This is a genomic window from Algoriphagus sp. (assembly GCF_013373065.1).
GTDB lineage: Bacteria > Bacteroidota > Bacteroidia > Cytophagales > Cyclobacteriaceae > Algoriphagus.
On record NZ_JABXIN010000016.1, the window covers coordinates 1 to 57,671 of the forward strand.

The following is a 57,671-nucleotide window of genomic DNA, read 5'->3' on the forward strand; positions in this document are numbered from 1 at the left end:
CCAGCGGTTAAAACCGCTGGCAATTGAGGCCAAGTTTATTTACGAGCGAACGGAGTGTATTTCGCCCAAGGCATATTCCTTTTACCATTGAGACTGCTTCCTCCTTCGTCGTCGCAGTGACAGTAACCATTTATCTCTGTTCGAGATTCGTAATCCCGAACCTTCTTGCCCGCGTTCGTGTCTTCACAAACGGATTTGATTTCGAACAAGATTCCTTGAAGTATTCAACTCAAATCCCCCGCGCCCCCTTTGGATTGAAACCCTGGTCCTTACTAAATATAGAATTCAAAGGGGGAGTTGAGGCGGGATTTTCTTGAGTCCAGCGGTTAAAACCGCTGGCAATTGAGGTTAAGTTTATTTATGAGCGAAGGGAGTGTATTTCGCTGAGCAAAGAGAAGCATATTTCGCCGAAGGCATATTTCTCGTTACTTGAGGGACTGCTTCTCCCGATTCTCGGGCTCGCAGTGACACTTACCCTTTATCTCGCTTCACGAAAGGCGCTTATTGCCCAAACAACTCTTCCAACTTTCTTTCCAAAGTAGGTCCGCGGAGATCCTTTGCGATGATTTTACCATCCGGATCAATCAAATAAGAAGCTGGAATCGCTTGTATCTGATAAATAGTGGCTGCTTCGGAATTGAAGTATTGCAAGTCTGAAACTTGGGTCCAATTCAACTGATCATCTTCAATAGCCTGAATCCAGTCTTCGCGATCACGATCCAAGGAAACTCCAAATACCTCAAATCCTTTGTCATTGTACTTATTGAACATGCGGACAACATTTGGATTTTCTGCCCGACAAGGCTTACACCAAGCCGCCCAAAAATCAATTAGTACATATTTTCCTCGTAAATCAGAAAGTTTTTTGATATCCCCTTCCGGGTTAGGTAGGGCTATTTCCGGTGCGATTGCTCCAATTGCCAAAGCCCGAAGTTCATCCAATTGTTGCTTTAACTGAATAATGCTCACCGTATTTGGATATTTTTGATCCAAACGCTGAATCAATTCATCTAGGAACGGAAAATCATTCTTTGGATTTAGCAATCCGATTGCTGCCAAAGAAGCAAAACTATCTCCCATGCTATTGATGGTTTGTTTGACGCGTTCTGCCTGATTGGCTTCCAAATCCAATGCCTGAGCCTGAATACTTTTAATGGTTTCGGCATCATTATTACTCATCGCCTCATAATAGGCCTCATTCAAGGCATTTACATCGGCCTGGTAGTCCGCCATCAATTTTTCCAACTTCAGCATTTCCTGACTATCCTTCGAACCTTCAATTTGGATAGCTTCAGGTTGGGAAAAATCATAATTCACCTGAACATCTTCCTTCAACAAGGCGAGTCTTACGGATCGCTGTCCAAAGAGGTTCAAGTCATAAAAGGTTGGATCTTCCACTTGTAGTTCATAGGAAAAATTCCCGTCTGAATCCAAATCCAAGGTATCCAAAACCCGGGGTCTGCCATCAGTAAATTGTGATAAGACAACCACTCCTTCAGGCGCATTGGAAATTTTACCGGAAATCTGAACCAAATCATCTTGCGCCGAATCGGCTTCTCCTCCACAGGAGAACAAGGAAATTAAACTTAAGATCCAGATACTTGTCATTACTTTTTTCATCTTTTTATACATTACTTCTCGGAGATAAATTTGGCGTGATCTAAATTCTCATCATTTCAGAAAATTCAAATCGGCAACTTTTCTCCCTTATTTATTCAATAATTCTGTCAATAGTTTTGTTGCGACTTTCGGGTCAGCTTTTCCATTGGATTTCCGCATTACCTGCCCCATAAAAAAGCCCGTCAGCCCCTTTTTACCGGACTTAAACTCGGCAACTTTCTTTGGGTTTTCGTTCAACACTTCCTCAATAATGGGTTGAAGCGAATTCGCATCACTTTCCTGAATCAAATTCAGTTGCTGCGCCACTTGAAGCGGTTTTGCCTCCTTATTTTTAATTAATTCCGGAAATATCTTTTGAGAGGCCACTGAGGAACTTACTTTCCCCTCCTCTATTAATTCCAATAATTCTGCCAAGGATTGGGTAGAAACAGGAAAACCCTGAATATGAATGGCTGTTTCATTCAAATAGGACTTTACCGGACCCATCGTCCAATTAGACGCAGCTTTGTAAAGGGAAGTTTCTTGGCACAATTCATCAAACCAAAGCGCCAATTCCTTGGATTCAGTAAGAAAAGCAGCATCATAATCCGGAAGCCCATATTCCTCTACAAATTTCTTATACAAATCTCGTGGTAGTGCTGGCATGTCCACTTGGATGGAATGGAGCCATTCTTCGGAAATCAGCACAGGGCTCAAATCCGGCTCTGGGAAATAACGATAGTCATTCAATTCCTCTTTTGTTCGCATCCCAGCAGTTGTTCCTGTATCCGCATCAAAGGTTCGGGTTTCTGAAATAATCTCCTTCCCATTTTCCAATAAGGTAACCATCCGCTCAAATTCATGCTCAATGGCCCGAACCACATTTCGGAAGGAATTCATATTTTTCACTTCTACCTTTTTCCCCAACTCCTTCGCTCCTTTCAGCATGACTGAAATATTTGCATCACAGCGCAAGGAACCTTCCTCCATATTTCCGTCACAGATATCCAGGTATTTCACGAGCTTTTTGATCTCGGATAAAAACGCATAGGCTTCCTCCGAACTATAAATCGCAGGTTCGGTCACGATTTCAATAAGAGGCGTTCCAGCTCGATTAAAATCAACCAAGGTATCTGCTTCTCCTTCCAAGTGGATGGATTTTCCGGCATCCTCTTCCAAATGGATTCTGTTCAGTTGAATATCCTTGGCGCTGCCATCGGATAGACGAATCGGAACAATTCCTCCAACGCAAATAGGACCTTTATCTTGGGTAATCTGATACCCCTTTGGAAGGTCTGGATAGAAATAATTTTTTCTGGAAAATATATTGTATCGGGTAATCTCCGAATGGCAGGCCAAACCCATTTTAACGGCATATTCAATGGCCTTTTTATTTACCTTCGGAAGAGTCCCTGGATGGCCAAGCGTGATTGTTGAAATCAAGGTATTGGGTAAGTTTCCAAACTCTGTGGAATCGGCAGCAAACATCTTGCTTACAGTCAGAAGTTGCGCATGAACTTCCAGCCCAATTACTACTTGATACTTATTTTTTTTTTCTTCGCTTAGCATGCAAGCCGAGATTCGATTATAAAAACTGTTCTTTGGCCTTTTGAACTACATTAGGCAAACCTTGCAAATTTTTCCCTCCGGCCGTTGCGAAGAAGGCTTGTCCTCCTCCACCGCCTTGGATTTCTTTTGCCAGATCCCGAACGATAGTTCCTGCATTCCAACCTTTGGAATCAATCAGGCTTTCATCCAAAATCACGGCAATTTGTGGTTTTCCATCTACCGCTGCAGCCAAGACCACAAAGGCATTTTCCACTTCATTTTTCAACTCATAGGCCAACTTCTTCAAAGCATCTGCATTTGGCAATTCCACTTGGGCGACCAAAATACGGGCATCTCCCTGATCTACGAATTGGGAAAGTAGTCCCTTTTTCACCTGAGCCGCTTTTTCCAAATGCAAAGCTTCCAGGTCCTTCTTAAGCTCATTTCGCTCTGTAAGCAAGGACTCGATGGCCTTCCGAATATCTTTTGGGTTTTTCAGTAAATCCTGCACTTCTTTCAGCAAGCTTTCCTGATCCCGTAGATATTTTTCAGCGGCTACCGATGTGATCGCTTCAATCCGACGAACTCCCGAAGCAACAGATCCTTCTGAAATGATCTTGAAGAAACCAATTTGTCCGGTATGAGGAACATGCGTACCTCCACAAAGCTCTACTGAAAAACTCGGATCGAAGGTGATAACACGCACAAAATCTCCATATTTTTCACCGAAAAGCGCCATGGCCCCCATTTTCTTTGCCTCTTCAATCGGTACATTTCGTTTTTCACCCAAAGCAATATTCTCTCGGATTTTTCGATTGACGATTTCCTCCACCCATTGGATTTCAGCATCTGTCATTTTACTGAAGTGTGAAAAGTCAAATCGCAAAAGCCTTTCATTCACCAAAGAACCTCGCTGCTGTACATGTTCTCCCAATACTTCCCGAAGGGCAGCATGAAGCAAATGCGTGGCCGAGTGATTATTCATGATCAGCTGACGTTCGGCGGCATCAACACGAGCCGTAAACGGAATCCGGGGATTGATGGGGAGTTTCTCCACAAAATGAACGATCAAATCATTCTCTTTTTTGGTATCTACCACGCGGATCTTTTCTTCATCCGAAACCAACCATCCCGTATCTCCTACCTGCCCGCCACTTTCTGCATAAAAAGGTGTCTTGTCCAACACCAACTGATACTTTTCTCCTTTTTTCTCCTTTACCGTCCTATATTTTACAATCTGAGATTGGCTCTCTAGAAAATCATATCCAACAAAATCGACTCCTACTTCCTCTTCTAACATCACCCAATCCCCGGTTTCGGATTCTGAAGCAGCTCTGGAACGATTTTTTTGCTTTTCCATTTCCACTTCAAAGCCCTTTTCATCCAGGGAGAATCCGCTTTCACGTGCAATGAGGGAGGTCAAATCCAAAGGAAACCCATACGTATCGTACAATTCAAAGGCTGTTTTACCAGAAATCACCTTCTCTCCTTTTTCGCTTAACTCAGTTTTGATGGAGGCCAGCATTTTTAGACCGTTGTCCAACGTGCGAAGGAAAGAACTCTCCTCTTCCTGAATCACTTTAGCAATGAAATCCTGCTGCTGTCGCACTTCCGGGAAAATATCTCCAAAATGCTCCGCCATTAAAGGACACAATTCATATAAGAAAGGTGACTGGAAACCTAGAAAAGTATAGCCATACCGTACCGCCCGACGAAGAATCCGTCGAATTACGTAGCCCGCTTTGTTATTGGAAGGAAGTTGGCCATCTGCAATCGTAAATGAAATAGCCCGAATATGGTCCACCACTACCCGAAAAGCGATATCCGTTTGTTCGTTTTCCCCGTAGTTTTTACCGGATTTCTTTTCCAGATAAGAAATAAAAGGGGTGAAAATATCGGTGTCGTAATTGGATGATTTTCCTTGAATGGCCCGAACCAAACGTTCAAAACCCATCCCCGTATCCACATGCTTTGCCGGGAGCTCCTTCAGACTTCCATCGGCGAGACGATTAAACTGCATGAATACCAAGTTCCAAATCTCGATTACTTGCGGATGGTCTTGGTTAACTAATTCCCTCCCAGGAGTTTGAGCGATTTCATTTTCCAATCTCAGGTCAATATGAATTTCGGAGCAAGGGCCACAAGGTCCTGTATCACCCATTTCCCAGAAATTATCCTTTTTGGAACCCATGATGATGCGGTCCTCTGGAACGATGTTCTTCCAGAAATCATAGGCTTCCTGATCCATTTCCAGATTCTCAGAAGGATCTCCTTCAAAGACAGAAACATATAATCGATCTTTTGGAAGTTTGTAAACTTCTGTCAGCAATTCCCACGCCCAGTCAATCGCCTCTTTCTTGAAATAATTCCCGAAAGACCAATTGCCCAACATCTCAAACATGGTGTGGTGATAGGTATCTACCCCCACTTCTTCAAGGTCATTGTGCTTTCCGCTCACCCGAAGACATTTCTGAGAATTGGCAACTCGAGGATATTTGGCGATTTCATTTCCCAAAAAGGCATCTTTGAACTGATTCATCCCTGCGTTGGTAAACATCAGGGTTGGGTCATTTTTTACCACAATTGGGGCCGAGGGAACGAAATGGTGGCCTTTGGACTGAAAAAACTCGATAAAGGTGCTTCGTATTTTCTTTGCTTCCATGGAAGTTGAGCTTGCGCTTTTGATCATTAAGTTAAAATCCAAGACAATGGGCCTGGATTTAAGCTCACAAAAATAGCAGTTTTAATGGGCTTAGGTAAATGGAATTCAGAAAAACAGCAGGATTTAATGGATTTTAGAATTTGAAGCTTTGGATAGCGTGAAGAATAGGAAGAGTGCTGCGCAGATAATTGTAAGATAGGACTACGTCAAGATATGTCATAGAGGACCTCCTCCCCCGTTCGTGTCTCCACGAACGGGAAGCCTGATTTTCCTGCTGTTCGGTATTTGTAATCCCGAACGTCTCTATCTGAATTTTCATTTCAAATCCCCCTTACCCCCTTTGATTAGAATATCCGGTCTTTACCGCAATAAAGGTCATAGCGGGAGTTGGGGCGGGGTTGTCCTATAGTTCAGCGGTTAAAACCGCAGGCAATTGAATCGGTGAATCTTTCAATAAAATCTCACGACCGAAGGAAGTATATTTTGCCTCAGGCATATTTCTTTTCACCATTAAGACTGCTTCCTCCTTCGTCGTCGCAGTGACGGTAAAACCAATGTGTCGCCTAAGGCTTATTTCCTGCCAGGACAGTCAGGAACGAACGAAGTATGTGTATTTCGAAAGACAAAGTCGAGCTTATTTTAAAAGGAAGCTTAACTTTACATGAGTCACATCAAAAATTATAATTAGTCATGGACTACCGAACCCAGATAACTTCCCCTACTTTATTGATTGATGAAAAGATTTGCCGAGCCAATATTCAAAAAATGGCAGAAAAGGCATCGCTTCATCAACTGGAACTCATTCCTCATTGGAAAACCGCACAATCAAAAAAAATCGGAGAATGGGCACGGGAATACGGGATTCGGAAAATCACTACCTCTTCCATCCGACAAGCGGCTTATTTGAGTAATTCAGGTTGGGACCTGATTCATATCGCCTTTCCATTTAATATTCGGGAGATCCCAAGACTAAATGAATTAGCAAAAAATCAAGCGATTTCGGTTCAAATCGTCAACCCCTTTACCATTCAAAAATTAGCAGAGAAAGTCAGCACCCCGATTGGTTTTATGATTGAAATCGATGCCGGATATGGCAGAACGGGCGTTCATATAAGTGATTTTTCCAAGATTGATGAGATTTTGCGAATTGCAAAAACTTCAAATAACCTTTCATTTTTAGGCTTTTACATTCATCCGGGTCATACTTATTACAAACCTGACAAGGAACTGATCTACCATGAAACCCGTCAGGCCTTAGCCATGCTGAAAACCAAATATGAGTCAGCCTATCCTAATCTTGTGACCCGAATCGGAGATACTCCAGGCTGCTCCGTAGCCACTGATTTTGGAGATATTGACCAGATGGGACCTGGCAATTTTGTCTTTTATGACTTGATGCAAGTGGAATTGGGAAGTTGCAAGAAAAGCGATATAGCAGTGGCTTTGGCTGTGCCTGTCGTAGATATAGTCCCTGAACGAAAGGAGATTTTGGTTCATGGAGGTGGCGTACACTTAGCCAAGGATCATTTGATAGAAAAGGATGGCAAAAAGAACTTCGGGGAGATCGTTTACCTTGAAAAAGACGGTTGGAAAACTCCTGAGTCTAGATCATTTGTAAAGAGTATATCACAGGAACATGGCTTAATTCAAGCTTCAGACGAACTTCTGAATTATGTTCAAATCGGGAATTTGCTGGGAATTTTACCCATCCACTCCTGCATGACAGCAGATGCTATGGGAGCTTATCTCAGCTTATCAGGTGAATGGATTGACCATGCAGAGGAGAAGAAGTTTAAGGTTTAAGAGTTAGATTGATATAGATTGAATTGGTTTGCCATCATACAGGCACCGAATTCTCATTTACATATCAAAGATTAAGAACTGTCTATTAGGGAATTGAGATTTGTAAAATAGCTGTCTTAAAAGAATTATTGTCACATTGAGCGAAGTCGAAATGTAATCCAAACATCTAGAAGCGGCCTTCGACTCCGCTCAGGCTGACAATAGAACGCTGTTTTGGACAGCATAATTGATAGGAAATATTCTTTCAAGGCAAACAACCCAGAACAAAGAACCTCGAACAATAATAACTTTTAGTTAGGAAGACAATAGGCTACCCTACCTCTTCCCTGGCTGATATCGTTCCTCGGCTCTTTTCTCTACATCTTCTCGGTAATAGGCCACTTCTTTGAAATTAGCGTCTGCGTAACGTTGGGCTTGATCTAGGAAGTGAGGGGAATTCGGATCTCCGCTTTGACCTCCTGCTAGTACGCTTTTGGCGCGAACTTTCTCTCCAAATTCTACCACGGCCACAAAACTATTCCCCGAACTTCCATACAATCTTTTGGTTCCCTCCTTAGTACTGGCTCCATAGGACGCTAAGGCTCCCCAGCGGCCAGAGGCCATTCCAATTGGAATGTAGGGTTGATTATCATCGTAGGCCAAATTAATGTCTCCACTGAGCCGTTGGAATCGGTTGATTTCGCCCCAAGGAGTGTTCCAAGAACCAAAATCCTGGTTCATCTGCGCTAAAGTCTCCTCGAAAACCCGAACCATTTCTTTCTGAGTTTCAGGTTGATTATGGGATGCAAGCGTTTCATTTTCGACCAATTCCTGCATATCCCGAAAATTTCGCAGATGATTCATTCCATAGAAATGAGCCAAACTCATCGCAACCGATTCTTTGCTGGTTTTGAAATCCCATTCGTTCAAGACTTCCATTGCTTCCTTTGTTTGAGGATCAGTTCCATACTTTTCCAATGCATTTACCAAGGCAGGCATCAATCGTTCAAAAGCCGGCAAAGTAGGTTCATAAGCCAATTCAATAAAGGAATCCAAGGTCAAGTTGGATGCTTCTTTTAAAACCTTGACGGCATGAATTCCTCGGAAATTTTCGCGATCAGGAGCCATGTAAAAAGGATAATCTTCTGCTTTTGGACTAAATTCTCCCGCTGCTGTAAAGGGTGTAGAATTACAATTCTGAATCCAACCTGTTGGTGGATTTAATAAGGTGATGCTTTCATCTACCGTATGAAGGCCCTGCCAGTCCGTTTCCGGATTAGATCCGTCCACGGGCTTGGAAAAATCAAATTCAGGATTTCGTTTTGGAATAAAATTGCCATGGAAATACCCAATATTCCCTTCTGCATCAGCAAACACAGTATTGTTGGAGGAATTGGTTCGGATATCCATCATCTCGCGGAATTCCTCATAGTTATTAAGCTTCGTCCGCGTATAACTTTGAATCAACGCATTTACCGGATCCCAATTGATTTTCGTGGCTACCCAGCGGTCTTCCAATTGATGCGTAATAGGTCCATGATGTGTGCGATAAAGCGTAAATTCTCTCTCCTTCAAGCCTTCATTGGTTTTGTATGAAAGTTTAACCGGAAATGACTCTACTTCCCTTTTTTCAACTCCATAGCTATACACTAAGGTCCCCTCTTCATCGGTAACCTCTTCCATAAATTCATCGATGAAGTCCACCCGAGTGGAAGTATGAATCCAGCCTGTTTTTTCATTAAATCCCTGATAAACAAAAAACTGTCCCCAAGTTACGGCCCCATAAGCATTGAGTCCTTCCTCACTAACCACATGAACTTCGGGTCTGAAATAAAAGGAAGTATGTGGATTGATCAATAACATGGCATTACCAGAAGCCGTCATTTCTCCAGAAACGGCAATCCCATTACTACCTTTGGGTTCTTCCTCCGGATCCGGATGACTCAAGCCATCCCCATATTCAGACAAAGCCAAGGCTTTATTATTTTCATAAAAAGCCCGAATCCGGGAAGCGGGTATTTGTTCTATATCTCCTCCTATCGACCCTTCAAAAAAATACATCGGCATCCAAGGTTCATATCTTTCAATCACTCGGGGCTCTACTTCAGGATGAGTGTGCAAATAGTAATTGACACCATCTGCAAAGGCCTGACAAAGCTCCTTCAGCCAATCCGGTGCACTTTCGTAGGCCGTTATGGCCTCTGCTTCAGTCATGTATAAATTCGCCCGAACATCGGAATAAATTGCTTCCTCACCCTCAAGCTCGGCTAATCTCCCCGTAGCCCAAATATAGTTTCGTTCTACCCTTCGAAAATCATCTTCACACTGTGCGTAAAGGAGTCCAAAAACGGCATCTGCATCGCTTTTTCCATAAATATGAGGTACACCAAAATCATCCCGAATGATTTCCACGCGTTCAGCTTGAGCTTCCCAGCGTTCGATTTCGGTAGAAGGTTTTTGCTCACAGGCTATAAATGAAAGAGAAATAAATAGGAAAAGGATGACAACTCTTTGCATAATTCAGAATTTGGGTGAGCTCGAAATTAGGGTATTTTTCAGTTCAGCCTGAAAAAATTGGACTATCGGTGATTTTCGTAAGTAAAGGCAGGAATTTCTTTCCTTAACGCTTGAATAAGTTCTATAGAAATCCTTTGACTGGAATCATATGCTTGGATTAATTTTTGAACCTGATTCAAATTACTGACTCCTACTGAAAGGGAAGCTACTGCAGGTTGGGAAAGTCCAAAAGCTAGGAGAATGGCTTGAGGATCATGCCCTGAAGCTTGAATAACTTCACGGATCTTTTGAACATCCCTTGCAGTATGGTTTAAATAATCTTTAGGGTCTTTATCCAATAAAAGTCCTTTTGCTAAGGAGCCCCTCACCAATACCCGTGTATCCGATTTTTCCAAAAGTGGAAATACGCTTTCTTCCGGTCGCCGATCCAAAAGACTATACTGCATCATAATCAGAGCAGGTGGATCCTTTTTTAATACGTTTCGAATGACATTCGGTCGAATGGATGAAATCCCAAAAGCTCTGATTTTTCCTTGTTGTTTCAGTATTTCAAAGGCTTCCAATGTTTCATCCCAAGGATCATCAATCGTTCCTCCATGCAGCAGGTAAAAATCCAGATAATCGGTTTGCAATCGTTGAAGGCTTTTTTCAACTGCTTCTAGGATGTAGGATTTCCTAGGATTCCAATCCCAACCACTTCCATCGGAACGCCATTGGTTTCCAACTTTTGAACTGAGTAAAACCTCCTCTCTTCGATTTTTGATTGCTTTTCCTACATTTTGTTCGTTGAGTCCTTTTTGGTAGAGGTCAGCTGTATCCAATAAATTAATTCCCGCATCCAATGCTGCATTTATGATTTGCGCAGCTTTTGAGGAATCTTCTGGCAATGACATACAGCCCAAGGAGATCTGGGGTATTTTAAAATCAGTTAGCGGTAAGGTCAACCTTTTCATACAATTCGCTTTTCTTTTTGATGAACTTCCCTGCGGAAAAAATTATGGTTTATTCTTTTTAGAAAGTAAGGCTTTCTTTCTTTAATGCATATTTTTGCAAAGCTTTTAACCTATTAAAATGAAAAAAATCGCTGTTTTTACTTCTGGAGGAGATAGTCCCGGGATGAATGCCTGCATTCGGGCTGTTGTTCGTACGGCTATCTACAAAGGATTGGAAGTCTACGGAATCTATCATGGCTATGAAGGGATAATTGAGGGAGATATTAAGCGGCTCCACACCTATTCTGTCAGCAATATTGTACAACGAGGAGGAACCATGCTAAAATCTGCCCGTTCGGCAGAATTCCGAACGCCTGAGGGTAGAAAAAAAGCATATGAAAACCTCAAAGCCCATGGAATTGAAGGTTTGGTAGCCATCGGAGGAGATGGAACCTTCACTGGCGCCAAAATTTTTCATGAAGAATTCGGAATTCCAGTCGTAGGTTGTCCAGGGACTATTGACAATGATATTTATGGAACTGATTACACAATTGGGTTTGATACAGCTGTAAATACCGCCTTAGATGCCATCGATAAAATCCGAGATACAGCAGCTGCTCATGACAGAATCTTCTTTATTGAAGTGATGGGCAGAGATGCAGGCTTTATTGCCGTTGAATCCGGAATCGGTAGTGGTGCTGAATTTGTAATGGTCCCTGAAACCCAAACCGATTTGGATGCTGTGGTAAAATCCCTTAAAAACCTTCGCAAAACCAAAACTTCAAGCATTATCGTGGTGGCTGAAGGAGATGCAGCCGGGAGTGCGGCAGAGATCATGGAAAAGGTAAAATCCAAAATACAGGATAAAAACAAGGAATTTAAAGTAACTACCCTAGGCCATATTCAGCGAGGCGGAAACCCTACCGCCCGAGATCGGGTTTTAGCATCAAGATGCGGAATGGCTGCAGTGGAAGGGCTTTTGGAAGGAAAAACCAATTGCATGGCAGGTATAATGAATCAGGAAGTGGTCTATACCCCATTTGGAGATTGCATCGGCAAAACCAAGCCATTGATCGCAGATCATTTAAAACTAATCGAGTATCTAAGTATTTAACCATGGGCTACATCCCTTTATTTCTAACCATCTTAGGAGCATCCCTCCTGTTTTTCCTCACGGTAAAAAACACCTTGCAGCGAAAGCTTAAGCTTCAAAAGGAATTAACGCAGGCTTTGAGTACCCTCTCCCCCGAACTTCAGCTCGAAGAAAATAAGCTCCCCAATCCAGATGAGATTTTAGAAACTTTAAAGGATTCTCAGAAAAAACAACCCAATCTGGAAAAAGCTTTGAGCTTGGTGAGGGAATTGAAGGTGAACCGGATGCAGTATAACCAACTGATCAAAAAAGCTCCCTACAATTGGGTGGCAGCGATTGGTGGTTTTTATGAAATTTAAGTAGAAAACTTTTGCTTTATTAAGAAGCCAATTGGTGATCAATCCAGTTAATAATCTGATTTAATTCACCGGGTTTAAACCACTGTATTTCAGCATCTTTTTTAAACCAGGTTAATTGCCTTTTGGCATAGCGACGCGAGTTTCTTTTCAGTAGCCGAATCGCCTCTTCTCGATCATAGTTTCCCTCCAAATACCCAAATATTTCCTGGTATCCGACCGTTTGCAAGGCATTTAAATGGCGCTTTTCGAAGAGCTTCTCTGCTTCCTCGAAAAGCCCTTCATCAATCATTAGATCCATTCGGGCGTCAATTCGCCGATAGAGTTCATCTCGCTCTCGATTCAATCCTATTTTTAAAACTCGAAATGGTCGCTCTACCTTTTTTTGCTGACGAAAAGAGCTGAAAGGCTTGCCTGTTCCCCGTATTATTTCCAATGCACGCATCAAACGCTGAGGGTTTTGGGTATCTACCAATGCGTAGTAGTCAGGATCGGCTTTTTTCAGTTCCTCCTGCAAATGAGTTATCCCTTTTTCTTCAAATTCCTGAATTAGTTGCTTTCGAAATTGGGGATCTACCTCAGGCATTTCATCAATTCCTTCTGAAATAACCTTTGCAAACAAGCCCGAACCTCCTGTCATAATCACCACATCCTTTTCTCGGAAAAGCTTATCCAAAATTTTCAAAGCGTCCTCTTCAAACTGTTTGACATCATACGGATCTTCAATCGAAATGGAATTGATCAAATGATGAGGAACTTCTGCCAGCTCCTGAGGAGTAGGTTTGGCTGTACCTATTTCCATTTCCCGATAAAATTGCCGGCTATCACAGGACACAATGTCTGTATTGAATTTTTTGGCTAGATTGAGACACAGTTCTGTCTTACCGACAGCGGTAGGCCCAACAATTAAAATCAAAGTGGGTTTGGCAGACAAAATGGGTGAGATTTGGTTTCGTTTCAAAATTCCAAACTTAAGGAATGAAAAGCAAAAGCGTATTGATTGTTGAAGACAATGATTTGAACCGCAGGTTTTTTGAGAATTTGGTAGGCCAAATTTGGAATTATGAAACAGCCCTCAATGGAAGGGAAGCTATTGACAAAGCCAGCAACAAAGCATTTGATTTGATCTTGATGGATATCCAAATGCCTGAAATTGACGGAATCAATGCCCTAAAAAAAATAAGAGCCAAAGGTCAAGGCAAGTGTCCTATTATCGCTGTTACAGCATTTGCGGATGAGAGTGACCGAACCACTTTTATGAATGAAGGATTTGATGATTTTATTACAAAACCCATCCGCCCGAAAGAATTTTTGAAGAAAATAAAAGATGCCCTAGAAGATAAACCAAAAGATAAAACCAATGAATCTAAAAATCTGATAATCAAATCTATAATATTTGATAAATCAGTTTTTGAGCAACTTAAAAAATATAATAAAACCGAAACGATTCAACAGATTTACCAAGACTTTTTGGAGGAAGCCAAAGCTCTTCTCGAGGATTGCAAAAAGGCCATTCTTGAAGGAAATCACAGCGAGGTAACTAGGAAATCTCACATCATTAAAGGAAATGCCGGCACTCTCGGAATCAACTTGGTATTTTTCGCAGCAACCGAAACAGAGGCCCTTGGAAGAAAGGAAGAATTTGAAAAAATGCCTGCCGCATTATTGAAATTGGAGAAAGAAATTGAAACATTTCAAAAATATTTAGAGGAAGAAATTATTTTTAAACCATGAGTCATCAAAAAAGAATACTGGTTGGAGAAGACAGCTCCATCATTATTAATCTTACCAAAAACGTTCTGGCCTTTGAGAATTATGAAATGACTGCCGCCAGAAATGGAAAACAAGTATTGGAAAAATTGGAAAATGAAGATTTTGATCTGATTCTGATGGACATTAGTATGCCTGTATTGGATGGCATCAGCTGTACCAAAATGATTCGGGAGATGAAAGGTGAAAAAAAATCATCCATTCCGATCATTGCGATTAGTGGAAACATCCACAATATGACCCACGAAGAATTCCGAAAAGCTGGATTTGATGATTTTATTCAGAAACCACTTGATTACGATAAGGTGTTGGCAACCGTGAAAAAATTCCTGAATTAATGGCCATTAAGTACACACGTCACTTTTTAGATAAACTGGAGAATCTTTTTGCTTCTTCAGAATATATTCTCCGCTACGAAAAGGGAAACTTCAAATCTGGTTATTGCATTTTGAAAGAGACCAAAATTGTAATCATCAACAAATACTTCCCTTTGGAAGGAAAAATCAATGCCCTCGTAGACATTTTGGGAGAGTTACAGTTTAATCCACAGGACTTTTCAGAAAAATCAGTTCAGGATTTCCTAAAAGAATTACAACAAACCCAATTGAAGTTTTGAAAATCCGTTTTCTTGGCACAGGAACTTCGCAAGGAATCCCCGTGATTGGCTGCGATTGCGATGTATGTAAATCACTGGATTTCAGAGACAAACGATTTCGGACGTCTGTTCATATCGAAACCAAGGGAAAGAGTCTTGTCATCGATACAGGACCGGATTTCCGAATGCAAATGTTACGGGCTGGAATCTCTCAGCTAGATTCAGTCCTGTTCACCCACGAGCACAAAGACCATACAGCGGGTTTGGATGATATCCGCCCTTTTAATTTCAAGCAAAAGAAGGATATGCCGATCTACGGAAGGCAGCAGGTGATCGATCAAATTAAACAGGAGTTTTCTTATATCTTTTCTGATTTAAAATATCCCGGAGTACCCCAAGTTCAACCCCATGTGATTGATCATCAAAACTTCAAAGTGGAAGGGATAAAAGTGATCCCCATTCCTGTCATGCACAATAAGCTGCCGGTATTAGGGTTTCGGATTGGAGATTTTACCTACATCACCGATGCAAATTTTATTTCAGATCAATCCAAAAAACTAATTGCGGGTTCGAAAATTTTGGTTCTGAACGCCCTCCAAAAGCCCCCTCACCAATCCCATTTCACTTTACATGAAGCTATCGAACAAGTACAATCAATGGATGTTCAGGAGGCTTATTTTACCCATGTTTCCCACAAATTGGGGCTTCACCATCAAATTGAAGCTGAACTCCCTGAAGGAATTCATCTTGCCTATGATGGACTTGAATTAAATTTGCCCTAATGCACCTGAATTTTCATTTTCTCCGATTTCTAAGTCCAAGGGTTGAAGAGATTCTGAAGGGTTTTGAAGTAAGCGCCTGTTTTTCCCAAAATAAAGACGAGCTCATCATTGAGTTTCAAAAAGAGGAAAATCTTCGCTATTTGCGGGCCCATTTTCTTCCACCACAGATTTATTATTCATTTCCTGAGAAATTTCAACGAGCCAAACGAAACTCGATCAATCTTTTCCCAGAATTAATAGGAGAAAAAGTACGAGCATATCACGTTTTGAACTTTGAGCGAGCTTTTTATCTGGAAATGGAATCTGGAGCTATTTTACTTTTAAAACTTCACGGAAACCGAAGCAATATTCTCCTCTACCGTCCCCATGAGTTTCAACCGCTTCGTGTCTTTCGAAATGAAATCCGAGACGATCATGAGTTGGATTGGAGAAGCCTTGAAAAACATTTGAACCTAGGTCAAAACCGGTTTAAAGAACTGGGTGGAAATGCTTCTCAATTTCTACCAACACTTGGGAAAATACCACGTGAATGGCTGAAAGAAAAAGGGTATCCAACAGCTTCACTGGACGAAAAATGGGGCTTGATGCAGGATATCATGGATATGTTGGACAGCCCTTTATTTTCATTGGTTCAAAAAGATGAAGAGGTATATCTGAGTTTATTGCCCGAAGACACTTCCATTGCTCAATTTGGCGATCCAATAGAAGCATTGAATGAATTATTTTACAAAGCTTTAGTCGTTGGAGCTTTGGAGAAGGAAAAGCGACAATTCCAAAAGCATTTCTCAGAGCAACTTCGAAGAACCAATAATTATTTAGCAAAGGCTCAAAGTAAATTAAACGAATTGGAGAACTCCCCTCCTCCATCCCAAATTGCCGATGTCATCATGGCAAATCTCCATGTTTTTAAGGGAGGTGAATTGAAACAAGAATTATTTAATTTTTATACACAGGAAACGATTCAAATTGAGCTAAAGCGAAATCAAAAAGCCCAGGATCTAGCAGCTCAATTATATCGGAAAAGTAAAAACAGACAAATCGAACTAAACCAACTTTCAGAATCTATTCAAGCCAAAGAAGCTTTAAAAATACATTTGGAGATACTTTTGGAGGAAGTTGAGCAGATAGCGGATTTCCGAGAGCTCAAAGAATTCAAAAAGCGTAAAGGAAGCGAATCGAAAATCACCAAAGAATCAGAAAACCTTCCTTTCCGACAATTTCAAATCGAAGGCATGGATGTCTGGGTAGGCAAATCCGCAAAGGACAATGATGAAATGCTTCGACGTTTCGTCCATAAAAATGACCTATGGTTGCACGCTAGACAAGCTGCAGGTTCCCATGTCATCATTCGAAATGCCGCAGGTAAAGCCATTCCCAAAAGTACACTGGAACGCGCGGCCTCACTTGCAGCATATTATTCGAAACTAAAAAATGAAAGCTTGGCACCTGTTATTTTCACAGATGCAAAATACGTTCGAAAGATAAAAGGAACAGCTCCTGGGATGGTTTTGGTGGAAAGGGAAAATACGATACTTGTTCCACCAATCGGTCCGTCAGAGGAAATTTCAATTAATTAGGGATAGATTTTTGGCGGATCAGGTGACTTCAAGGATATTTTATTAAATCCCTTCACCAATATTACAGTTCCTACAATTCCGGTCGCACCACCCACATAAAGCAAAGTCTTTCCCACATCAGGGTTACTTCCCAGCAATTGCCCCCCGATAATAGTCACCGTATAGCCGACCGTAGCAATGAAAATCCCTGTTTTTAACTGCTTTTTGGATTGGTCCAAATTCAACTGAACTTCATAAAGTTCTTGATCCAAGGCCCGAATTTCTCTTCGTAAGGAATCTAAGTTTGCTTGTCGTGATGTAGTCTGTCCGTAAACAGAGATGGATATTAAAATCGATAAAAAAAGACAGAAAAATAACCGACTCATTTTACTGGTTAATCCAATTTTTAAATTCATTTACCCGTTCCCTAGCTACGACTAAGGCATCTTCACTTTTAGCATTCATGGAGAGCGCCAAGCGACCATTAAGATAAGGTTTGATTTCCACCAAACCATCAAGATGGATAATCATGGAACGGTTAATTCTATAAAATTTGAATGGATCAAGCAAGTCTGCTTCCAGCTCACTTAGCGTATGCTCAACCAAATAACGAGTAGCAGAACCGATCTCCACCAAAAATGTCAGGCCATTTTCTGAATAGAAATACGCGATATTTTCGGTTGGTATAAAGACATATTTATTTCCCAGCTTTGTCAAAAATCTTTTCTTATAAAACTTTGATTCATATTTATTTAATATGCTTTTTATAAAGTCAGGGTTTAAATTAGTTGATTCACTTTTTGAATTAAAACTACTCGCCTTTTCCAGGGCTTTGACCAATCGATTTTCTTCAATGGGCTTCAATACATAATCAATGCAATTGTGGTCAAATGACTGAAGCGCATATTGATCATAAGCAGTAATAAATATGACAGGAATTTCCAGCTCTGGAGATTCGGCAAATGCTTTGAAACTTAATCCATCTGCCAAATGGATGTCACAAAGAATAAGATCAAAATCTTGAGGATTTGAAAGATGCTTTTTGAGAGATTTGACACTTTGTACGGAAGCTGTTAGCTCCCATTCGGGGAAATTTCGCTTTACAATGGACTTAATCCGTTGTTGGGCCAGTGGTTCATCTTCTACTATAAGCAGTCTCATTTCTTTCTATCAAAGGCAAGGTTACTTCAAAAGTATTCTCTCCATCATGAATCCGGACAGATTGATTAAGAAACCTATATCTTTCAGAAATGTTTTGAAGCCCAATTCCTGTGGACGCTTCCACTGCCTCTTTGAGTTGTTTTGGGTTCGAAATTTTTATTTCATTCGAGCTAGCCGAAATACGGATAGTCAAGGGCTCATCCTCCGTGAAATAGTTGTGTTTGACAGCATTTTCGACCAATAATTGTAAAACTGCTGGCGGCACCCTTTTCTTTTTTGCTTCAGGGTCAATAGTTATTTCAAATGATAAGGATTGATTAAAGCGTATCTCCAAAAGGTCCATGTAATCCTTTAGAAAGTGGAGTTCCTCCTCCAGAGATACCAAATCGGCTACCTTATTATTCAGCAAATAGCGGTAAATCCCGCTCATCTTTTGCAAATAGCTATCCGCCAAATCAATATTTTCATGAATCAGCGATGAGATTGCGCTGAGGTTGTTAAAGAAGAAATGAGGATTGAGTTGCATGTTTAGCGATTCCATCCTGGCTTCGGTATTAAGTAGCTTCAACCTTTCTGCCTCTAATTTCTTTTCGCTGTATTTTTTATTAAAGAAATAAATAGCATTGATTGAGTTGAGAAAGAGATTTATTCGAAAAAGGAAGCCTAAAGTCAAAAGGAAATTAGGCTTTGTCATTCCGAAAGGGCCCCCAAACACCAAACCGGTAGTTTTGACAGATATAAACGCAAGCCCAGTAATGAAGATAAAACTTGAAAAAAACTGAAGAACCAAGGGATGGATTTCTGGAAATTTTTGCAACCCCCAGGATTCAATTAAAAAATTTATCAGCCATACCAAATAACAAAGGGCTAAAATGAGTACAAAAAGTTGGTTTTGAGGGAGAGCCGCCTGAAAAAGACGATCACCTTCCAGGATGAGGATATTGAAAAAGGAATACAACCCCAATAAACCCGGATAGATCCATTTATATCGATGGCCAAACATTCTGCTTCTTGCTTTCCCTACTAAATCAAACTTTAAAATAAAAAAGCAAGGGAAGGGATTGATCCCTCCCCTTGCATGTGGTAGTTAAAAGAATATGTTTACAAGGTAGGTAGTAAGACGCCATTAATGACGTGAACTACACCGTTTTCTATTGCTACGTCTGCTACTTGAACAGTATAGGTCGCTCCTCCTGCATCAGTTACAGTTACAGTTCCACCGTTTCTCGTCACCGTCAAATCTTCTCCAGCCAAGGTTGGAACAGTTTGAGAACCTTCCGCTAAGTCAGTTGAGAAGGCAACCGCTGGCACCACATGGAAGCCCAATACTTTTTGCAATCCTTCTAAGCCAATTGTATTTACCAATTCTTCCAAGGATGCTACCCCAAGAGTTCCAAGTAATTGAACGAATGCATCATTTGTTGGGGCAAAAACCGTAATCGCGTCCGCATCCAACAAGTCTTGGCCTAATCCTGCTGCTGTAACAGCATCCAAAAGAATTGTCAAGTTTGCTTCAGTAGCAGCCTCAACAATATTTGGCAAATCTTCTTCAGGCAACAAGACCCCGTCAATTACATGAACCACTCCATTTTCGATGGCAACATCGGCCACTGCTACATTAAAGGTATTTCCTCTAGCATCTGTAACCGTCACAGAAGATCCTGATCGAGTAACTGTCAAATCTTCGCCAGCTAATGTAGGTACCGTTTGCGCTCCTTCTGCCAAATCAAAAGAGAAGGCCGTTGCAGGAACTACGTGAAATCCTAAAATTCGAGTCACTTCTTCCAAACCTACTGTAGCTACCAATTCCTGCAATGAATTTAAACTCAAGGCATCTAGCAGATCAAGGAATGCCTGATTTGTTGGTGCAAAAACAGTCATCGCTTCTTGATCGAGAAGTGTTTGTCCCAAACCAGCGGCAGTCACCGCATCCAACAACACAGTCAAATTCGCAGCAGTGGCAGCTTCAACTACGTTTGGAAGGCTGAATTCTGGAAGAAGTACACCATCAATCACATGTACAACTCCATTTTCAATAGCTACATCTGCAGCAATAACATTTGCAGAATTTCCAAGAGCATCAGTTACCGTCACTCCAGAACCGTTTGCTGTTACAATCAATTCCTGTCCAGCCAAGGTGGTAAAGGTATTTGAAGCTTCTAAGTCTGTAGAAAATGCAACAGCAGGAACCACATGGAAACCTAAAATAGTTTGAAGGTTTTCAATTCCACCAATTCGCGCTACTAGTTGATCCAAGTTAGCTGCGTTGTAAGCATCTAAAGCAGCAGCGAATGCATCATTGGTTGGTGCAAAAACAGTCATTGCCTCTGCTCCTAGCAATGCACCACCTAGATCAGCTGCCGTCACCGCATCTAACAAAGTAGTAAGACCAGCCGCCTGAGCAGCTTCTACTACATTAGGTAGCATCAAATCCGGCAACATCATACCATTGATAACGTGCACCACTCCATTTGCAATCTCAATATCAGCTGCAACTACCTGAGCTGTACGTCCTAGTTGATCAATCACAGTCACAACACCACCAGCTACTTCAACTGTAATGTCTTGCCCTGAAAGGGTGGTAAAAGTATTAGTGGCCTGCAAATCTCCTGACATGGCAACAGCAGGTACCACATGGAATCCAAGAACTTTTTCTAAGTTCTCAACTCCTCCAATTTTCAAAACCAATTCATCCAAATCTTGCGCACCAAATACTTCCAAAGCAGCTGCAAAAGCTTCATTGGTAGGCGCAAAAACAGTGATTGCTCCTGCTGAAAGTAAATCATTTGCAAGTCCATCTACAGCAGTAACTGCAGCCAAAAGGGTCGTTAGTCCAGCATCAGTAGCTGCTTCAACCAAATCAGGTTTCGGCAACTCAATGGAAGGAATCAATACTCGATCGATTACATGAACCACTCCATTTTCGATTTCAACATCAGCTTGCAAAACACGAGCAGTATTTCCTGCTGCATCAATTACAGTCACGATTCCAGGAGCCCGATTTACCACCAATTGCTGACCAGCTAGCGTAGTAACAATATTGGTCTCATTTAACTGATCCGAAAAAATAGTGTTTGGCACTACATGGAAACCTAAAACAGTCTCCAGATTCATAGGGCCTCCTAATTTTTCAACTAATTCATTTAAATCCGCCGCTTCAAACTCCGCTAATGCATTCGCAAATGCATCATTGGTAGGGGCGAAAACGGTAATAGAACTTTGATCCTGAAGTGCCGCTTCCAAGCCTGGGATAGCCCGAACAGCAGTTACTAAAGTTGTTAATCCGGCATCTTGAGCCGCTTCCATTAAGGTAGGATAAGGAATTGGGCCTTGGTAGTCCTCGTTTTCGCACGAAACGAAGGTTAAAAAGAAAGCCCCAACGAATAGGTACTTTAAGAATTTGAACATAGCGATTTTGGTTAGTTTTAGTTAAAAAACCATAAGCACTATGCATTGATTGACCAAACTAGGTGAACTGTAGAAAAAGAAGGGTGAATTGTATAATTATCCCCTTGAATTGAAAAAAGCCCCGAAGGGCTTTTCAATTAATTGACAATGTGAATTTTCAGCATGTTGGTCCTGCCTTTCTCCTTGAGTGGCATACTAGCTGTATTGATAATGATGTCTCCGGAATTGACGTGCTCATCTTTTTTCAGGGTATTTTCAATATCCTCAAAAGTGGCATCAGTAGAAACTTGGTTTTCATAATAATAGGCCCGAACACCCCATACCAACGACATTTGAGTAATTAAGTTTTTGTTTCGAGTGAATACAAAAATATTTGCCTTCGGCCGGTGAGAGGCAATTCTGAAGCCTGTGAAACCAGATGAAGTAATTCCAACAATGGCTTTTGCCTTCACATTTCTGGAGAGACGGGAAGCCATCAAGATCAAGTTATTACTCAAAAAGGTAGGATCCCCTTCCTGGATTTTATATAGGTGATGATAGATCTCTGCATTTTCTTCCAAATAGCTGATAATGCTTGACATGGCCTTCACGGCATTCACTGGATAATTTCCGGAAGCTGTTTCCGCAGAAAGCATCACCGCATCTGCCCCATCCAACACGGCATTGGCTACATCATTGGTCTCCGCTCGGGTAGGTCGCGGATTATTGATCATGCTTTCCATCATCTGAGTTGCGATGATTACTGGCTTACATGCTAATTTGCATTTCTCCACCATTTTCTTTTGCCAAAGTGGTACAATTTCCTGCGGAACTTCCACCCCTAAATCTCCTCTAGCGACCATAATCGCATCAGTCGCTTCAATGATGGCATCGATATTTTCCAAAGCCTCAGGCTTTTCAATTTTTGCGACGATTTTGCAAGACTTCCCTGCTTTATCAATTCGCTCCCTCAAATCAATTATATCTTCCGGTGAGCGTACAAAAGACAAAGCGATCCAGTCCACTTCTTGCTTCAAGCCAAATTCCAGATCCTCGATGTCTTTTTCGGTCAAGGAAGGGGCTGAAACTTTGGTGTTTGGTAGATTGATTCCTTTTCGGGATTTCAAAAGCCCTCCATGAATCACCGTACAATTCACATTTTTTCCATCGGTATCATCCACAACCAATTCCAGATTTCCATCATCGATCAAAATTCTATCCCCAGATACTACATCATTGGGAAGATTTTGATATACAGTCGACACCAAAGAAGAAGTTCCTACTAAAGGTTCGTTGGTAATAGTGATTTTATTTCCCGGAACGATTTCAACCCCATTATTTTCGACCTCCCCTACTCGGATTTTTGGTCCTTGAAGGTCCTGTAAAATTCCCAAGTTCAGATTTTCCTCCTTGTTGATTTTCCGGATGATCTCAATTACTTTTTGATGGACATCATGGGTGCCGTGAGAGAAATTCAAGCGGAACACATTAGCTCCTGCAGCTGCCAAACTTTTGATGGTATCATAGTTATTGGAAGCAGGCCCAATGGTTGCAAGGATTTTGGTTTTATTGAAATGACTCATGTTTAATAGGTTAGTAGGTTTTCTTTGGACTTAAGTTTATTGACATCCAGTTTGATTACGTTTTGGATATAAGGGTTTTTAGAAAGTTCAGAAACAAAAAGCTGAGAATCAATTTGATACGTTTCATCTTGTAACAACAGGAAATAATCCATGTACTTGAGTTCCGGTATCAAATAGGAAACTTGTCTTGATGAACTCAATGCTTTATTTTTCAAAAGCTGGATATAACCGTGCGGTAAAGAAAGGAAATATTGGCTAATTTTCAGATTGGGAACAGACAAAAACTCAATTTCCAGATCTTCGGTTCGAATGAGGTTTAGGTTCATCTCCCGATTGATAAGCCAGGCCATTTTGTAATCCCTCACAGGGGATACAAGGCCCAAAAGTTCAAAATCATAGCTGTGTTCTATTTGTAGTTTTACCTTCTTCATAGAGGCACATCAAGGTGCAGGTCAAAGTTAGAAATAAAAAAGATTCAGAGGACAGCAACTTGTCTTACAAAAATTTACTTGAATCATTTCTTTGTCTATTACCTTTTAAATATATTTCTTTGCGAAGTGTTATTAACTAAACTGATCACAAAATGTCTGAAATTGCACAAAAAGTAAAAGCCATCATTGTTGACAAACTGGGCGTAGAAGAGTCTGAAGTGACTATGGAAGCAAGCTTTACCAATGACTTGGGAGCTGATTCTTTGGACACTGTAGAATTGATTATGGAATTCGAAAAAGAATTCAACATCTCTATCCCAGACGATCAGGCTGAGCAAATTGGTACAGTCGGACAGGCTGTTTCCTACCTGGAGGCTAACGTCAAATAATAACCCTTAAATTCATTCCATGAATTTGAAACGAGTTGTTGTAACTGGTATAGGTGCCCTTACACCCATTGGCAATACTTCTGAAGAATTTTGGAAGGGATTGGTAGCGGGTGTAAGTGGCGCTGCACCAATTACCAAATTCGATGCTTCACTTTTCAAAACCCAATTTGCCTGCGAGGTCAAGAATCTCAATATAGAAGATTTCATTGACCGTAAAGAAGCTCGCAAAATGGATTTGTTCACCCAATATGCAATGATTACTGCCGATGAGGCCATTGTAGATTCTGGGTTGGATCTTGAAAAAATCGAAAAATCCAGAGCAGGTGTTATCTGGGGCTCCGGAATCGGTGGACTTCGCACTTTTCAAGAGGAAGTTACAGCATTTGCCACAGGTGATGGTACTCCCCGATTTAATCCTTTCTTTATCCCAAAAATGATTGCGGATATAAGTGCTGGATTTATCTCAATAAAGTACGGATTCAGAGGTCCTAACTTTGTAACAGTATCTGCTTGTGCATCGGCTACCAATGCGTTGATCGATGCATTTAATTATATCCGATTAGGAAAAGCTGATATTTTCATTTCCGGAGGTTCAGAGGCTGCAGTAACCGAAGCAGGTATTGGTGGATTTAATGCCATGAAGGCACTCTCCCAGCGAAATGATTCTCCTGAAACTGCATCCAGACCTTTCGACAAAGACCGTGACGGCTTTGTATTAGGAGAAGGTGCCGGTGCATTGATTTTGGAAGAATATGAGCATGCAGTTGCCCGAGGAGCAAAAATCTACGCTGAATTGGTAGGTGGCGGTATGTCTGCTGATGCTAATCATATCACTGCTCCACACCCTGAAGGATTGGGAGCAAGTGAGGTAATGCAAGCTGCACTTCTTGATGCGAATCTTAAGCCTGAGGACGTAGATTATATCAATGTACATGGTACTTCTACTCCTTTGGGAGATGTCAGCGAAACCAAGGCTATTGAAAAAGTCTTTGGGGAGCATGCCTACAAAATGAATATCTCCAGTACAAAATCCATGACAGGTCACCTGTTGGGAGCAGCTGGAGCCATTGAGGCCATCGCCTCGATATTAGCCATTCGAAATGGGATTATTCCGCCTACCATCAATCACTTTACAGATGATGAGCAGTTTGATCCTAAGTTGAACTTGACTTTCAATAAAGCTCAAGAACGAGAGGTGAATGTGGCATTAAGTAATACCTTTGGATTTGGCGGACATAATTGCTCTGTCATTTTCAAAAAAATTAATGGGTAAATAAGCTTGAGACTCCTTCAGCTACTCGGATTTCAACGAATTTTATTTAACAAAAAAGATCAAAGGCTTGCCTCCTCCATCAAAATGATGGTAGGAAGCAAGCCTTTAAATATTTCCCTCTATCGACTTGCTCTTACTCCTGCAGGGCTTGGAAAAGAAAATGAGAGAGGGCATCGAATTTCAAACGAACGGCTTGAATTTCTCGGTGATGCTATTTTAGGAGCTGTTGTTGCAGAATATCTATTTCAAAAATACCCCCTTCGGGATGAAGGTTTTCTAACCGAAACTCGATCCAAATTGGTCAACCGTGAAAGCTTGAATGAAACGGGAATCAAAATTGGACTTCGAAACATTCTTCAAGATTTATTGGATGGCACCTCGTTTACTGGAAGCAAGTCCCTTTACGGTGACATGCTTGAAGCTTTGGTAGGAGCTGTTTATCTTGATCGCGGATATCGTTTTACAAAAAACTTTATTCTCTCCAGAATTTTACTCCATTTTGATATTGAAGGGATGGTCACCACCACCATGAATTATAAATCAAAAATCGTGGAGTGGTCTCAAAAGGAAAACAAGAATATCGATTATAAAATTTTGGAGATCAATGGCAACCAACGCTATAAAGAGTTTGTTGTCGCCTTAATGGTAAACTCAAAAGAAGTAGCTACAGGCAAAGGACCTACCAAAAAGAAAGCCGAACAGGAAGCTTCAAAAAACGCCTGTGATTCCCTACAAATCCCTACCTAAACCAACGCCAGATCTTTCATGTCACCGCTTTCGCTCGCACTCGCAACTGTCAATCAAACCCCTTTGGATTGGGAAGGTAATTTTCAGCGAATCATCGCTGCAATTCAGGAAGCAACTCGCCAAAATGCTGATTTAGTCGTTTTCCCGGAATTGGCTATCACTGGGTATGGCTCCGAAGATCTTTTCCTCAGCTACTGGTATCCAAAAAAGGCTTTGGACCAACTTCGCAAGTTGATTCCCTATTGTAAAAATACTACCGTTGCGGTAGGAGTTCCTTATCGAATTGGGGAAAAGGTTTTCAATACCATGGCACTCATCGAAGATGGAGTCTTGATTGGTTTTGTAGCGAAACAGTTCATGGCTATTGATGGTGTTCATTATGAATTCCGATGGTTTACTCCTTGGGAAGCCAACAAGCAAATCGAAGTTGATTTTTTTGGACAGCCCATTCCTTTTGGTGATTTAACATTCCACAAAAAGGGGGTTCATTATGGCTTTGAAATCTGTGAAGATGCCTGGAGAGGGGAAGCAAGACCGGGATATAGGCTTTGTGAGCGAAAAGTTGATTTGATTCTAAGTCCAAGTGCCAGTCATTTTGCAATGGGAAAAACTTGGGAACGGAAACAGTTGATCGAATACAGTTCCAGAATTTTTGACTGTTATTATGGATACATCAATCTTTTAGGAAACGAGGCAGGAAGAATGATTTTTGATGGGGAAGCACTCCTTGCTAAGTCAGGGAAATTACTCTCCCGAAATCAGCTCTTATCATTTCAGGATTATCAAGTTCATTGCGTAAAGCTTGAAAATAAGGAACAAAACCTTGCAGAGATTAAAAATAAAGAATGGGAATTTACCCAAGCAACCGCACTGGGGCTTTTTGATTATCTGCGAAAAAGTAAAAGCAAGGGCTTTGTGCTTTCGCTTTCAGGAGGAGCGGATTCCTCCAGTATTGCGGTATTGATAGCCGAGATGGTGAAGCGAGGATTAGAGGAGCTCGGCCTTCCCCGATTTTGTGAAAAACTTGGTCTTTCCGACCACCACCAATTCGAAAATGATCCTGAAAAGTTACTGGTCGGAACATTATTAACCACAGCTTATCAAGGGACAGCAAATTCATCGCTAGACACTTTTGAAAGTGCAAAAACCTTAGCAGAAAGCTTGGGAGCCCAGTTTCTTCATTGGACCATCGATGAGGAAGTTGCTTCTTATACTTCAAAAATCGAAAAAGCAATCGGAAGAAAGCTCACTTGGGAGCAAGACGATATCACGCTTCAAAATATTCAGGCCCGGTCCCGATCTCCCATTATTTGGATGCTGGCAAATATCAAAAACGCCTTGCTCGTGGCTACCTCCAATCGCTCGGAAGGAGACGTGGGGTACACTACAATGGATGGAGATACCAGTGGAAGCATCTCTCCTATCGCGGGAGTTGACAAGCACTTCATCCTCCACTGGATTCAATGGGCCCAAACCCATCTAAATCGACCTGGATTGGCAAAGGTAAACTCCTTGCAACCGACCGCTGAACTTCGGCCTCAGGAGCGCACGCAAACAGATGAAAAAGACCTTATGCCTTATGCAGTGATCGTAGAAATTGAGAAACTTGCAATCCGGGAACGTAGGTCACCCATGGATATTTATTTGATTTTAAAAGAGGAACTGAATCTGGAACCCGAACTTTTAAAATCATATATCAAAAAATTCTTCCAACTTTGGGCAAGAAATCAGTGGAAAAGGGAACGTTTAGCTCCTTCTTTCCATTTAGACCAATTTAATGTAGACCCTAAAACTTGGTATCGTTTCCCCATCTTATCTGGAGGATTCCAAGAAGAATTAAATCAACTAGAGTAGCTTTAAAATGAATCTTACATCCTTTTTGAATTATATCGTTTGGGATCCAAATCCTGCTGTTTTTGCCGGCTTTGACCGCCTACGATGGTATAGTTTACTTTTTGCTTTGGGATTTATCATTTCCCAGCAGTTTATGGTTTACTTCTTTCGTAAGGAAGGACACAATGAAAACCTAGTCGATAAATTGACCATTTACATGGTATTGGCAACTATTATTGGAGCCCGATTAGGACACGTGTTATTTTATGAGCCAGCCAAATACCTAAGTAACCCAATCGACATTTTGAAAGTATGGGAAGGCGGGCTTGCCTCACACGGAGCAGCTATAGCAATATTGATCGCTTTATGGCTCTATGCAAGAAAGACTCCCGGACAAAGTTATCTATGGGTTGTGGATCGGATTGTGATTGTAACCGCTATGACGGGAGCTTTGATCCGTCTTGGGAATTTGATGAATTCGGAAATTGGCGGAAAAGATACCGGTACAGATCAGGGAATTGTCTATGCATGGGATATTGAAGAAATTTTACAATCTCTTCGGGTCCCTATTGAATCCATTGATCCTTACAAACCGATAGATCGTGCAGATGAACTTCAGGGAAATGGAATCGTTCCTGTCAATATCGAAATCCGAATCAACAAAGGAAACTTCACCAAAGAGACCTTAGGAAATACGTTGAGGAGCGATGTGAAATATGCCCTAACACAATTTAACTCCTCTAAAGAATACTTAGCCGAGCCTTTGGAGTCTGACTTGAATTTGGAAATCAAGGAAGAACCGGGCAGCTATGTGGCTACCATTAAAACATTCGGAAGAGCAAAACATCCTACGCAGATTTACGAATCTTTATCCTACTTTATCATCTTCTTGATCCTCTTAGGTATCTGGATAAAATATAAAGAACGAGTCCCGGAAGGTTTGCTGTTAGGTCTTTTCCTTGTAATGGTTTTTGGGATGCGCTTTGTATGGGAGTTTTTCAAAGAAAACCAGGTGGAATTTGAGGATGCCATGCAATTCAACATGGGGCAGCTACTCAGTATCCCATTGGTTTTGGGAGGAATAATTCTTATTGTCCGTGCTTTGAAAATGGGCTTGAAGGAACCAAAAAGCTAAGGAACAGGATCATGGCCATGGCCACCCCATGGGTGACAGCGGGAGATCCGTTTGATACCTAACCAACCTCCTTTTAAGGGTCCATGTTTAAGTATCGCTTCCTTCATATATTGGCTACAGGTAGGTGTATATCTACAAGATGAAGGAAAAAGTGGCGAAATGGTATATTGGTAAACCAAAACGGGAAAAATGGCGATTTTTCTAACAAGGTTTTTCCACATGGGTTGATAAATTGGATAGGCCCTTACAAAACCAAATGTAACAACTGAAAATTCCCAGTGAGACTTTTATTCCGACATATTTTCTTTTTGCACCTTCTCATTGGTGGATGGGGACTGTCGGCTTGGGCGCAGGACACGACCTACTCTCCCGTGACAAATGACACTCCTGACAGTGTTTATGTAAATAATATTTTTATCATCGGAAATGAAAAAACAAAAAAAAGTATCATTCTTAGGGAATTAGATTTTGCCGAAGGCTACTACTACGACCTTCAGACTCTTCTGGATATCATCCAAGCTGACCAAAATAAAATCTATAATCTCCGGCTTTTTACTTCCGTGGAAATTACTCCATTGTTCACAGGAGGAGATCAGGTGGAAATATTAATTGCTGTAAAAGAAAGGTGGTATATAGTCCCTTCCATAATTTTCCAGTTAGCTGACCGTAACTTTTCCGAATGGTGGACCAACCAAGGAAGAGACTTTTCCCGGGTGAATTATGGTCTGAGAGTTTCTCATGCAAATGTTGGAGGACGTAATGAAAAATTCCGATTCAGTGGACAGCTGGGTTTTACAAGAGCTTTGGACTTACGCTACAGCAAACCTTACATTGATAAAAAACAAAAACATGGCCTAGCCGGTCAATTTACTTTTTTTGAGCAAAAGACGATCCCTATCCGATCGGCAAATAATAGACAGGTTTTTTTCACAAACGAGACGGAAAAGGTACTTCGGGAAAACCTCACTGCAGCTGTGCAATACACCTTCCGAAGGACTTTTTATAATTTTCATTACTTCACCTTGGGGTATACCTCCACCAAGATAGATCCGGAGGTTTTGGTTCAAAACCCAAATTATTTCCAGCATGGAGATAACAAACTCCAATATCTTTTCATGCGCTATATTTTTAGACACGATAACCGAAATCTTGGTGCTTATGCTACCAAAGGAGAACTTCTAGAACTTTCTGCGACAAAGTATGGCATCATCAATACAGAAGATATTGATGAAATTGAAGTAAGCATAACAGCAAATAAATACTTTACCCTGAGTGATCGATTTCATTTCGTTACAGGACTATCTGGAAATTGGTTTTTAAGTCAAAACCAACCCTATACTTTGGTTCGGGGAATTGGATATAGTCCCAATTTTATCAGAGGCTATGAACTGAATGTTATTGAAGGGCAACAGCTATACGTACATAAAAATAGCTTTAGATGGAAATTCATTGATTTTGAAATTGATGTTTCCCCTTTTATTCCACTGGAACAGTTTAGCACTATCCCCTTCCGTTTTTACCTAAGTGCAAATTTTGATCATGGATATGTAAAGGATCGAAACTTCATCCCTGAAAATGCTCGACTGACAAATAGGTATTTATATGGTTATGGTTTAGGGATCGATTTGGTTGGATTCTATGACTCGGTTTTTCGATTTGAATATTCCTTTAATAACCAAGGTGAAGGCAACTTTTTCCTAAACTTTAAAGCTCCTTTTTAAGAAAAGCAACTCAAAACCAGATTCATAGCCTGATTTTTTAGACTCAATATCTAGTTAAATTTAATTTTTACGTAAATTAAAAGAAGTTTTTTAGGCTTCTTTTATGAGATTAGGTTGTTTTTTATTCTTGTTTTTGGGATTGATCTTTTCTTCCTATTCCCAAACAGACCCATTAACTCAGGTTCATGGTGCACAATATCATGGATTGGGAAATATGCGGGTTCACCTCCCCTCCACTTGGTCTTATTTCAATAACATTGGCGCTTTAGACCAAATAGAAGAAGCTGGAATAGTGGCCGGATTTGATCATCGATTTGGATTAGCGGAACTCTCCACCTTTGATCTTGCGGGTTCTTTTAAAAGTAATAATGGAACTATTGGATTTGGAATAAGCAGGTTTGGAGGGAAACTATTCAATCAACAGACCATAGGAATTGGCTATTCCAATACGCTAGGAATCAGCAGCATTGGAGTAAAACTCGAATATTTCCAAACACAAATCCAAGATTTTGGAAGTGCGGGATCACTAATTTTCAGTTTGGGAGGAATTACTGAATTAAGTTCCAATCTATATCTCGGAGCTATAATCACAAATATCAACCGGGCAAAAATCGGAGCCGAAAGTAACACCCATCTACCAACATTTGTACAAGTTGGAATTCATTACTTGCCAAGTGATAATATTAGCTTTCTGCTCGAATTTGAAAAAGATATTCAGGTAGATCCTATTCTAAAAATAGGATTAGAATACCGACTACGGGATTGGACCAGTCTACGAACAGGTATCAATTCAAATCCTTCCCGACTTTTTGCAGGTCTTAGCATTATTCAAAAAAAATTCAGTTTTGATTATGCCTATGGAAATACAGCTCCATTAGGAGCAACACATCATCTAAGCCTGAATTACCTATGGGGAAAGTAATATGGATCGGCTTATTCTTTTGGGGAATCATACTGGTTCAACCTTTAGTAGGACAAGAACTTCCAAAAGTTGAAATTGATCCAGAAGATTTGATGGAGAGACTATTCCCTATTCCGGAGGAAGACGTGGACTACGAGCAGATCTATGAAGTACTACTTCAGCTTTATCTCAATCCAATCAACCTCAATAAGGCAGACCATGAAACTCTTCAAGCTATTTATATTCTCTCCCCTAGCCTAATTGATTCATTTCTTAGGTATAGGAATGAATTGGGGTCACTAATTTCCCTTTATGAATTACAGGCAGTCCCAGGCTTTGATTTGGAAACAATCAATCGATTAATCCCCTTTGTCACCTTGGAAGATGGAGAAAAAAGAGGAAATTCCTTTTGGGAACGGTTACGGGAAGAAGAGCAAACTTATTTTATTTTCAGATATCGAAGAACTTGGGAAGAACGGAAAGGTTTCAGCCCTCCGGACACCTCATCCACTGGAAGAATCAGTAGTCGCTATCTCGGTGACCCCAACGATCTTTACCTCCGTTTCCGTTCCCAGCACTCACGTGATTTTAGTCTTGGCTTTACTTTGGACAAAGATGCAGGCGAGCAGTTCACTTGGGATTATCAAACCCGAAGATATGGCTTCAACTTCTTCTCTTTCCATTTTCAGCGGTACCAAGTTGGTAAATGGAAAACATTAGCAATCGGAGATTACCAAGCCTCATTTGGACAGGGACTAGTCTATGGTGCTGGCTATGCACTCGGGAAAGGAGCGGAAACAGTACCCACTGTAAGAAGGAGTTCAGTAGGAATACTCCCCTATACTGCTGCCCTTGAATCTGGTTTTTTTCGTGGAGCAGCTGCCACCTATAAACATCAGAAATGGGAATTCACAGCATTAGTATCCACAGCCCCGCGAGATGGTCGAGCCGCAATTTTAGAAGAAGGACTTGAAAATGATCGCCTTACCATCAGTTCATTTAATCAAAGTGGCTTGCACCGAACAGCCTCCGAAATCGCCACCAAAAATCAATTTCGGGAGAGAGCTATTGGCTCTGCCATTCAATATGCGGCTAATTCTCGCTTGACTTTGGGTAGCACCTATTTATTCACCTCCTTCAACCAACCTTGGATTCCTGTTTGGAAAACCTATAATCAATTTGAATTTCAGGGAAAATCCAATCAGGTGGGAAGTATTTACTTTAATTACAATTGGAAAAACTTCCTCTTTTTTGGAGAATCAGCCTATTCAAAATCAGGAGGAAACGGGACTATTTTAGGCTTTGTTTCAAGCTTAAGTTCCCAAGTAGATTTTTCCTTTTTATGGCGGAATTATGACCGTAACTTCCACAGTTTCTATGGAAATGCATTTTCTGAAAACACCCGCGCCAACAATGAACGAGGAGTCTATCTAGGCCTCGAGCTAAGACCATTGAAAAAATGGAAGCTAAATGGATATTATGATTTTTTTCGATTTCCTTGGTTAAAATACCGCTTGTACAACCCCTCCTTTGGCTATGAATGGCTAGGAAGACTTACCTTTCAACCTTCCAAAACATTACTAGCTTATATCCAATTTCGGGAAGAAGAAAAGGAACGGAATCTTCCTGATTTGAATACACCTCAAACCACTTATGAAAGCAGCCTTATCCGAAAACGAAATGGACTTTTCAATTTGGATTATCGGATTAATCGATCCGTTTTTTTAAGAAGTCGAATTTGGTGGAGCAAAGTAGCAATAGGCGAATCACAAGGCCATGGAATTATGCTCGCTCAAGATTTGCGGATTGATCAAGATCGATGGAAAATCACGGCTCGCTATGCACTTTTTGATACGGACAATTATGATGCACGAATTTATGCATTTGAAAATCATGTTCTGTGGACTTTCTCCATCCCATTTTTTTCCGGACAGGGTCAGCGATACTATTTGGTGGGTGAATATGACCTTAGCAAAAAAATTCGCATCTATTTCAGATGGGCTAAAACAACATACACAGACCGAGAAACGATTAGCTCAGGGCTCCAAGAAATTCAAGGAAATCAACAAACCGAAACCACCTTTCTTCTTCGATATTTTCTAAATCGCTAAATTTCCATCAATGGTAGCTTTGTAAAGCTTCCTTTTTATAATTTGTCGTCGACACCACAACCTAAACCCTATGAATAAATTTATAATAACAGCAATCATTCTGATGGGAATGCTATTACCAGCTTTTTCCCAAAACCTAGATCTAAGCAAACTAGAGCAAAAAGAAGGTTTTTTTGATTTTTACCTTGATCGGGAGAAAGGGAAAATCTATCTCGAAATTTCCGATCTGGAAAAAGAATTCCTTTATGTCAATTCCTTGACTGCCGGAGTGGGATCCAATGATATAGGCCTGGATCGCGGGCAACTTGGAAATACCCGGATAGTGGAATTTAGAAGATCGGGAAATAAGCTTTTCTTAGTCCATAAAAACTATGATTTCAGGGCTTTTTCCTCAAACCCTTACGAAGTAAAATCCATACAGGATGCTTTTGCAGAATCTATACTTTGGGGATTTGAAATCGCACAAAAAAACGGAGAAAACTTCATTGTTGAAGCGACTAATTTCTATCTACAAGATGCACATGGAGTAGGTGATCGTCTAAGTCAACGAAGACAGGGAAATTACCGATTGGACCTTTCCCGCTCGGGCTTATATTTTGACATGACCAAAAACTTCCCAAAAAACACTGAAGTTGAGGCTACAGTGACTTTGACCGGAAATGCTACGGGAGGATTAATTCGATCCGTAACACCAAGTCCAGATGCGGTAACGGTTCGACAGCGCCATTCATTTATCGAACTTCCTGACGACAATTATACCCCTCGGGAATTTGATCCGCGCGGAGGCTTTTTTTCCATTAGTTACATGGATTTTACCACTCCGATTTCAGACCCTATTGTGAAGCGATTTATTTCCAGACACAGATTGGAGAAAAAGAATCCAAATGCCGAAGTATCTGAAGTGGTAGAACCTATTGTCTATTATTTGGATCGAGGAACCCCCGAACCGGTAGCTTCTGCTTTGATTGAAGGTGGAAACTGGTGGAATCAAGCTTTTGAAGCAGCAGGATTTAAGGACGCATTTCGAGTTGAATTAGCGCCTGAAGGAATGGACTTAATGGATGTACGCTATAACGTCATTCAATGGGTTCACCGATCTACTCGAGGTTGGTCTTATGGAAGCAGTATCCGAGATCCGAGAACCGGGGAAATTATCAAAGGACAAGTTTCTTTGGGTTCGCTTCGAGTTCGCCAGGATTACCTGATAGCCCAAGGGCTATTACAGCCATTTGAAGATGGAAAACCAGCGGATCCGCGTATGTTGGAAATGGCGTTGGCTCGGTTACGACAATTATCAGCACATGAAATCGGCCATACCATTGGACTAGCGCACAGCTATGCAACTTCAGCAGCGGGTCGTTCTTCAGTCATGGATTACCCCTACCCGCTTATCACCCAAAATGAAAATGGAGAACTTGACCTATCAAAGGCATATGATGACAAAATCGGCGAATGGGACAAATGGGCAATTACTTATGGATATGGATACCCTAAAGCAGGGGAAGACGAAGAAACATTCTTAAATAGAACCTTAGAAGAAACATACGCTGCGGGCTATGAATTCATCACCGATTCGGACTCAAGAGACCCATCTGGAGCACATCCCCGTTCCCACCTTTGGGACAATGGAAGTTCAGCACCTGATGAATTGCTTCGAATGCTTGCCGTACGTCAAAACCAACTTAAGACCTTCGGCCTAAATGCAATTCCAAATGGAACTCCTCAAGCTTTGTTGGAGGAGGTTTTGGTTCCGCTATTCCTAATGCATCGCTATCAGGTGGAAGCTACCAGCAAAGTAATTGGAGGCTTGGATTACCTGTATAAAGTAAAGGGTGACAATCAGCCAAACCATACCTGGATTAATCCAAACCTTCAAAACCAAGCAATAGCTGCCTTGCTAAAAACGATAGAACCAACTCAACTGGAGGTTCCTGAGCATATTTTGGCTTTGATTCCACCTCGCCCTTATGGCTATGGAAAAAATCGGGAAACTTTTGTTTCTAGAACAGGTCCATTATTTGACCCGGTAGCACCAGCTGAGAATATTGTCGATGCTGTATTCTATTTCTTACTGGAAAGTGGGCGCGTAAACCGCCTTCATTTACAAGCATTGCAAAATGCTGAATTACCTAGTTTCCAAGATGTTCTTGAAAAAGTCAGCCAACAAGTATTCCGAAATTCCATGGAATCAGGCCTGAAGCAAGAAATCAAAATGATGACAGAATCAAAATTTGTTGAGCATCTAATTGCGCTTTCCAAAAATGCCAACGCTTCCAATTCTGTAAGAGCGATTGCCAGAATGCAATTGGAAACTATTGGTGAATTACCGGCACAAGATGGGTTATTGGGAATTCATCGAAAGCTTCAAAGCGATAAAATCCAAGCTTATCTGGATCAACCGCATGAAATAAGCAGTCCAGAAATGCTAAAAATACCGGATGGTGCCCCAATCGGTTCCGAAAGCATGAGTTGTGATATGGAATTCTAATTTAAAACCCCCCGAGATAATTTCGGGGGTTTTTGTTTTCTGAAAATTCGACATCTAATTCTTTGTTCAAACCTCTTTCATATCGCTAGGGATCGATAAATTTGAACTTGTATTGAAACCTAAAAACGATTAGATCGATTTTTATAAAAAATCAAAAAGTTATGAGTAATCCATTATTGGAAAAATTTTCCAATCCTTTTGAAACAGCACCTTTCGATCAATTAAAAAACGAACATTTTCTGCCTGCAGTCAAAGAGGCGATCCAGCTCGCAAAACAGGATATTGAAAAAATCAAATCGAATCCCATTCCAACTTTCGAAAATACCATTGAGGCATTGGACCAGGCAGGAGATAAATTAAATGTGATTTCAGCAATATTTTTCAACCTAAACTCAGCTGAAACAAATGAAGAAATTCAAAAGCTTGCAAGGGATATTTCTCCTCTTTTGACCGAACATTCCAACGATATTCTTCTCGATCAAGAGCTATTTGCTCGAGTAGCACAAATTTTTGAACAAAAGGGTGAATTAAAGTTAGATTCGGAACAACAGACCCTTCTGGAAAAGACTTACAAAGCCTTTGTTCGAAACGGAGCGAAACTTTCTGAATCCGATGCCTCCAAATTAAGAGCGATTGACCAAGAATTAGCACAGCTTTCCCTGAAATTTGGAGAGCATGTATTGGCTGAAACAAATCGTTTCGTTCACTTCGTCGATCAGGAATCTGATGTAGAGGGATTACCTGAAAGTATCAAAGAGGCTGCTGCTCAGACAGCTGAAGAAAAAGGAAAACCAGGTCAATGGGCCTTTACCCTTGCATTTCCTTCCTACATTCCCGCTATGACTTATCTCAAAAACAGGGAACTCCGAAAAACCCTGTTTTTGGCCTATAATACTAAATCCTGCAAAGGGGATGAATTGGATAATCAGGAAATCATCAAGGAAATTCTTGAGTTGCGTTATGAACGAGCAAAATTATTAGGCTATGCCTCCCATGCCCAGTTTGTCTTGGAAGAGCGAATGGCGAAAAGCCCAGAAGAAGTCCTTCAATTTCTCGATGATTTACTTGAAAAAGCCAAACCCAAAGCTGAGAAGGAAGTTGCTGAACTTACGGCATTCGCAAAAAACCTTGATGGAATCGAGCAGCTTGAACGCTGGGATTTTGCCTATTATTCAGAACTATTGAAAAAAGAAAAATACGAGTTGGATGATGAGATTCTTCGCCCCTATTTTCAATTGGAGCACGTCATTCAAGGTGTTTTTGAAACTGCAGGCAAACTATACGGCTTGAAGTTTTCTCCTAATAAGGAGATACCCGTTTACCATCCGGACGTTACAGCCTACGAGGTAAAAGATGAAAATGGAAACCATGTTGCAGTTTTTTATGCTGATTTCTTTCCCCGTGCAGGGAAAAGAAACGGGGCTTGGATGACAAGTTTCAAGGGACAATTCCAGCTTCAAGGCAAGGATCATCGTCCTCATATTTCTATCGTCTGTAACTTCACTAAACCAACCAAGACTAAACCCAGTCTTCTGACCTTTAATGAAGTTACCACACTTTTCCATGAGTTTGGACATGCCCTTCATGGAATGCTCGCAAAAACCAAGTACCAAAGCCTTTCAGGGACAAGTGTCTTTTGGGATTTTGTAGAACTCCCATCTCAAATTTTCGAAAACTGGTGCTATGAAAAGGAATGCTTGGATCTTTTTGCCAAGCACTATGAAACTGGAGAAAGAATCCCGCTTGATCTAATCGAGCGCATAAAAAAAGCCGCCAATTTCCAACAAGGATATCAAACCGTCCGGCAAATCAGCTTTGGTTTGCTCGATATGGCTTATCACAAAGGAAATCCAGCTGCCATAACAAATCTCTTTGAATTTGAGCGAAAGGTCATGGAAAAAACAGACCTCTTGCCAAGAGTAGCTGATACACTGATGAGCACATCCTTTTCCCATATTTTCCAAGGAGGTTATGCAGCTGGGTACTATAGTTACAAATGGGCTGAGGTATTGGATGCGGATGCTTTCGAAATGTTTTTGGAAAATGGAATATTTGATCCTGTTACAGCTCATTCTTTCGAAAAAAACATCCTATCTGCTGGTGGAACAGAACATCCATCCATCCTTTATAAACGATTTAGAGGGCGGGAGCCAAAGTCAGAGGCTTTGTTACGAAGAGCTGGTTTGATTTAAGCTGGAAGACTAGTATATTCTGACAAAAAAGGAATGCGAACGCCGTATCAAAACCTCCCCTCCTTCCTCAAAGCCCTCTTGGTTTTGGTCTTTATTATTGTTTTGGTCTTCTTTCTGACCGTAGGAAAAAGCCTTCTTATCCCGCTTTTTATGGGAGGTTTTTTTGCAATATTATTTACACCTTTAAATAATTGGCTAGAAAAAAGAAAAATCCCAAGAACCTTGGCGAGTTTTCTTTCTCTGCTAATTATGATTCTTTTGGTGGGGGGATTACTGTCTTTTATCATCGGCAATGTCGCTGCCTTTACAAATGATTTTGACAATGTCAGCGATCGGGTTTCGAATTATGCCAACCAAATTGATGATTGGACCCAAAGTAACCTTGGAATGGATTATGAAATCCGAGAGAAAGCCAATGTGGAATATTTCCGAGAAATTTTGGATGAACACAGTTCCAGCATTTCCAATTTTGCCTTAAAGACGGTTGGTTCTTTATCAGGCGTAGTGCTGATCCCAGTATTCATGTTTTTCTTGGTTCTCTATCGGGATCATTTGACGCAGATGATGATTATGATCTATCGGGATCGGGACCCAACACTGGTAAAAATGCGGATTACCAGCCTGCGAAAAGTAATCCAACATTATATTGTCGGAGTCGGCAAGGTGATGTTGATTTTGGCAGTACTTAACGTTTCAGCCTATTCAGCACTTGGAATCAAGCATGCGATATTCTTTGGGGTGCTAGGTGCCATTTTAAATATCATCCCCTATGTAGGTCCTTTTTTTGGAGTTTTATTACCCGTAGTTTATTCCTTTTTGACCAAAGACAGTCTTTTTTACCCTTTGGCAATTTTAGTTGCTTACCAATTGATTCAATTGATTGAAGGAAACTTTTTGACTCCAAAAATTGTAGGAGGAAATGTCAACTTGAATGCCTTTATCACCTTCCTGGGTCTTTTAATTGGAGGCACCATTTGGGGGGTAGCTGGAATGGTTTTGATCATTCCTACATTGGCAATCTTGAGAGAAATCTTTGATTTGACAGAAGATACCAAACCATTTGCCTTCCTTCTTGGTGAGGAAAAGAAAAAACCGAAAAAACCGAAACCTATTGATGAGGAAAATTAAAATCAGTCTCTTTTTACTCTTGGTTTTAGCAGGAGTAGCATGTGATTCAGTTGAAGATAAAAAAGGTCGGTTTTTACTAAAAGGTAATGAAAAATTAGACGAAAATGATCCACGAGGTGCCTTGGAGTTTTACCAAGAAGCCTTGGAGCTAGATTCAGCCTATTCGGATGCCTGGTTTAATAAAGCCATTGCCCATTTACAGTTAAATCAATTGGATGAAGCTATTTTGGACTTTTCAGCTGCCATTAAGTTTCAGCCTGATTATTTGGAAGCCTATTTCCAGAGGGGATTAAGCTATTTGGATAATGGAGAGTTTTATAAAGCAAGAGAAGATGCATCTTGGCTTCAGGAAAAATATCCTTCGGAATGGAAGGGATTTTTTTTGGGTGGACTTGTGCAAGAAAAACTCCAAAACTTTGAATTAGCCTTAGAGGCTTTTGGAAAAGCATTAGCCCTCAATCCGGAAAACTCTGATTTACTAGTTAATCAGGCCACAATATTTTACTATCAAAAGGATTTTCAGAAAGCCGATTCTCTTCTTGCAAAGGCCAAAGATATTAATCCGTTGGAATCCAATTTGCATAATTTGGAATCCATGATTGCCTTCGAAAGAAAAGATTTTGTGAAAGCCTTGGAATCAGTAGAAAAAGCAATTTCCCTGAATACCTCTCAAGCCTATTTTTACAACAACAAAGGACTTTATTTACTTTTTCTTGGTAAACCGGAGGAAGGACTGGAATTCATAAACCGTAGCTTAAAAATGGACGCCAACAACCTTTATGCACTACGAAATAAAGGGATTTATTATGTTATTAAGGGGGATAAAATCTCTGCTCTTCAATATTTACAAGAGCTTTATCGCGACTATCCGGAAATGGATTTAGTGACCGAGTATTATGAAAAAGCTCAAAAATTGTGATTTTTCTCTGAAATCACTTCTTTGATTTTCTTTAGAAGTTCTGCAGCGTCGATTGGTTTTGCAACAAAACCATCGAAACCACAAGATTCAATTTTTTCCATGATTTCAAGCTTGGCAGCTGCCGTCAATGCAATCACAGGAATATCCTGAAGCTCCTTAATTTTTACCGTAGCCTCAAAACCATCCATAACTGGCATCTGAATATCCATCAAGACACAATCGTATTTCTTGGATTGAATAGCTTCAACAGCTAACGCTCCATTAGGAACCCGATCAAACGTATATCCCCATTTTTTGATAATCTTACCAAGAACCAAGGCATTGACATCATTGTCTTCTGCCATCAGAAGGTGAAGAGTGGAAAAATCCCTATTGAATCCATTGAGGATAACATTCTTTGGACCTTCATTTTCAAATAAATCAAAATCGACTTCAAAGAAGAATCGGCTCCCTTTTCCTACTTCTGATTCCAGATTGATGTTAGAGTTCATCAAATTGAGGAGTTTTCTGGTAATTGAAAGTCCAAGGCCTGTTCCTCCATACTTGGTACTGAAAGTTGGTTTGATTTGATCAAAATCATTGAAAATTCGATCCTGATGCTCGGGAGCGATTCCAATTCCGGTATCTTTTACTTCAAAATATACTTTTACTTGATTCGCATTTTTCTTCAGCAAATTCACCGTCAAATCAACTTCACCGTTATTAGTGAACTTGAGCGCATTGGTAATCAAATTGTTCAAGATTTGAGACAATCGGGTTTTATCACCTTTGACTTCTACATTCAAGTTAGGATCCAAATGCAAATTCAAGGAGTTCTTACTGTCCCGAGCATGGAAGGAAAGCCCCTTCATCACTTGATGAACCAGTTCTGTCAAATTGAAAGGTGCTTTTTCGATGGAAAGTTTTCCTGCTTCTATTTTCTGGAAGTCAAGTAGATCATTAATCATAATGATCAAATTATCCACGGCAAAACTGATCGTATTCAGGGTATTCTTTTGAGAATCAGATGGATTTTCCTGCAATAAGGAATAAACAGAACCAGAAATAGCATTTAATGGAGTTCGCAGTTCGTGGCTGATCATGGAAAGGAAATCAGACTTAATCTGACTTGCCTTTTCTGCGGTTTGCCTAGCTTCATCCAATTTAGCCTCAAACTCTTTTTGTTTGCTGATATCTGTCAAGTACCCATACCAAACCATGTCCCCATTTTCCAAGACCTGAGGTCTTGCAGCTCCCAATATCCATCGGAATCCAGTTGGCTCTTTGTCATCCTTTACTCTAAATTGACATTGCCAAGGCTCTAATTTTCTGGCAGAAGCCACAGAACTCATGATCACATGAGGCAAATCCTGTGGATGAACTTTAGTAATGGTAGAAGAAATATCTGTGAACTCTTCAATTTCTGCCTCCGAAATTCCCAAAACACTGGTAATCCCTTTGGACAAGAATGAAAAATTCATCCCTCCATTCTTATCCAATACCAATTGATATAATCCCCCTGGAACTTGTTCAGTAAGATTGATCAAGAAATTACTACTTTCTTCCAATGTCTTCTCCAAAGAGAGCTTTTCAGAGATATTCTTGAATGAAAACAAGTAATAGGATTCCGATTTTTCCTCAAATGATGTGAACCCAATCTCCAGCGTAAGTGGTTTTCCTTTTTGGTTTACAATCGGTGCAACTAAGGGAGAAACTTCTACCCCACTTTCTATTTCGTATAACCAATTATTCCAAAGATCTGACTCCTCAAAAAGCTGTACAAGCTGGCTCAAATCACCGAAATGATTTTCTTTTTCTAGGCCAAAAAGCTTGCGTGCGGAATCATTACAATGAATAATCTTTTTATCTCGAAGCGCGACAATCAGAGGCTCAGGAGAATAGTAGAGAAAGCTTTCCAATAAAGACTTTTCTTCCAAAATTTGTTGACGGGAACTATCATCTGCCAAGTACCCGATCCACATTTCCTTCCCGTTTGGCAACTCTGTTTTTTCTGCAACCAATTGTAGTGACAGTTCCTTCCATAAAAGTCTTCCCTCGAATTTATTTTGAGAAGCCTCAGATTTTAACTGTTGCCTTAGATTTTCAAAAAGAGACTTTCGGTCTTTTTTTGAATCTACTCCAAACTTCTCAAGCGACTTTTTATCCCAATTAATTTTCTCCTTTTGAAGATCCAAGCTAAAGCTAACTGCATCTGAAAGTCCAGGAACCTCTTGATGGATCTTTAATAACTTCTTGGATAAATCCCGCTCAAGCGCATACTCAGTCTGATCTCTTGCAATCAGATAAAAATAATTGCCGGCAAATTGGACAGAACATTCCAAGGAAGAATAATCTCCATTTTTACGTTTGAAGCGAACTTGGAAAAAGGCCATCTTCTCGGCACCGCCTTTATTCTTCCAAATCTTTCGAACTCGATCCAAATCCTCCTCATGGACAAAAGAACAAAGACTAGTATCAATCAACTCCTCAGAATTATATCCAAGAATTGGTTTAACAGCTTCATTGAGATAGGTAAGATAATCGTGTTGGCCTACCCCTAGCACATCCAATCCGCGCTTAAAAAATTCTTGAATTTCTTTATTGGAAGGAAGTCCCTCCCGCTTCAATTCAACTCCTTTATAAAACAGGTAATAATTAGTGCCATTATCTTCTGGTAATTCAAGACGAAAGGTAAATTCCTTCCCGCCATGATTTAGGTGTAATTCTTCTTTAAAAATGTAATTACTTATATCAAGCCCTAAACCAGCAAGACTTCTTTCCGTTAAGGATTCCCCAATTTGCTCTTCAAAGGCTTCATTCGCATAAAAAATATTATAAGGATAGGAATCATCCGCAAGAAAGACCATTTCTGAGGACTCATAAATGATCTTCTTAAAAGTGCTATTAATTCCTCTGTCCTTCATCAAGCTTTTCTTACTAATATTCTATTTGTGCGTGTTAAGGATGATTTTTTAAATATCGTAAAATAATGCCGTAAACATACAGCAATTTGTATTTCATAGCAAATTTTTTACTTTTCAAACGAGAAAAATGATTCAAAAATTATAGAAATAGCCAATTTTAGCCCATAAACGGGTCCGAAACCCCTCTTGAAAAAATCCATCGGTACGATAATCCACACTATATTCGATTTTTTGTTGATTTGAGATCAACTTGCCCAAGGTTAAAACCAATCGATTTTCAAGTCCGAATTCTCCAGCCTGAAGACTAAAAATCGGCTCAGTGGAAACAACCACATACCTCTCTCCCGGATCTACGGCATCACCTTCGAGTGGGATATCCATTGCCAAGCGATATCGCAATCTATACTCTGTGGATTCTTCAGGAGTAAAAGTTTGATCTAAACGAAATCGATGGCCGACCCGAAACCTCCTAAAGCGATCCAGCAATGCAAATTGCTGGATAAGTCGGTAGGAATTCGTCCCATCTTGAATTCTATAAAAAAGTCCAAACGCCAAGCTACTTAGTGGACTTACCTTCCAATCGTAAAAAGCCATTAAATCGGTGCGATAATGCCGAAATTGCCAACGGTCTTCCTGTTCTTGAGAATTCCTGAAAATAACCTCCTGATTTTCGATTTTAAAGTTCACCTTATTTCCATTCTTCAACTTTTTGGTAATCCCTACTTCTGGAAAAAATCCCGTAAAAAACACATGCTCCTGTGCAAAGACTGAAAAACCGAAAGAAAGGTTGACGAGCAGAAAAAGAACAATCGACTTTCTCATCAAAAAATCAAATTATCCATAATTCGAATCTCTACTTCTCGCTTTGAGATCAATTTACCTTGATCATCAAAAAGACCTTCCCAAAGAAGTTGCTCTCCATCCTTAGGTTTTCCAAGATATTCGATCTCATAGCGAACTGTAATCCCATCTTTTTTTTCATCATCAAAAAAATCTTCTAAATCCTCTTCTTCTCCAGTGTATTGAATTTGAATTCGCTGGATTTTATAATCACGGTATGACTCTGAAAAATATTTTTGAAGATTCTTAACGACTACAGCATCTAGCTCCTGAAGTGTCAACTCAACCTCCACGTCCTGAATTTTTCCGGAGGCATCAAATTCAACACTATGAAATTTATTTTTCCAGATAAATTTGGCCTCATAGGATGTTCCTTTATCTGAATTCTCTAAATACCAACGGACTTTTTTCTTTCCATCAAAAGCGTCATGAAGCCAATCCACAGCTGATTCTGGCAATTCTTGCTTTTTGATTCGCCTTTCTTGTTCAACCTTTTTCTGTGCAAATGCATTGCCTGCGTAAAAAAGTATTAGGAAAAGGAGAAATAGTTTTCTCATGAGTAATAGTTATAACAAATAAAAAACCGTTACCAAATTGGCAACGGTTCTTTTCTATTTTGGTTTTGATTTTTCGATTAAGCCAAACCAGCCTTGATAAGGTTCAAAGCAGAACCTGCCTTAAACCATTCAATTTGACCTTCATTGTAGGTATGATTTACTTCAAATTCATCTTTACTTCCATCTGCATGGTGTAAAACTACCTTCAAAGGCAATCCAGGAGCAAAAGTTTCCAAGCCAAGGATATCAATAGAATCGTCTTCTTGAACCTTGTCGTAATCGGCTGGATTTGCAAAAGTTAAGGCCAACATACCTTGCTTTTTCAAATTCGTTTCGTGAATTCGAGCAAAGGATTTCACCAAAATTGCCCGAACACCTAAGAATCGTGGCTCCATAGCAGCATGCTCTCGGGAAGAACCTTCTCCATAGTTTTCATCTCCTACGACAACCGTACCAATACCTTCGGCTTTGTACTGTCGCTGAGTTGCCGGAACTTCACCATAGGCACCAGTCAATTGATTCTTAACTTTATTGGTTTCGTCATTGAATGCATTGACAGCACCAATTAGCATATTATTGGAAATATTATCCAAATGACCTCGGAATCGCAACCAAGGACCTGCCATGGAAATGTGGTCTGTCGTACATTTTCCTTTTGCTTTGATTAGCAATTTCAATCCCTTCAGATCCGTACCTTCCCAAGCAGGGAAAGACTCCAATAATTGCAGACGTTCTGATTTTGGATCCACAATCACCTCCACTTTAGACCCATCAGAAGCAGGAGCCTGATATCCTGCATCTTCAACAGCAAATCCTTTAGTCGGCATTTCCAATCCTTTTGGCTCATCCAATTTTACAGCTTGCCCTTCCTCATTTACAAGCGTATCTTTCATTGGGTTGAAGGTCAAATCACCTGCAATTGCCATGGCTGTTACAATTTCCGGAGAAGCTACGAAGGCATGCGTATTAGGGTTTCCATCAGCACGCTTCGCAAAGTTTCTATTAAAGGAAGTGATGATTGAGTTTTTCTCTTGCTTTTCTGCACCATGTCTTGCCCACTGACCGATACAAGGTCCACAAGCATTTGCAAGAACTACCCCTCCCATTTTTCCAAAGGTACCCAAGAAGCCATCTCGCTCAACGGTGTATCGAACTTGCTCAGATCCCGGAGTAATCGTAAACTCAGACTTGGCTACCAATTTTTTATCGACTGCTTGCTGAGCCAAAGAAGCTGCTCGTGAAATATCTTCGTAAGAAGAGTTGGTACATGAACCGATCAAACCAACTTCCAATTTAGCTGGCCAGCCATTTTCCTTAACTGCAGCAGCAAACTTGGACAATGGCCAAGCCAAATCTGGCGTAAAAGGACCATTGATATGCGGCTCAAGTTCAGAGAGATTAATCTCTATAACCTGATCAAAGTATTTTTCAGGCTCTGCATATACCTCAGCATCACCAGTAAGATGTTCTGCAATTCCATTAGCCAATTCTGCAACATCAGCCCGACCTGTTCCTTTTAGGTAGGCTGCAGATTTTTCATCATATCCAAAAATGGAGGTAGTAGCACCAATTTCTGCCCCCATGTTACAAATCGTTCCTTTACCTGTTGCAGAAAGGGATTGTGCTCCATCACCAAAGTATTCTACGATGTATCCTGTTCCGCCTTTCACAGTCAAGATTCCTGCTACTTTCAAAATCACATCTTTCGCAGAGGTCCAACCAGAAAGTTTACCTGTAAGCTTTACACCGATCAATTTGGGGAATTTTAGCTCCCACGGAAGACCTGCCATGACGTCGCAGGCATCAGCCCCCCCTACACCAATCGCAATCATTCCCAAACCACCGGCATTAGGCGTATGAGAATCTGTTCCGATCATCATTCCACCCGGAAATGCATAATTCTCCAATACTACTTGGTGAATAATACCAGCTCCGGGCTTCCAGAAGCCAATTCCGTATTTATTGGACACTGATGCCAAAAAATCATAAACTTCACGGTTTTTATCCTTGGCTACAGAAAGGTCTTTATCAGCTCCAACTTGTGCTTGAATCAAGTGATCACAGTGTACAGTGGAAGGAACCGCAACTTTATCTTTCCCTGCCTGCATAAATTGAAGCAAAGCCATTTGGGCCGTTGCATCTTGCATTGCCACTCGATCCGGCTGAAAATCCACATAGGACTTCCCGCGCTCAAATACTTGGCTAGCTGCTCCTTCTGAAAGGTGGGAATACAAAATTTTCTCAGTCAAAGTCAAGGGTTTGTTAACTGCTTTTCTAGCAGCAGCGATTCGCTCAGGATACCGAGCATACACCTCCTTGATCATTTCAATATCAAAAGCCATTTTATAGGATTTTAGGTGGATAAAAGGTTCAAAATCGAAGTGCAAATATAGAAAATTAGGCCTGAATTCGGTAACCAAATAAATTCATAAACAGGTCCTTTATCTAAAAAATTGAATCTTTTGAAAGGATTGAAAAAGCAAAAGCTTAGAAAAATGAAAATACTCCCAACAATAAAAACAGAAAACCAGCTACAAACAGCCATCCCGTATATCGAATCAATTGAGAAGCCTTGACCCCCGTGATAGAAAGTAAAGGCAAGGCCCAAAAGGGTTGCAATAGATTACTGATTTGATCTCCATAGGAAAACACGAGAATCATTTTCCCAACATCCATTCCCAATGTCTGGGTTACCTGCATAATAATTGGTCCCTGCACAGCCCATTGACCACCTCCAGATGGAATCAATAAATTCACAAAAGCAGCAGAAAACAATGTAAAAGGAGCCAGCAAATCCTGGTTCGCATGATCTAGAAATAAGCTTGAGAGTTGCTCAAGAAGTCCTGAATAAGTCACCATCCCTAAAATCCCTGCATAAAATGGGAATTGGATAAAAATATCAGAAGAGCTTTTGATCCCCTCGCCTACTGCTTCGGTGAAGCTTTTTAAATCCCTGTAAAAGAGCAAGGTCAAGCCAAAAAGCAAAAAGTTCATCAGATTTAGATTAAAAAACCCAATGCCATTTTGCCACTCCCGAAAACCAATCCAAATAAAAACGCCAATCATAAATACCCCTAGCCATTTCCCAAGCTGTCCTGATTCTCCTGGGGGAATTGGTCGTAAGGGATGGGAATAAGAAGGTGATTCAAGGTTTTTTGAAGACCTATTTAACAAATAAAGGGTAGCTAAAAACACTAAAATCAAACCAAGGGTCATCCCCAAATTAGTCCAAGAAAAGATGGTTTCTCCTACCGAAATTTGCCCTATCTGATTAGCTAAAAAATGATTAGGTTCTGCAACTTTTAATGTGGCTGAACCTGACAAGCCTCCATGCCAAACAGCCATCCCTAAGTAGCCCGCTGAAGCCAACAAAGCGGCATTGGAAGGGACATTTTTTTCGGTCATGGCCAAATGGACAAATCTTGCCAGTAAGGCTCCAACAATCAACCCAAAGCCCCAATTTAAAAGACCCGCTAACATGGTTACAATCCCGGTAAAAAGAACGGCTTGAATCGAATTTGAAGGTATTTGGGCAATTTTCCTTAATAGTTGATGAATGGGTTTTGCAATGGCCAAGGCATAACCAAACACCAAAATCATCATCATTTGAAGTGTAAATTCTAACAAGCTAAAAAACCCATCCTTCCAAAAAAGAATAGACTGTTCGATACTTTTTCCAAAAGAATTGCCTTGGGATTTCAAAGAAAAAACAGCTGCAACCAATACCAGACCACTCAAGATTAACACTAAATCAAAAGGACTTGGAAATGAAATTGCTGTTCTTTTTTTACTCAATTCTTACAGATTTCGGAGTTAAAAATTTTTAATGTAATATTAGATGAAAATCTACGAAAAAGAAAAAGCCAAACTTCTATAAAGATTTAATCTGTGCTGGATTTAACCTTTAATCTATATTCAATCATCCTGGTTTTTACGAGTCTGATTGTCATGGCTTTGTCCATTTATATTGCATTCAGCCTCGATCATTTGACTCGGTGGCTAGCCACCACCATGATTTTTATCTCAGTTTGGGGATTTTTTTATGGATTTGAACTGGCATCCAGTACCATAGAGCAAATGCTCTATTGGGTTCGATTTCAATATATTGGTATTTCTTTTGCTCCTGCTGTTTGGCTAATGTTTACCCTGCGATACACGGGATACCGGTATTGGAGTAAACCAGTAGTAATCATTGGCACCTTTACAATTCCTGCTATCACCTTATTCATGGTGATCTCCAACGACTTGCATCATCTCCATTATGCAGAAACTTTTTTGATTGATGAGGGCACGTCATTCCCTTTACTTGGCATCAAAAAAGGACCCTATTACATCATCCATGTCATCTATTCGTACTTAGTATTTTTCTTGGGAACCATTATTCTATGGAGAAGATTTCGAAAAGCAGATCCCCTCTTTAAGAACCAAACCAGGCTTCTTATTATAGGTGGTTTATTTCCTTTAGTTTTCAATTTCTTTTATCAAACTGGAATCATAGCGCCCCTAGGACCTATTGATCTCACTCCCTTTGCATTTCTTTTTAGTTATCTAATCCTGGGAATTGCGATATCGAAGTATGGGTTGTTTAGCATAAAACCAATCGCCCATGGCAGAATCATGGAATCCCTTACCAAAGGGGTTTTGGTTTTCAACATCAACCAGCGACTCATCGATTTTAATTCAAAGGCGAAATCGTTTTTAAAACAGCCTGAAAAAATAAAAATAGGAGCTCAGGCACATGAAATTTTCAAATCTGAAGAACGGCTTCTTCAAGTATTCAAAGACCCGAAAGAACAATCAATCGTATTCAATCCGGCGAAGAGTGAAAAAACTATACGCCTAGAAATCATGCCCATACAGGAAAACAACGCTGATCAAGTAGGGCTAATCTTACTTTTCGATGACTTAACAGAGGAAATCAAAACCAATGAACAACTCCGAAAACAAACCGAGGATCTTCAAAAGCTAAACGACCTGAAAGACAAATTTTTCAGCATCATTTCACACGATTTAAAGGGACCCATTTTTGGGGTAAAGGAGTTGATTCATATGACACATACCGGGATGATTTCAAATGAGGAATTCTTTGAAATGGTACCTGAGGTGTCTAAAAATATGGAGCAAGTTGCCATTTTATTGGAAAATCTACTCGCCTGGGCCTCCACTCAAATCCGGAAAGAATATTTGGAAATCCAGGATTTCGATATTTTGCAACTCATCGGGCAGCAAAAAAAATTACTTGATCGAATTGCTAACGAAAAGCAAATAAAAATTGAGATTAAAGACAGCCCTCCTCTTGTAGTTCGTGGAGATCGAAATATGATTGATTTAGTGCTTCGGAACTTGATTAACAATTCGGTGAAATTTTCCAAGCCAGAAACAAAGGTGCTTTTAAGTGCAGAGCCCGAAGGAATGGAAGCTAAAATCTGTATCCAAGACTTTGGACCCGGGATATCAGCTGAAAATCTTCAAAAAATTAAAGATGGAGTGTCCTTTACTACTCGAGGTCATCAAAACGAAAGCGGAACTGGCTTGGGACTGATCTTAGTCAGGGAATATATTGCCAAGAATGAAGGTCGACTAGAAATAGAAAGTGAGCTGGGTAAAGGAACAACCTTCTGTATTTACCTCCCTTTGGCTAAAAAGTCAACTTAAAGATTCAATAAAAAGTCTAGGGTATCTACCCCATCCGCATAGTCTTGAGGACCTGGATTTTGCGCCGCTCCAAAATCTACTGAACCCTGGATCCAACCTGGTTTTGAAACAATACATTGAATCTTATCCTTCTGGGATTCCAATTTTTCAATTAAATCCTTTTCATCCTGATAAACTTCAAAAAACAAAACCGAAATAGGAGAAACCAATGCAGTTTCTTTTTTCATCAATAGGAAACCATTATCAAGATGCGGCTCACCATTAACAAGGTAAATGGATTTATTGTATTCGTAATTATTATGGTACTTGTGATGGTTAGCAATCCCTGAGAAGGAATTCCATGAATCTAAGAGCCTCTCAGCATACTTTTCCTCTGGCAAGTAAACTTTGGATACATTTCGACAACCTAAACCAAAATAAGTAAATACGTCTTCTCCTAGGCCTTGAAGCTCTTCCAAGGTCTCATTTCCTTTAAGTACTGCAACTGACGTTCGATTTTGCCGAATCAAGGATGGATATTTACCAAAATAATATTGAAAGTATCTTGAAGAGTTGTCACTTCCTGTGGCGATGTAGGCATCTTTTCCTTTGAGCATTTCAGAAACTTGGATAAGATCCTTAAACTCTGGTTCGATTTTAAGGAGTTGATCAATCAACCAATTCATCAAAACCGAATCTGCAGAACTTAATTTTGCACTTATACTATGCCCAGAAAGCAACACAGCCATGAAATCATGAAATCCAACTGCTGGTATATTTCCAGCCATTAAAACCCCTACATCTTTGCTTTCTTTGATTTTTGAAAAATCATAGGATCGAAGCCACTCTTCCATCCTATTGGATTCCAACATAAATGACAATCCCGAAAAAGCCTTTTCACAACTTTCGGAAGTAAACCAGTTGTTCTGGTTTTCAGCTCTACGGAACAAACTTTCTTTTTCCTCTACTGGAATTTCGGCTATCAACTTTCCCAGTTGAATGAAAGCATTTAATCGGTTTTGAAAAGGAATCATGCAACAAATTTATCGGTTTGATCGATAATCAGATAGAATTAATTTAAATTAGTTAGTATGACAACTTTTTATTGCCGGTCTGTGTTGTGCTTATTAATTTTGGAAACAAATTCTGAATAGCTATGGCAATAATGATAACGGATGAATGCATCAACTGCGGTGCATGCGAACCTGAATGTCCAAATACTGCGATTTATGAAGGTGGTGTAGAATGGACTTGGGGAGGAGGAACATCCTTGAAAGAAGTAACACTAGAAGATGGTACTGTAGTAAATGGAAATGAAAAACAGGAACCCATTTCTGATGAGTTTTATTACATCGTGACAGACAAATGTACGGAGTGTAATGGATTCCACGAAGAGCCTCAATGTGCTGCCGTATGTCCGGTAGACTGTTGTGTGGATGACCCAGATCATCGTGAATCAGAGGAAGAACTATTAGCAAAAAAGGCGTTTTTGCATGGAGAATAAAGGAGACTAGTCTCCTTTTATTTTTTCAGTTATTTCTGATTTTCAACCATTTATTGACAGATTATCGTCACTTCTTGAAAAAAAGAGGTAGCATATTTTGAAATGTAGAATCCCTTTTTGTTATCTTAGTTGCTTATTAATTACCCAGCAAACTATAAAAATTACGCATTGTGGAAGATCGAAGAGGTTACGACAGAGATGAAATTTTCTCTAAAAAAGTAAAAGCAGGAAAACGCACTTATTTTTTTGACATCAAATCTACTCGAGGCAATGATTACTACTTGACCATTACCGAAAGTAAAAGAAAAGCACAAGGAGATTCATTTAGCTACGAAAAGCACAAAATCTTTCTTTACAAGGAAGACTTCTTCAAGTTCGTGGAAGCACTGAACGAAACGGTAGATCATGTCAAAAATGAGTTGATGCCTGATTTTGATTTCGAACAGTTTGAGTCTGAAGATTCAGAAAATGAATATCGGGACGAACTAAGATGGGAATAGTATCCCAGACAAACTTGAGGAAATCAAGGAAATAGTATATTTAAGGAGGCTTTTGGCCTCCTTTTCATTTTATCCCTATGCAACGGTTTTTTATTTACCTCTTTTTATTCATAGCAGGATTCATCCTTTTCGGTTGGTATTTTTCAAATATCACCCTCTATCTAGTCCTGTCATTGATTTTAGCAGCTCTTTTACGTCCTCTTACAAATAGGCTTCATGATTTCCATTTACTAGGCCAACATATCCCGAGATGGTTGGCCATTTTGGTATCCTTTTCCGCCATTATTTTATTGTCAGTTCTTCTTAGTTTACTATTCTTCCCCCTGATAAACAATCAGGTCACAATATTGAGCAGTTTGGACTATGAGGGGATTTACGAACAAATCCAAACCCCTATCAACCGATTGGAGGAATGGCTGATTCGGTATCAATTTGTTGATTCACCAGCAGGAACCTTATTTGAGGAACTTCAAAAAACATTGATTGAAACAGTGGCAGGAATGGATTTCGGGCAATTCATAAGCACGATTATCAATACCACCAGTTCTCTTTTCGTTGGCCTTTTGGCAGTTTCATTTATTACTTTCTTCTTGCTTCTGGAAAATGGATTATTGAGAAGAAATTTACTCCAATTAACTCCAAATCCTTACTTCGAGCTTTCTGTAGCAACCTTCACCAAAGTCGAAAAGCTCCTTTCCAACTACCTTTCAGGACTATTAATTCAAATTACTGCCATTTTCTCGATGGCGAGTATAGGCTTATCTTTAGTAGGTATTGAATACGCCTTGACCATTGCCCTGTTTGCTGCTGTAGCCAACCTGATCCCCTATGCAGGCCCAATTTTGGGAGCGAGTTTTGGTATCATCGTCGGGATATCCACCGGGAATTTTCTGGAAGGAAGCGAACTTTCTTACATGGTCATAAAAATTCTAGCCGTATTTGTGGTTGTACAGATTACAGATAATATTTTCCTTCAACCCTTGATTTTTTCTAAATCCGTAAAAGCTCATCCCCTTGAAATTTTTGTTGTTATCTTTGCCGGGGCAAAAATCGGCGGGATTGTAGGGATGATTTTTGCCATCCCTGTGTATACCATTTTCCGGGTTTCGGTGATGGAATTTTACCAAGGATACAAGTCCTATCAGATCTTTAAAATTAAAACTTAAGTAAATGGCCTTACAATGTGGCATCGTTGGACTTCCTAATGTTGGAAAGTCCACTTTGTTCAATGCACTTTCCAGCGCTAAAGCTGAAGCAGCAAACTTTCCTTTCTGTACCATAGAACCCAATGTGGGGGTGGTTACGGTTCCGGACAAGCGATTAAAAGTCCTGGAAAGCTTGGTTAACCCTCAGCGGGTATTACCAACAGTTATTGAATTCGTAGATATTGCTGGACTTGTAAAAGGTGCTAGCAAGGGAGAAGGTCTAGGAAATAAATTTTTGGCAAACATCCGGGAAGTAGATGCGATCATCCACGTGATTCGTTGCTTTGAAGATGACAATATCGTCCATGTCGCAGGAAGTGTAGATCCTATTTTTGATAAGGAAGTGATCGATACAGAACTCCAATTAAAAGACTTGGAATCCGTAGAGAAAAAAATTGCCCGTATTGAAAAAATTGCGAAGTCTGGAGATGCCAAAGCGAAGAAAGATTTAGAAATCCTTCTAAAATTTAAAGAAGGCCTACAAAGTGGATTAAATGCCCGCGCGATTGAGGTTGAAAAGGAGGACTTAGAAGCAGTTCGAGATTTGCATTTACTGACTATCAAGCCGGTATTGTATGTTGCCAACGTAGATGAGGGCAGTATTATCAGCGGGAATCAATATGTAGAAAAGCTTCGGGAAAAAGTAAAAGAAGAAAATGCCGAGGTGATTACATTGTGTGCTGCTATTGAATCTCAAATTGCAGAATTTGAAGATCCAGAGGAGAAAGAATTATTCCTTTCAGAATATGGGCTGGAAGAAAGTGGGCTGAACAGACTGATTGCTGCAGCTTATGCCCTATTAGACCTTATTACCTATTTTACAGCAGGACCACAGGAAGTGCGAGCCTGGACTATTAAAAAAGGCTGGAAAGCACCTCAAGCTGCAGGAGTTATCCATACTGATTTTGAAAGGGGTTTTATTAAAGCTGAAGTAATAAAATTAGCAGATTATCAGCAGTTTAAATCAGAAGCTGGCTGTAGGGAGAATGGAAAAATAGCAATTGAAGGAAAGGAATATATCGTAAAAGATGGTGATATCATGCATTTTAGATTCAATGTTTAACATTTCTTAGAAAAAAATTGTACTTTTGCCTTGCTTATCCACCCAGAATTACGTTTAGTATTTTATTAACAATTGTCTCATTTATTTTTAAAAAATCGTGAGAGTTAGACTTATATTTTCCCTAAAAAACAAAGGCTCCTATTTGCCTTTTCATCACCAGTACATCTTGGCTCAATTTCTAAAAGGATTGATCGTCAAAGGTGGCCGCGAAGAATTCTATAATTACAATTACTTCAATTTCTCTGGCTTAAAAGGTCAGACTAAAGTAAGTAGAAGCGGACTGCATTACTACTCTAGCTTGGTAACTCTTGTATTATCTTCTCATAGTGAAGATTTTATGGATTACTTACTGGAGCAAGTTTTTGCTACTCCGAAAATTGAATTAGGAAACTTGATCCTTTCTCCAGAATACACAGAGATAGAAAACGAACCTGAGTTAGAAACCTCCAACAAGTTCGTTTGTATCTCTCCTTTGGTCTTGATCACCCCTGCATTCAACGAGGAAATTGGAAAACGATTTATCAGCCCTGACAGCGATGAGTTTTCCGACTTGCTTTACGAATCGACATTGACTAGAATGGAGCGATCCGGATGGTATACACCAGAGCAAATGGAATCATTCTACAAATTCCAAGTTGTTCCGGATATGAACTATGTCAACAAGCTGAAAGAACAGCAAAAGAAATTTGCTCGAATTTATTCAGTATATGACATGGATGTGAAGTATGAGGTTAGAGGCTACACCCTGCCATTTACACTTTATGCTGCTCCAGAGGTGCAAGACTTTGTATTCAAGTGCGGATTAGGTGCATTTACCCATAAAGGATTTGGTATGCTTGATCTTGCCAATCATCCTTCAGGAAACAGAACATCTCCTTATAAATTTAAGAGAGAAGGATTCGTTCCTTATAGACCGACAGAAAGAACCAGACAAAACGTCGCTCCATCTGAAGGGGAGGAAGAAAGTAAAGAATCTGAAAACGAAAACTAAGAAAAAGGCTGCAGCATTTCACTGCAGCCTTTTTTTGTCCTTACATTTTTATAGTCTTCTTCTATTTGGATGAAGATTTACGTAACCGACCAGTTGATCGTATCGCGAGCCTAAAGCCCTAAAATACACCATCACCTCATATTCATTTTCGGTTTCAAAAAAACTCCCTTCAAACTCAAGGGAATTAAATACTCCCTCATTTAACCTTCCAAATTGGTAGTCATACCAGCCTTGTTTGAGCAAAACAGTAGTTTCGTAAACTTTTAAATTGGGGTTCCAAGTTAATTTCGCTTCAGGTTTCTTCCCCCATTCCGTCAATGCTCCTAACAAATAAATGGGTGTCGGACTTTCCGGTGCCACTAATCGAAATGTGGTTAAAATATATTCGCTTTCTACCTCTGGATCTCCTCCAGGCCGATCATTTGTATAGATTAAATATTGCCCATTCAAATCTAAATATTGTGAATAAACCTCCCTGTTTCTAGGGCTATCAACTTTTGCTTCTGCATAGATCACATCAGGTTCTACAACCATAGAAGCGATATTGGCCCCTGTTGCCCGTATGAACCTAAGGTCAATAAATCGAAATTCATTCCCCGCCTTGAAAGAATTGCTTCCGTCAAAATTCTGAAAGCGCATCATTTTGGTACTTTCATTTAGAAACGTTGGCTCATTCATCAAAATAGCATGATCCCATCGCTGATTTTGTCGGATAAGCACCTTGATTTGTGAGCTTGGGTTGATTACTTCCCCTTTGGAATAATTGACAACCACATCTATCTGTTGATCTGTTCTACGATCCTCAGTCTGGGAAGGAGGAACAATGCTGGCCCCGACTGAGAACAATTCGTCATAAACCATAAACCGCCGAGTCAAAATCACATCTGACTCATCTCTCCCCCGATAAACCTGAACAACATAGTTTCCTGATTTTTTTACTTTGGGGATTTCAAATTGGTAATGGATATAAGGTAATCGAGTATTCACAGAATACTCGTAATCCTGAATATTAAACTGATTAAAATCAACCAAGAAATCATTGTCCTTAAGTTGTGAGGGTGTCCAATCTGCGTCACAATGGATGAGCTTAGCGGTATAAAGTTCAGGGTCATAAGCCACATCATCAAAAATCAATAAAAGTCTTCTTGAATCTGTCAGACCAATAGCTGGAGCATCCAATTGACTATCAAAGGAAAGCCCCACTGGAAAAAGTCTAACCGACTGGATGTGATCCCGATAGACCTTATCTTCAACTTGACCAAATGCAGTTTGAATTACGATCCAACAAATGCAAAAAAAGCAAATCAATCCTTTCATGAAGGAAAATAGCCAATTTCAAACAGATTGGAAAACATCAACCAAGAGTCTCTTGAAGTTCGGCAATCTGATCTACCAATTTTTCCCAAGTTTCGTTGGCTTGTTCTAACTTTGACTTCACTTTTTGGTAAGAATCCTGTATTGAAGAAACTTTAGATTCCTGTTGGTAAATTTCAGGATCAGCAAGTTGGTTTTCCAGCTCTTTTTCTTCCTCCTCTAATTTTTCTATTTCCACTTCAATCTGCTCCAATTCATTTTCCAGTTTTTTCAAATTTCGCTTTGCATCCTGAATTTCGAAATTGGAAGCCTGAGGTTTTGTTTTTGGTTTGGGACTAGGCTTTTCAGAACTCTTTTCGAACTTTTCCTCCTCTTCCTGTTGTGCTTTCCAAAACTCATACTCTTCATAAGTACCTGGATATTCCTTTATTTGATGATCCTCTATATACCAAATTTTATTCGCAACTCCCTTGATAAAATGACGATCATGGGAAACAGTAATAAAGGTTCCTTCATATTGCTGGAGTGACTGTATCAAAATATTAACAGACTGAAAATCAAGATGGTTG

At 40.2% G+C, this 57,671-nt stretch carries 47 protein-coding genes (1 of these 47 running past the window's edge); 26 read left to right on the top strand and 21 right to left on the bottom strand.

Going from position 1 to position 57,671, the window contains the following annotated elements; genetic code table 11:
* Nucleotides 1-501: 501 nt before the first annotated feature.
* From HWE15_RS12035 to alaS, 3 genes are all read right to left on the bottom strand, one after another.
* Nucleotides 502-1,620: a TlpA disulfide reductase family protein gene (locus tag HWE15_RS12035; RefSeq protein WP_290507789.1), complete on the bottom strand. Its 1,119-nt coding sequence runs from the start codon at nucleotides 1,618-1,620 to the stop codon at nucleotides 502-504.
* A gap of 87 nt (nucleotides 1,621-1,707) precedes the next feature.
* Complete coding sequence (gene gatB, locus HWE15_RS12040) at nucleotides 1,708-3,168, bottom strand: Asp-tRNA(Asn)/Glu-tRNA(Gln) amidotransferase subunit GatB (protein WP_290507790.1); 1,461 nt, start codon at nucleotides 3,166-3,168, stop codon at nucleotides 1,708-1,710.
* 16 nt (nucleotides 3,169-3,184) lie between these two features.
* Nucleotides 3,185-5,809 (bottom strand): alanine--tRNA ligase, encoded by a 2,625-nt coding sequence (gene alaS / locus HWE15_RS12045; protein ID WP_290507860.1) that lies wholly within the window; start codon nucleotides 5,807-5,809, stop codon nucleotides 3,185-3,187.
* A 690-nt stretch (nucleotides 5,810-6,499) separates the two neighbouring features.
* On the opposite strand from alaS, the gene HWE15_RS12050 reads away from it, so the two are divergent.
* Entirely contained in the window at nucleotides 6,500-7,612 is a 1,113-nt protein-coding gene (locus HWE15_RS12050; RefSeq protein ID WP_290507791.1) for an alanine racemase, read from the top strand.
* Nucleotides 7,613-7,927: 315 nt separating this feature from the next.
* Here the strand turns inward: HWE15_RS12050 and HWE15_RS12055 are convergent, their stop codons facing one another.
* Nucleotides 7,928-10,108, bottom strand: a complete 2,181-nt coding sequence (locus HWE15_RS12055; RefSeq protein WP_290507792.1) for an acylase — start codon at nucleotides 10,106-10,108, stop codon at nucleotides 7,928-7,930.
* Between the two features lie 62 nt (nucleotides 10,109-10,170).
* The gene (locus tag HWE15_RS12060) at nucleotides 10,171-11,061 is read right to left on the bottom strand and encodes an aldo/keto reductase (RefSeq protein ID WP_290507793.1); all 891 of its coding nucleotides are present in this window, start codon (nucleotides 11,059-11,061) and stop codon (nucleotides 10,171-10,173) included.
* Nucleotides 11,062-11,179: 118 nt separating this feature from the next.
* On the opposite strand from HWE15_RS12060, the gene pfkA reads away from it, so the two are divergent.
* Nucleotides 11,180-12,154 carry a 6-phosphofructokinase gene (pfkA, locus tag HWE15_RS12065; protein WP_290507794.1) on the top strand — a complete coding sequence of 325 codons (975 nt, stop codon included), beginning with the start codon at nucleotides 11,180-11,182 and terminating at the stop codon, nucleotides 12,152-12,154.
* 2 nt (nucleotides 12,155-12,156) lie between these two features.
* Nucleotides 12,157-12,492: a hypothetical protein gene (locus HWE15_RS12070; RefSeq protein WP_290507795.1), complete on the top strand. Its 336-nt coding sequence runs from the start codon at nucleotides 12,157-12,159 to the stop codon at nucleotides 12,490-12,492.
* A gap of 19 nt (nucleotides 12,493-12,511) precedes the next feature.
* On the opposite strand, the gene miaA is transcribed toward HWE15_RS12070, so the two are convergent.
* The gene (miaA, locus tag HWE15_RS12075; RefSeq protein WP_290507796.1) at nucleotides 12,512-13,450 is read right to left on the bottom strand and encodes a tRNA (adenosine(37)-N6)-dimethylallyltransferase MiaA; all 939 of its coding nucleotides are present in this window, start codon (nucleotides 13,448-13,450) and stop codon (nucleotides 12,512-12,514) included.
* 17 nt (nucleotides 13,451-13,467) lie between these two features.
* Between miaA and HWE15_RS12080 the strand changes: the two genes are divergently transcribed.
* Genes HWE15_RS12080 through HWE15_RS12100 form a run of 5 tightly spaced genes read left to right on the top strand, consistent with a single transcriptional unit; the run spans nucleotide 13,468 to nucleotide 17,213 of the window.
* The gene (locus tag HWE15_RS12080) at nucleotides 13,468-14,223 is read left to right on the top strand and encodes a hybrid sensor histidine kinase/response regulator (RefSeq protein ID WP_290507797.1); all 756 of its coding nucleotides are present in this window, start codon (nucleotides 13,468-13,470) and stop codon (nucleotides 14,221-14,223) included.
* Nucleotides 14,220-14,597 carry a response regulator gene (locus HWE15_RS12085; protein WP_290507798.1) on the top strand — a complete coding sequence of 126 codons (378 nt, stop codon included), beginning with the start codon at nucleotides 14,220-14,222 and terminating at the stop codon, nucleotides 14,595-14,597. Before HWE15_RS12080 ends, HWE15_RS12085 begins: the two co-directional genes overlap by 4 nt.
* On the top strand, nucleotides 14,597-14,875 hold the full coding sequence (locus tag HWE15_RS12090) for a hypothetical protein (protein ID WP_290507799.1): 279 nt from the start codon (nucleotides 14,597-14,599) through the stop codon (nucleotides 14,873-14,875). Before HWE15_RS12085 ends, HWE15_RS12090 begins: the two co-directional genes overlap by 1 nt.
* Nucleotides 14,872-15,636 carry an MBL fold metallo-hydrolase gene (locus HWE15_RS12095; protein WP_290507800.1) on the top strand — a complete coding sequence of 255 codons (765 nt, stop codon included), beginning with the start codon at nucleotides 14,872-14,874 and terminating at the stop codon, nucleotides 15,634-15,636. The genes HWE15_RS12090 and HWE15_RS12095 overlap by 4 nt, the downstream gene beginning before the upstream one ends.
* On the top strand, nucleotides 15,636-17,213 hold the full coding sequence (locus tag HWE15_RS12100; protein ID WP_290507801.1) for an NFACT RNA binding domain-containing protein: 1,578 nt from the start codon (nucleotides 15,636-15,638) through the stop codon (nucleotides 17,211-17,213). The genes HWE15_RS12095 and HWE15_RS12100 overlap by 1 nt, the downstream gene beginning before the upstream one ends.
* On the opposite strand, the gene HWE15_RS12105 is transcribed toward HWE15_RS12100, so the two are convergent.
* The 6 genes from HWE15_RS12105 to HWE15_RS12130 form a co-directional block, all read right to left on the bottom strand.
* Nucleotides 17,210-17,578 (bottom strand): hypothetical protein, encoded by a 369-nt coding sequence (locus HWE15_RS12105; protein ID WP_290507802.1) that lies wholly within the window; start codon nucleotides 17,576-17,578, stop codon nucleotides 17,210-17,212. The genes HWE15_RS12100 and HWE15_RS12105 overlap by 4 nt on opposite strands.
* Nucleotide 17,579: 1 nt before the next feature.
* Nucleotides 17,580-18,353 (bottom strand): LytTR family DNA-binding domain-containing protein, encoded by a 774-nt coding sequence (locus HWE15_RS12110; protein WP_290507803.1) that lies wholly within the window; start codon nucleotides 18,351-18,353, stop codon nucleotides 17,580-17,582.
* Nucleotides 18,328-19,356, bottom strand: coding sequence for a sensor histidine kinase (locus HWE15_RS16060; RefSeq protein ID WP_367203963.1), 1,029 nt, complete (start codon nucleotides 19,354-19,356; stop codon nucleotides 18,328-18,330). The genes HWE15_RS12110 and HWE15_RS16060 overlap by 26 nt, the downstream gene beginning before the upstream one ends.
* Nucleotides 19,357-19,454: 98 nt before the next feature.
* Nucleotides 19,455-21,761: a fasciclin domain-containing protein gene (locus HWE15_RS12120; RefSeq protein WP_290507805.1), complete on the bottom strand. Its 2,307-nt coding sequence runs from the start codon at nucleotides 21,759-21,761 to the stop codon at nucleotides 19,455-19,457.
* A gap of 137 nt (nucleotides 21,762-21,898) precedes the next feature.
* Entirely contained in the window at nucleotides 21,899-23,323 is a 1,425-nt protein-coding gene (gene pyk, locus HWE15_RS12125) for a pyruvate kinase (protein ID WP_290507806.1), read from the bottom strand.
* A gap of 2 nt (nucleotides 23,324-23,325) precedes the next feature.
* Nucleotides 23,326-23,754: an IPExxxVDY family protein gene (locus HWE15_RS12130; RefSeq protein WP_290507807.1), complete on the bottom strand. Its 429-nt coding sequence runs from the start codon at nucleotides 23,752-23,754 to the stop codon at nucleotides 23,326-23,328.
* 152 nt (nucleotides 23,755-23,906) lie between these two features.
* Here HWE15_RS12130 and HWE15_RS12135 point away from each other — a divergent pair, with 152 nt between their 5' ends.
* The 5 genes from HWE15_RS12135 to HWE15_RS12155 are packed head-to-tail and all read left to right on the top strand — an operon-like array spanning nucleotide 23,907 to nucleotide 29,131.
* Complete coding sequence (locus HWE15_RS12135; protein WP_024282156.1) at nucleotides 23,907-24,143, top strand: acyl carrier protein; 237 nt, start codon at nucleotides 23,907-23,909, stop codon at nucleotides 24,141-24,143.
* Between the two features lie 19 nt (nucleotides 24,144-24,162).
* Nucleotides 24,163-25,416 carry a beta-ketoacyl-ACP synthase II gene (gene fabF / locus HWE15_RS12140; protein ID WP_290507808.1) on the top strand — a complete coding sequence of 418 codons (1,254 nt, stop codon included), beginning with the start codon at nucleotides 24,163-24,165 and terminating at the stop codon, nucleotides 25,414-25,416.
* Nucleotides 25,417-25,422: 6 nt separating this feature from the next.
* Nucleotides 25,423-26,163, top strand: a complete 741-nt coding sequence (rnc, locus tag HWE15_RS12145) for a ribonuclease III (protein WP_290507809.1) — start codon at nucleotides 25,423-25,425, stop codon at nucleotides 26,161-26,163.
* Nucleotides 26,164-26,181: 18 nt separating this feature from the next.
* A complete protein-coding gene (gene nadE, locus HWE15_RS12150) occupies nucleotides 26,182-28,017 on the top strand; it encodes an NAD(+) synthase (protein WP_290507810.1) in 1,836 nt (611 codons plus the stop codon).
* Nucleotides 28,018-28,024: 7 nt separating this feature from the next.
* Nucleotides 28,025-29,131 (top strand): prolipoprotein diacylglyceryl transferase, encoded by a 1,107-nt coding sequence (locus tag HWE15_RS12155; protein ID WP_290507811.1) that lies wholly within the window; start codon nucleotides 28,025-28,027, stop codon nucleotides 29,129-29,131.
* Here HWE15_RS12155 and yidD read toward each other — a convergent pair.
* A complete protein-coding gene (yidD, locus tag HWE15_RS12160; protein ID WP_290507812.1) occupies nucleotides 29,128-29,352 on the bottom strand; it encodes a membrane protein insertion efficiency factor YidD in 225 nt (74 codons plus the stop codon). The genes HWE15_RS12155 and yidD overlap by 4 nt on opposite strands.
* A 57-nt stretch (nucleotides 29,353-29,409) precedes the next feature.
* Here yidD and HWE15_RS12165 point away from each other — a divergent pair, with 57 nt between their 5' ends.
* The 7 genes from HWE15_RS12165 (at nucleotide 29,410) to HWE15_RS12195 (ending at nucleotide 40,591) form a co-directional block, all read left to right on the top strand.
* A complete protein-coding gene (locus HWE15_RS12165; protein WP_290507813.1) occupies nucleotides 29,410-30,852 on the top strand; it encodes a POTRA domain-containing protein in 1,443 nt (480 codons plus the stop codon).
* A gap of 103 nt (nucleotides 30,853-30,955) precedes the next feature.
* Nucleotides 30,956-31,774 (top strand): hypothetical protein, encoded by an 819-nt coding sequence (locus HWE15_RS12170; protein WP_290507814.1) that lies wholly within the window; start codon nucleotides 30,956-30,958, stop codon nucleotides 31,772-31,774.
* Entirely contained in the window at nucleotides 31,762-33,864 is a 2,103-nt protein-coding gene (locus tag HWE15_RS12175; protein ID WP_290507815.1) for a helix-hairpin-helix domain-containing protein, read from the top strand. Before HWE15_RS12170 ends, HWE15_RS12175 begins: the two co-directional genes overlap by 13 nt.
* Before the next feature lie 70 nt (nucleotides 33,865-33,934).
* Nucleotides 33,935-36,352: a zinc-dependent metalloprotease gene (locus HWE15_RS12180; protein ID WP_290507816.1), complete on the top strand. Its 2,418-nt coding sequence runs from the start codon at nucleotides 33,935-33,937 to the stop codon at nucleotides 36,350-36,352.
* Nucleotides 36,353-36,513: 161 nt separating this feature from the next.
* Nucleotides 36,514-38,544: a M3 family metallopeptidase gene (locus HWE15_RS12185; RefSeq protein WP_290507817.1), complete on the top strand. Its 2,031-nt coding sequence runs from the start codon at nucleotides 36,514-36,516 to the stop codon at nucleotides 38,542-38,544.
* A 33-nt stretch (nucleotides 38,545-38,577) separates the two neighbouring features.
* Nucleotides 38,578-39,672 (top strand): AI-2E family transporter, encoded by a 1,095-nt coding sequence (locus HWE15_RS12190; RefSeq protein ID WP_290507818.1) that lies wholly within the window; start codon nucleotides 38,578-38,580, stop codon nucleotides 39,670-39,672.
* A complete protein-coding gene (locus HWE15_RS12195; RefSeq protein WP_290507819.1) occupies nucleotides 39,659-40,591 on the top strand; it encodes a tetratricopeptide repeat protein in 933 nt (310 codons plus the stop codon). Before HWE15_RS12190 ends, HWE15_RS12195 begins: the two co-directional genes overlap by 14 nt.
* On the opposite strand, the gene HWE15_RS12200 is transcribed toward HWE15_RS12195, so the two are convergent.
* The 5 genes from HWE15_RS12200 to HWE15_RS12220 form a co-directional block, all read right to left on the bottom strand.
* Complete coding sequence (locus tag HWE15_RS12200) at nucleotides 40,579-43,494, bottom strand: ATP-binding protein (RefSeq protein ID WP_290507820.1); 2,916 nt, start codon at nucleotides 43,492-43,494, stop codon at nucleotides 40,579-40,581. The genes HWE15_RS12195 and HWE15_RS12200 overlap by 13 nt on opposite strands.
* Before the next feature lie 132 nt (nucleotides 43,495-43,626).
* Nucleotides 43,627-44,316, bottom strand: coding sequence for a DUF2490 domain-containing protein (locus tag HWE15_RS12205; RefSeq protein WP_290507821.1), 690 nt, complete (start codon nucleotides 44,314-44,316; stop codon nucleotides 43,627-43,629).
* Nucleotides 44,316-44,891, bottom strand: coding sequence for a hypothetical protein (locus HWE15_RS12210; protein ID WP_290507822.1), 576 nt, complete (start codon nucleotides 44,889-44,891; stop codon nucleotides 44,316-44,318). The genes HWE15_RS12205 and HWE15_RS12210 overlap by 1 nt, the downstream gene beginning before the upstream one ends.
* Nucleotides 44,892-44,968: 77 nt before the next feature.
* Nucleotides 44,969-47,233 (bottom strand): aconitate hydratase, encoded by a 2,265-nt coding sequence (locus HWE15_RS12215; protein ID WP_290507823.1) that lies wholly within the window; start codon nucleotides 47,231-47,233, stop codon nucleotides 44,969-44,971.
* 145 nt (nucleotides 47,234-47,378) lie between these two features.
* A complete protein-coding gene (locus HWE15_RS12220; RefSeq protein WP_290507824.1) occupies nucleotides 47,379-48,686 on the bottom strand; it encodes a TIGR00366 family protein in 1,308 nt (435 codons plus the stop codon).
* 93 nt (nucleotides 48,687-48,779) lie between these two features.
* On the opposite strand from HWE15_RS12220, the gene HWE15_RS12225 reads away from it, so the two are divergent.
* Nucleotides 48,780-50,546 (top strand): histidine kinase N-terminal 7TM domain-containing protein, encoded by a 1,767-nt coding sequence (locus HWE15_RS12225; protein ID WP_290507825.1) that lies wholly within the window; start codon nucleotides 48,780-48,782, stop codon nucleotides 50,544-50,546.
* Here HWE15_RS12225 and HWE15_RS12230 read toward each other — a convergent pair.
* Nucleotides 50,543-51,559, bottom strand: coding sequence for an acyl-CoA reductase (locus HWE15_RS12230; protein WP_367203966.1), 1,017 nt, complete (start codon nucleotides 51,557-51,559; stop codon nucleotides 50,543-50,545). The two genes, HWE15_RS12225 and HWE15_RS12230, sit on opposite strands and share 4 nt — an antisense overlap.
* Nucleotides 51,560-51,681: 122 nt before the next feature.
* Between HWE15_RS12230 and HWE15_RS12235 the strand changes: the two genes are divergently transcribed.
* The 5 genes from HWE15_RS12235 to cas6 all read left to right on the top strand — a co-directional run bounded on the left by HWE15_RS12235 (nucleotide 51,682) and on the right by cas6 (nucleotide 55,788).
* The gene (locus HWE15_RS12235; protein WP_290507826.1) at nucleotides 51,682-52,029 is read left to right on the top strand and encodes a 4Fe-4S dicluster domain-containing protein; all 348 of its coding nucleotides are present in this window, start codon (nucleotides 51,682-51,684) and stop codon (nucleotides 52,027-52,029) included.
* 170 nt (nucleotides 52,030-52,199) lie between these two features.
* On the top strand, nucleotides 52,200-52,529 hold the full coding sequence (locus tag HWE15_RS12240; protein WP_290507827.1) for a DUF3276 family protein: 330 nt from the start codon (nucleotides 52,200-52,202) through the stop codon (nucleotides 52,527-52,529).
* Nucleotides 52,530-52,606: 77 nt separating this feature from the next.
* Nucleotides 52,607-53,695 (top strand): AI-2E family transporter, encoded by a 1,089-nt coding sequence (locus tag HWE15_RS12245; RefSeq protein WP_290507828.1) that lies wholly within the window; start codon nucleotides 52,607-52,609, stop codon nucleotides 53,693-53,695.
* A 4-nt stretch (nucleotides 53,696-53,699) separates the two neighbouring features.
* The gene (gene ychF / locus HWE15_RS12250; RefSeq protein ID WP_290507829.1) at nucleotides 53,700-54,797 is read left to right on the top strand and encodes a redox-regulated ATPase YchF; all 1,098 of its coding nucleotides are present in this window, start codon (nucleotides 53,700-53,702) and stop codon (nucleotides 54,795-54,797) included.
* Nucleotides 54,798-54,894: 97 nt separating this feature from the next.
* Nucleotides 54,895-55,788, top strand: coding sequence for a CRISPR-associated endoribonuclease Cas6 (cas6, locus tag HWE15_RS12255; RefSeq protein WP_290507830.1), 894 nt, complete (start codon nucleotides 54,895-54,897; stop codon nucleotides 55,786-55,788).
* Nucleotides 55,789-55,836: 48 nt separating this feature from the next.
* Here cas6 and HWE15_RS12260 read toward each other — a convergent pair whose 3' ends face one another.
* Together HWE15_RS12260 and abc-f are read right to left on the bottom strand one after the other, a co-directional pair.
* Nucleotides 55,837-57,105: a DUF5103 domain-containing protein gene (locus HWE15_RS12260; protein ID WP_290507831.1), complete on the bottom strand. Its 1,269-nt coding sequence runs from the start codon at nucleotides 57,103-57,105 to the stop codon at nucleotides 55,837-55,839.
* Nucleotides 57,106-57,142: 37 nt separating this feature from the next.
* Nucleotides 57,143-57,671: the 3' portion of a ribosomal protection-like ABC-F family protein gene (gene abc-f / locus HWE15_RS12265; RefSeq protein WP_290507832.1), read on the bottom strand. Its footprint extends 1,400 nt past the window's final position; 529 of the gene's 1,929 nt are visible here — the last part of the coding sequence; the start codon falls outside the window, past its right edge; it ends in the stop codon at nucleotides 57,143-57,145.

Excerpts from the sequence above, each read along its gene's own strand:
- HWE15_RS12190 (WP_290507818.1), top strand. The coding sequence starts at position 38,578 with ATGCGAACGCCGTATCAAAACCTCCCCTCCTTCCTCAAAGCCCTCTTG.
- HWE15_RS12180 (WP_290507816.1), top strand. The coding sequence starts at position 33,935 with ATGAATAAATTTATAATAACAGCAATCATTCTGATGGGAATGCTATTA.
- yidD (WP_290507812.1), bottom strand. The coding sequence starts at position 29,352 with ATGTGGAAAAACCTTGTTAGAAAAATCGCCATTTTTCCCGTTTTGGTT.
- HWE15_RS12245 (WP_290507828.1), top strand. The coding sequence starts at position 52,607 with ATGCAACGGTTTTTTATTTACCTCTTTTTATTCATAGCAGGATTCATC.
- pfkA (WP_290507794.1), top strand. The coding sequence starts at position 11,180 with ATGAAAAAAATCGCTGTTTTTACTTCTGGAGGAGATAGTCCCGGGATG.
- HWE15_RS12080 (WP_290507797.1), top strand. The coding sequence starts at position 13,468 with ATGAAAAGCAAAAGCGTATTGATTGTTGAAGACAATGATTTGAACCGC.
- HWE15_RS12235 (WP_290507826.1), top strand. The coding sequence starts at position 51,682 with ATGGCAATAATGATAACGGATGAATGCATCAACTGCGGTGCATGCGAA.
- HWE15_RS12175 (WP_290507815.1), top strand. The coding sequence starts at position 31,762 with ATGGGGAAAGTAATATGGATCGGCTTATTCTTTTGGGGAATCATACTG.
- nadE (WP_290507810.1), top strand. The coding sequence starts at position 26,182 with ATGTCACCGCTTTCGCTCGCACTCGCAACTGTCAATCAAACCCCTTTG.
- gatB (WP_290507790.1), bottom strand. The coding sequence starts at position 3,168 with ATGCTAAGCGAAGAAAAAAAAAATAAGTATCAAGTAGTAATTGGGCTG.
- HWE15_RS12100 (WP_290507801.1), top strand. The coding sequence starts at position 15,636 with ATGCACCTGAATTTTCATTTTCTCCGATTTCTAAGTCCAAGGGTTGAA.
- HWE15_RS12070 (WP_290507795.1), top strand. The coding sequence starts at position 12,157 with ATGGGCTACATCCCTTTATTTCTAACCATCTTAGGAGCATCCCTCCTG.
- ychF (WP_290507829.1), top strand. The coding sequence starts at position 53,700 with ATGGCCTTACAATGTGGCATCGTTGGACTTCCTAATGTTGGAAAGTCC.
- HWE15_RS12050 (WP_290507791.1), top strand. The coding sequence starts at position 6,500 with ATGGACTACCGAACCCAGATAACTTCCCCTACTTTATTGATTGATGAA.
- HWE15_RS12060 (WP_290507793.1), bottom strand. The coding sequence starts at position 11,061 with ATGAAAAGGTTGACCTTACCGCTAACTGATTTTAAAATACCCCAGATC.
- HWE15_RS12055 (WP_290507792.1), bottom strand. The coding sequence starts at position 10,108 with ATGCAAAGAGTTGTCATCCTTTTCCTATTTATTTCTCTTTCATTTATA.
- HWE15_RS12135 (WP_024282156.1), top strand. The coding sequence starts at position 23,907 with ATGTCTGAAATTGCACAAAAAGTAAAAGCCATCATTGTTGACAAACTG.
- HWE15_RS16060 (WP_367203963.1), bottom strand. The coding sequence starts at position 19,356 with ATGTTTGGCCATCGATATAAATGGATCTATCCGGGTTTATTGGGGTTG.
- HWE15_RS12085 (WP_290507798.1), top strand. The coding sequence starts at position 14,220 with ATGAGTCATCAAAAAAGAATACTGGTTGGAGAAGACAGCTCCATCATT.
- HWE15_RS12130 (WP_290507807.1), bottom strand. The coding sequence starts at position 23,754 with ATGAAGAAGGTAAAACTACAAATAGAACACAGCTATGATTTTGAACTT.
- HWE15_RS12230 (WP_367203966.1), bottom strand. The coding sequence starts at position 51,559 with ATGATTCCTTTTCAAAACCGATTAAATGCTTTCATTCAACTGGGAAAG.
- HWE15_RS12170 (WP_290507814.1), top strand. The coding sequence starts at position 30,956 with ATGAGATTAGGTTGTTTTTTATTCTTGTTTTTGGGATTGATCTTTTCT.
- HWE15_RS12120 (WP_290507805.1), bottom strand. The coding sequence starts at position 21,761 with ATGTTCAAATTCTTAAAGTACCTATTCGTTGGGGCTTTCTTTTTAACC.
- HWE15_RS12200 (WP_290507820.1), bottom strand. The coding sequence starts at position 43,494 with ATGAAGGACAGAGGAATTAATAGCACTTTTAAGAAGATCATTTATGAG.
- pyk (WP_290507806.1), bottom strand. The coding sequence starts at position 23,323 with ATGAGTCATTTCAATAAAACCAAAATCCTTGCAACCATTGGGCCTGCT.
- HWE15_RS12110 (WP_290507803.1), bottom strand. The coding sequence starts at position 18,353 with ATGAGACTGCTTATAGTAGAAGATGAACCACTGGCCCAACAACGGATT.
- HWE15_RS12105 (WP_290507802.1), bottom strand. The coding sequence starts at position 17,578 with ATGAGTCGGTTATTTTTCTGTCTTTTTTTATCGATTTTAATATCCATC.
- fabF (WP_290507808.1), top strand. The coding sequence starts at position 24,163 with ATGAATTTGAAACGAGTTGTTGTAACTGGTATAGGTGCCCTTACACCC.
- HWE15_RS12205 (WP_290507821.1), bottom strand. The coding sequence starts at position 44,316 with ATGAGAAAGTCGATTGTTCTTTTTCTGCTCGTCAACCTTTCTTTCGGT.
- HWE15_RS12035 (WP_290507789.1), bottom strand. The coding sequence starts at position 1,620 with ATGAAAAAAGTAATGACAAGTATCTGGATCTTAAGTTTAATTTCCTTG.
- HWE15_RS12155 (WP_290507811.1), top strand. The coding sequence starts at position 28,025 with ATGAATCTTACATCCTTTTTGAATTATATCGTTTGGGATCCAAATCCT.
- HWE15_RS12210 (WP_290507822.1), bottom strand. The coding sequence starts at position 44,891 with ATGAGAAAACTATTTCTCCTTTTCCTAATACTTTTTTACGCAGGCAAT.
- HWE15_RS12195 (WP_290507819.1), top strand. The coding sequence starts at position 39,659 with ATGAGGAAAATTAAAATCAGTCTCTTTTTACTCTTGGTTTTAGCAGGA.
- HWE15_RS12215 (WP_290507823.1), bottom strand. The coding sequence starts at position 47,233 with ATGGCTTTTGATATTGAAATGATCAAGGAGGTGTATGCTCGGTATCCT.
- HWE15_RS12260 (WP_290507831.1), bottom strand. The coding sequence starts at position 57,105 with ATGAAAGGATTGATTTGCTTTTTTTGCATTTGTTGGATCGTAATTCAA.
- alaS (WP_290507860.1), bottom strand. The coding sequence starts at position 5,809 with ATGGAAGCAAAGAAAATACGAAGCACCTTTATCGAGTTTTTTCAGTCC.
- HWE15_RS12090 (WP_290507799.1), top strand. The coding sequence starts at position 14,597 with ATGGCCATTAAGTACACACGTCACTTTTTAGATAAACTGGAGAATCTT.
- HWE15_RS12185 (WP_290507817.1), top strand. The coding sequence starts at position 36,514 with ATGAGTAATCCATTATTGGAAAAATTTTCCAATCCTTTTGAAACAGCA.